Origin of the sequence: Actinomadura terrae, assembly GCF_022751215.1 — a bacterium.
Classification (GTDB): Bacteria; Actinomycetota; Actinomycetes; order Streptosporangiales; family Streptosporangiaceae; genus Spirillospora; species Spirillospora terrae.
The window spans coordinates 57672-114940 of sequence record NZ_JAICDG010000004.1; the positions used below are offsets into that span (position 1 = coordinate 57672).

Below are 57269 nucleotides of genomic sequence, written 5' to 3' on the forward strand. Positions count from 1 at the left end.
CGACGAACTCCGCTGTGGACGCGACGTGGGGCACCAGAATGACCCGCGGCGGGAAGATCCTCCAGGCCCACTACTGCGCGACGACCACGGCGTGCGGCGGCTGGGTGAACGGGGACTGGATGTCGCAGTACGGCTCGCGTGACAAGGCCAACGCGGGCTCAAGCTACTCCACCATTCTCAAGGCGTACTACACCGGGATCTCGCTGTCCTGAGACCCGCGGCTCGCCTGACGCCGGTTCCCCGCCCAGTCCCCCCGGGCGGGGAACCGGTGCTCCTTCGACGACGACCTGGAAGTTGACCGGCCTGTTCCCGGGAAAGGCCACCCTTCCCTCGGCGTCCACCAGCTTGAACCGCACGTAGCACAGGCCCGGCTTCCGCGGCGTGGTGATGTCGGCCTTGATGTCGACCTCTTTGCCCGGCTGCGTGTCACTGATCGGGACGTCGGAAATGGTCTGGCAATTGTCCGCCCGCTGCGGGAGGTCGAGGCGATGCAGGGAGTAGCCCTCCCATGGGACCGTTCCCGCGTTCTTGAGCCGCCATACCTTCGTGACCGTCTTGCCCGGCGCGACGCGTGCGCAGTCGGGCAGCGTCACGTCCGCGATGAATACCGCCGCGTCTCCTTTGCGGGTCGGCGGTGCGGGTGCCGGATTGGACACGGGCACCGGGCAGTCGACCGGGGCCGACTCGGCCTTCGACAGGCTGCCGGGCGGCTCCTTGCCCGCCTCACCCGTCCCGGAGTCGCGATGGTCGGCGACCGCGATGGCGACCATCGTGCCCAGCCCGGCGGCCGCCGCCGCGAGCACGACCACCATGGGACGTGCCAGCCGGTTTCGTCCTCGGCCTCTCGACGCTGGCGAGGCGGCCGGGATGACGCCCACGATCCCCGCTGGCGGGGACTGCGATTTCGGGACGGATGCCGCGCTCACCGTCCGGGGGCCCTGGGGGCCGAGGGTGATGGGCATCGTGGGAAGTGTCGCGATGTCCGTCGCGAGGGTCGCGTCATCGTCCAGTGGAGGGTCGTCGGGGGCATCCGGCACGGGCTCGTCCTCGGCGTTCGCGGGGGTCTCCTGAGCGTTCGCCGGGGTCACCTGGGCGCCCGACGGCGGGATCGCCTGGGCGCCCGACGGCGGGGTCGGTCTGGCGCCCGCCGACCTCACCGTGCGGTTCGCCTGCTCCCAGCGCTCGCGGTAGACGGCCGGGTCCGCACCGCACGCCTTGACGAACTCGACGGTCGTGCCCCAGCTCGGCAGCCGGTTGCCCTTCGTGGCCTCGTGCAGGGTTGTGTGCGAGATCGCCCCTGAACGTCCCGACATCTCCCGGAACGGCGGGTTGTCTACCGATTGACGCAGTTCCCGCAGGACCGCCGCGAAGTCCGCGATGGCCGTCGCCTGTGCACGCATGTCGCCCACCGGCTGAAGCTAACAGCGCGAACGGGCTTCACTCAAGATCCAATTTGTATCCGCGGGCGAAGCCGTGTCCGGATACGAGGTTGTTAGATTCAGACCATCTGAAAGCAAGATCGTCGTCACAAGTGAAGCGGTTGACATCGGCCCCGGAGACGTGCGGCCGGGCCGGGCGGCGACGCTTGCCGCCCGCGCGACTTCGCCGTTCTGACGGACGGCGGCGGCTTTGCCGGTGGTGACCGCCTTTGCAGGCAGACCAGATCTTGCGAAGTGTTCGCCGGTTCTTGATGGAGAGTTCGATTGTTCGCCTGGTTCGGAGGAACCGGGCGCAGGCCGTGGCGAGCGCCCGCGATCTGACTTCTTCGCCCCTTTGGCAGATGTTGCCGATCGGCGCCGCGAAACAGCCATTGGTTCGCGGCGGCGGACACCCCACGTTTCACGTCATTCGGGGAGCGGCTCCGTCGGCGCGGGTATCCGCGCCAGGTAGTCGGCCATCTCACGCGGCCGGGACAGCATCGCCATATGGCTGCCGGGGATCTCGTCCGGGACGATGCCGAGCCGCTCCCTCACATGGCGGCGTACGAATTCGGGGGTGAAGAAGCGGTCGTCGCGGCACAGCAGATACCGCGTCGGGACGTCCGGCCAGGCGGGCAGCGGCCACGGCTCGCGTACCGCCCGGTCCATGCTCATCCCCTCGGACTGCGCGGTGTCGTGGTCGAGCACCCGCCGGCCCAGGTCCCGCGGGACGTCGTGCAGGTAGAGCTCGTAGTCGTCGGTGATGTCGGACGCGGGCCGCCCGCTGCGTTCCCACCAGTCGTTCGGCGCCTCACCCGGAGCCGGGATCATGCCGCTGACCAGCACCAACGAGGTGGGCACCTTGATCTTCTCGCAGACGAGCGGGCCGACAAAGCCGCCCCAGGAGTGCGCCACCACCACGACCGGCCCGCGCTCGCCGACGGCCTCGACGACGGCGTCGGCGTACTCCCAGAGCCCCGCCCGCGGGTCCGACACGGGCAGGTCCACCGCGAACGTGTCGTGCCCGCGGTCGCGGAGCTCCGCTTCGACCAGGTGCCAGTCGAACGCGCTGCCACCACCGCCGTGGATGAGTACGAAAGTCGTCATGCCGATAGTGACCTGCCGCGGCACGAAACCTCATCGGTTCGCGCCGCACCGATTCTGAGGACGGTCAGTCGAACGATATCGACAGAGCGTGACGAAAGACGCCGTGGGGGTCCCAGCGGCGCTTCACCTGCTGAAGGCGCGTGTAGCCGTCGCCGTAGTAGAGCGCGTGCCACGCAGTGGCGGAAGTGTTCTGCTCGGGGTCGGCGAGATCGGTGTCCGGATAGTTGATGAACGCGCCTTGGTCGGCGGCACCGGCGGGAACGCCGCCGCCGTCGGCGTAGACGTCCCGGTAGAACTCGCGAATCCACCCGAGGTGCTTGGCGTCCTCGGACGGGTCGTCCCAGCCGACGAGGAAACCGGCCAGGAAGATCGAGTCGCGGTGCGCCATCGCGGTAGCGCCCGGTGGGACGGTGTTGACCCGGCCGCCATAGGTGTTGATGAACAGATGCCCGTAGGGGTGGTGGTAATCGGCTCGGGTCAGATGGTGATGGGCGACGGCCATCTGCTCGTCGGTGAAGCGGCGGCGCCGGAAACCGGACTTCATTTTGACGCGGTGGAAGGGGCCGGGACCGCCGCCGAACCCCTTGGTGGCGGCGAGGAGCCACGGCAGCGTGGATATCTGCTGTGCCGGTCGCGCGTCGACGCCCCGGCGGAGCGCGTTCACCAGGTCATCCAGCAGCGGTCGCGCGCCCTTGTCGGTGGCCACCTGGCCGGACAGCGTAATGGTCTCGGTCGGACGGCTGGTGAGCGTGAACCCGCCGTAGAGCGCGGCGGCGGGCGAGCCGGGGGCGGAATTGCGCTCCGTCCATTCTCCGTAGTTGCGGAGCAGCCGCACGAACGTTTCCCGGTCCAGTTCGTCCCAGGACCAGTCGAGCGAGAAGTCCAGGACGGTGGAGGGCGGCCGGGGAAGCGGTTCGGCTGGGTCGCCGCCCGCCGACCGGAACCAGTAGCGGGTGATGATTCCGAAGTTTCCGCCGCCGCCCCCGGTGTGCGCCCACCACAGATCGCGGTTCGGGTCCGACGCTTCTCGGGTGGCCACGACGCTCCTGGCCTTGCCGTCCCTTCCGACCACGACGACTTCCACCGCGTACAGGTGGTCCACGGTCAGGCCGTGCAGCCGGCACAGCGCTCCATAGCCTCCGCCGCAGACGTGGCCGCCCGCTCCCACATCCGCGCTGGTGCCGCCGGGAATGGTGACGCCCCATTCCAGGAACAGCCTTTGGTACACCTCGCCGAGCGTGGCGCCCGCCTCGACCATGAAGGCGTTGCGCCGCGGGTCGTACTGGACGTCCGTCATGGTGGACATGTCGACGAGCAGGCGGACGGCGGGATCGTCGACCAGGTTCTCGAAACAGTGGCCGCCGCTGCGCACGGCGATGCGCCGACCCGTTCGCACGGCCTCATTGACGGCCAGCACGACATCGGCCGTGGAGCCGACCACACGGATCTGGTCCGGCTCGCACTCGAATCGCCGGTTGTATCCGCGGAACACCAGTGAGCTGTAGCGGGAATCGCCGGGAACCACCGTGATCGGTGCTTGTTCTCGCGGGAGCGGCGAACCGGCGGCGGGCAGCGCCGCTCCGGCGAGCGGAAGGGACGCGGCGGTCAGGGCGGCACCGCGAAGAAGGGTTCGGCGGGAGGGTGCGTTGTCATTGGTCACCCCCTCAGGCTCGCCGCGCGGCGTGACCCGCACATCGGCCGATGTGTTCCTCCGCGGTCGGCGGAAAGCAGAATGCTTCGCCGGCTCGGCGTACAACTTTCCGCCGATGTCCGCCGGGGCGGATATCTGTCAGGAGGCGAAAGCCTGCGCTACGGCGAGGCTGTCCTCGTAGACGTGGTGGCGCGTGATCTGGCCGTTCTCGACCGTGAGGTGCAGGGCGAACCGGGCGCGGTAGGCGCGTCCGGTGGCGCGGGCCGTCTGCCGAATTTCCCCGAGCACCACCGCGTCGTCCCCGTCCACGAGAACGCGTTCCACTTGGGTGTCGGCTTCCTCGGGGACGTGATGCTCGGCGATCCCCCGGAAATGGGCGGCCGCGTCTGCGCGGCCGGTCCGGTGCCGGATCCAGGGTGTGGCGGCGCGGCCGTGTTCGTTCTCGGGCCAGTTCAACTTCCAGTCGCCCTGCTCGGCGTACATCGCCGCGATCCGTTCTGGATCGCCTTCACCGATCCGTCGCAGCAACTCCTCGACCACAGCGCGCGTGCCTGTGTCGGACATGATCGGCCTCCTTCGGGTCGGACGAGGCCAACCTTGACAGCGCCGCCCGCCCCTGGGCGATTACCTCCCACGTAATCAACGCGGCGCGTGGACACCGCTCGCGCTGATACGGACGGTGACGCTCAGACCCGTGAGCGCGCTTCCTATCTCGTCCAGGCCAGCAAGGGTGACGAGAGCGATTCCATCGTCAGTGGTTTCGCCATCGGGAAGGTTCACCCCGCGGGGTGTCGGCGAAGCGGCGCGTTCATCGGTCTTCCGGGTCTGCCGGGTCTGTCGCTTGCTGAACGAGCCGGGTGAGGCCCGTGTCGATGGCTCTGACCGCGTTCTCACTCGCGGCCCCGAGCCCGTGCCGGGCCGCGAGCCAAGACGCGTCGTTGTAGGTCAGCCACACCTTGCCGTCGGCGTCCTCCCAGGCGAGGGCCTTCACCGGAAGGTCGATTCCGGCGGTCTGCCGGTCCTGCATCAACGGCGTCCCGCCACGGGGATGGCCGAAGATGAGCAGCTGGGTCGGCCGCAGTTCGAACCCGGCGCGGACGGCGTTCTCCGCGTGATCGATCCGGGCGAAGACCAGCAGGCCGGCGTCGGCGGCCGCCGCCTGGAGGCGGTCGATCGTCTCGCCGACGGACCAACCGCTGGCGACGGTGACCATTCCTTGATCCCCCATACCGGTCCTTCCTTCGGCGGCAGCCCATTTTCGCGCACCCGCGCCTGGGGAGGACCCCACCTGCCGAAAACGTTCGCCGCGCGGCGATGAGTTCCCGGGACATGGCTGGTCTGAGGAGGTGGACCTCATCAACGGCCGAAGGGAATGCCATGAAGGGCGACGTGTGGCCGATCGTGCACGCCGAGCGCGCGGCGCTCATCGACGATCTCGCCGGTTTGACGGACGAGCAGTGGCAAAAACCCTCCCTTTGCGAAGGGTGGACGGTGCACGAGGTCGTCGCCCACCTGGTCGACACGGCGCTGACGACGCGCCTCGGCTTCGTGGCCGCGCTCGTCCGGGCGCGGTTCGATTTCGACCGGCAGAACGCGCGCGGCGTGGAGCGTGAGCTGGGTGCGACACCACAGGTGACGCTGGAGCGGTTCCGCCAGGTCGCGACGCGGACGTCGGGCCCTCCGGCGCCCCTGGACACCCGGCTCGTCGAGGAGGTCGTCCACGGGGAGGACATCCGCCGGCCGCTGGGCCTGGCCCGCGCCTACCCCCAGGACGCCGTGGTCAGGGCGCTCCGGTTGCAGGCGCGGACGTCCGCGTCGTTCGGAGGTGCCAAGGAGACGGCGGCCCACGTCCGGCTGACGGCCACGGATGCCGGGCTGTCGATCGGGGCGGGGCCGGAGGTGAGCGGCCCGGCGCTCGCGCTGCTGCTGGTCCTTTCCGGGCGGCGGACGGCGCTGGACGAGCTGGACGGCCCCGGCGTGGCGGCGCTCACGTCCACCGCTTGAACCACGTGCATGTCCAACTTCGCCACGCAAAATGGGGACATGGACGAGCTGACGCCGATACGGACGGTCTCCGACTGGTTCGGGCTGCCCCTCTCGACGCTGCACTACTGGGAACGGCGCGGGCTGCTGGAGCCGCGCCGCCGCTCCGGGCAGCGCTACTTCGACCACGAGCAGGTCTACCGGGTGGCGTTGATCAAGCTGTGGCGGGAGACCGGGCTGATGTCCATCGAGGAGATCGGCGTGCTGCTGCGCCGCGCCGAGGCCGGTCCGCGCTGGCGGGAGACCGTCCACGGCCGCATCGCCGCGCTGGAGGAGCACATCGCCCGGCTGGACGCGGCGCGCGACTACCTGCGCTACCTCCTCACCTGCCGGCACGAGGGCGCCCCGGAGGGCTGCCCGCTGTTCCGGGAGTCCGTTCCCGTGCCCTTCTGAGTAGTCAGCGGGCACGGGGCATGACCAGGGTCGCCGCGAGGGCGGCGGCGGCCACGCAACCGGCCGAAACCAGGAAGGCGACGGTGTGACCGTGGGCGAGCGCCGCCGGGGCGTCCGCGCCGCCCCGTCCGGGATGCGCGTCGGCCCAGGCCCCCGCCGCCGAGGACGAGGCCGTGCTGATCACGGCGAGCCCGATCGCCCCGCTGGTCTGCCGGACGGTGTTCAGCACGCCCGCCGCGAGCCCGTTCTGCTCCGGCGGGACGCCGCTGGTCGCCACGACCGTGATCGGGGTGAACGCGGCACCCGTCCCGAAACCGAAGACACAACCCGACACCACCACGGTCAGCGCGTACGAGCCGTCCACCCCCAGGAAGTAGGCCACCCCGGCGAACCCTGCCGCGCCGATCAGGCAGCACGCCACGACGGCGCGGCGCGGCCCGAGCAGGACCGTCAGCGGGCCCGCCGCCCGCGCGCCCGCGAACATCGCGATCCCGACCGGCAGGTAACCGAGCCCGGCCCGCAGCGGTGTCCAGCCGTGGACGTCCTGGAGGTACAGCGACAGCAGGATCGGGCTGGCGAAGAAGCCCAGTCCGTGCAGGAGCATCACCAGGTTTCCGCTGCTCACTGCCCGTGAACGGAAGATCCCCAGGGACAGCAGCGGTTCCCGGGCCCAGCGCGCTTGGTGCGCCAGGAAGATCCCCAGTAGCGCGAGACCACCGGTTAGCGCGCCCGTTACCTCAAGGCTCGTCCAGCCCGCGACGGCGGCGCGCATCACCGCGTACACCACGCCGGTCAGCCCGGCGGTGGCCAGCGCGGCGCCCACCACGTCCAGCCGGGGACGGCGGCCCGGGACGTCGCGGCGCGGCAGGCCCCGCGCGGTCCCGGCGAGGGCGAGCACCCCGAGCGGGACGACCACGAAGAACACCCATCGCCACCCCGCCCACCCGGTGAGGACGCCCCCGACCAGCGGACCGGACGCGGCGCCGACCGCGCCGACCGCGCTCCACGTGCTGAGCACCCGTGCCCGCCGTGCCGGGTCGGTGAACGTCGTGGTGAGCAGCGACAGCGTCACCGGCGCGAGCAGCGCCCCGCCGAACCCCTGGACGGCGCGCGCGGCCAGCAGTGTTACCGGTGTTACCGCGAGGCCGCCGAGCAGGCTCGCACCGGTGAACACGGACATGCCGGTGAGCAGCATCGCGCGGTGCCCGAACACGTCCGCGCACCGTCCGCCGAGCAGCAGGAACCCCGCGAAGGCGAGCGTGTAGGCGTTGACGACCCAGGGCAGCGTGGCCGTGGAGAACCCCAGCGAGCCGCGGATGCCGGGCAGCGCCACCGACACGATCGTGGCGTCGAGGATGACGACGAACGTCCCCGCGCAGGCCAGCGCCATGACCAGCCGCTCGTGCCGCCGGATGTGCTCGTCCTTGGGGGGTGTCGTGGCGCGCCGTCTTTGCGTGAGCGGCCTCATGCTGATTCCTTTGGCCGCATGTGAACGCCGCGCTCCAGCACGGGACTCGCGTACCGCGCCTCCGCCACGTCGAACAGGGCGTCGATGGCCGGACGCGTCGCGACATAGGACGCGACAAGCCCGGCGATCTGCCGCTCCCCCGCCGGGAGGTCGGCGGCGGCAAGCAGACTCCTCACCCGCACGCTCACATCGCGGTAAACAGCGGTTACATCGTTCTCGTTGGGGGTGGTCACGCGGTTACCTCCTCGGACGGTCCGGTTACCGCGGTGTCCAGCGCGGGGGTGCGGCGGTGCCAGGCGGTGTGTCGCTGGAACGCGTCGCCGGCCCGGAGGACCGCGGCCTCGTCCGAGACCGGGCCCGCGATCTGCATCGACAAGGGCAGGCCGGACGCGGTGTGCCCCATCGGCACCGCGAGCACGGGATTGGCCAGCGGGTTCCAGTACAGCGTGTGGATCTTCCCGAAGGCGCCCGCGCTGTCCTGGTGGCCCGCCTCGTCGGCCAGGGCGTCGAACGGCGGGGCCCCGATCGACGCGGTCGGGCACACGATCACGTCGACGTCCGCGAACAGCGCGTCGACGGCCCGCTGCGCCACCTGCCGGACGCGTTGCGCCTGGACGTACTCCGCGCCCGACACCAGCGCGCCCGTGGCGAGCAGCCCGCGTGCGGCCGCGGTGTAGTCGTCCCAGCGGCGGGCCAGGTCGGCGCGGTGGTAGGCCAGGCCCTCGCTGGTCGCGGTGACGAGGGTCGCGGTGACCATCTCCCGCCAGTAGGGCAGGGTGATCTCCACCGGGACGGCGCCCAGCCCGGCCAGGACGGACACGGCCTCGTCGAACGCGCCGCGCACCGCCGGGTCGCCGTCCGCCGGGAAGTGGTGCTCACGCGCGATACCGACCCGGACGCCGGTCAGGTCACCCTCGAAGCGCGGCTCGGTGAAACCGGTTACCCCGGCGATAACGCTCAGTACCGCGGAGCAGTCGCGGGCACTGCGGGCGAGAGGGCCCACGCGGTCGAGGCTGTAACCGAACGGCACGCAGCCGTCGACCGGGACGCGGCCGAAGGTCGGCATCAGCCCGGTCACCCCGCAGAAGGCGGCGGGCATGCGGATGCTACCGCCGGTGTCGCTGCCGAGCGCGGCGAGGAACATCCCCGCCACGATTCCGCTCCCGGAACCCGAGCTGGAGCCCCCGGCCCAGGACTCATGCCGCCATGGGTTGCGTGGGATGGGGAATGGTTTGTCCGGTTCCGGGAGTCCGCAACCGAACTCCATCGCGGTCGTCTTCCCGGTGAGGACGGCACCGGCCGCGCGCAACCGGGCCACGACCGGCGCGTCCCGTCCGGCGCCCCAGTCCGGGTCGAGGACGAGGCTCTGCGCGGTGGTCGGGCCGTCCGCCGCCGCGATCGTGTCCTTGACGCCGACCGGGACGCCGTGCAGCGGCCCCCGGTCGACGCCGCGCGCCAGTTCCTCGTCCGCGCGGCGGGCCGCCGCGAGCGCCTGTTCGTCGAACCGCGCCAGATACACCCCGAGCGACGCGTCGGACCGGTCCGCCGCGGCGATCGCCGCCTCGGTCAGGCCGACGCTGGTCACCGTCCCGTTACGTAGCGCGTCAGCGGCCTCGGTCAGGGTCAACGCCTCGATCACGTTCCACCTCCGTAACGCCGCCCCTGCTGGGCGGCGGGCAGAACGCAACCTTCGTAACTCAACCCGGGTTGAGTGCAACCACGTGTGAGTGACGTCTCCCCGAGACGGAACAGCCCCGGGGCGTCCGGCGTGGACGCCCCGGGGCCGTAACCGGAAGGTGTTAGCGCAGGCCGTAGGCGCGGGTCACGGTCTGCTGGACCGCGTTCCCGGAGCCGTCGGCGGCCTTGAACCGCAGGGCCACATAACCGTTGTTGCTGGCGGGGTGGGCGATCGCGGCCGTCCAGCGGTCGGTGCCGGACGGGGTCAGCGGCGCGCTGGTCCAGGTCGCGCCGTCGTTGAAGGAGACCTCAAGCGACGACGAGGTGACGGCGGTTCCGCCCTCGGGCCGCTCGACCGTGATGTTCAGCGGGAACGTGGTGCCGGACGGCGCGCGCCCGTTGGCGTCGAAAGCACCCGTGATGCGTGGCTGGAGCAGACCGCGCTGGTGCTCGAACGGGTCCCCGGGCTTTTCGGTGGACGGGAAACTCCAGCTCGTCTTGATGCCCGTGGCGTATTTCGACCAGGGGACCTGGCGTGTCACGGACATGTCGAGCCGGTATTGCGCGGTGTCGGCGGGCACCGTCCAGTCTCCGGCGAGGGGGTTGGTGCTCTCGCCGACCTTCTGCCCGTTGCGGTAGAGGGTGAGCGTGCCGGTGGTGCCCTGGGAATTGTTGCCCGCGGAGTTCTCGTAGCCGAGCTGCCCGGTGTCGGCCAGCATCGGACGGGCGAGGAGCTGCCCCTGGCCGTGCCCGACCTTCATCGTCGGCCCGAAGGCGGCCTTGTTCCACGCCGCGGAATAGGTGGCCCCGGCGGTGTAGGAGCGCAGCCCGGTCTGCTGCTCCACCACCTGGACGCTGTTCAACTGGTAGAAGTACAGGCCCCTCCAGTTCATGCCGTTCGCGGTGTAGTAGACGCGCTGGGTACTGGGCGCGTTGGCGAGATGCAGGAGCCCGGGCGCCGCGCCGATGCCGTTGAAGTCGGCGTAGTCGACGTGCGGCCCGGCGCTGGCGGACGGCACTCCCTGGGTGCCGTAGGTGGTGTTCACCAAGGCGAGGCTTTCCGGCGTCGCGGTGAAGGTCAGCGCGGACGGAATATGTCCGGACGTCGGGAACGCGAGATTGTAGACGCGCGGGGACGGCTGGGTCGTCAGCGGTTCCGACTGGCTTTCCGCATAAAGGAAATGGTACGGACGGGATGTGCTCGCCGATGGCCACGCGCGCAGGCTGAGCCCCGGCCTGCCGCTGATGATCGTGACGAGTTCCTGGCCCGCGATCGTCTGGACGAGCTGGGCGTGGCTGACGACGAGCGAGGCGGTCGCGGACGGGCTGACCGCCTTGATCTCCGACGCCGTCCGCGCGTCCAGCGTGAGGTCGACGTCACCGTGCACCTGGAGCGTGGGGTCGCCGTACAGGGCGAGGTCGGTGGGCGCGTCGCGGGCCCCGGTGAGCACGATTACGGTCAGGCTGTAATCGCCGTCCGGGACACTCGCGGTGAGCGTGTCACCGGCCTCGACCAGCGGGTACTCCGCGCCGGTCGCCGGATCGATGATGGTGGCGAGCGGCGCGACGGGCATTCCGTCGATGTTGATGCCGCGCAGGGTGACCGTGTGGTCGGCGGCCGTGGACCGCGCCTTGGCTTTGATCTTGCTGTGGCCGAGGGTGAACAGGGGCCCTGCGGAGCCGGGGAGCGGCGGCCGGGCGGCCGCGCCGGGCGCCGCCTGGTCGGCCGTGGTCTTCGGGGACGCCGTCGCCGTCTGCGGGACGACGAGCAGCGCCGCGAGCGCGGCCCCGATGGTCAGGGTAGTTCTCCAACGCCTCACCTGGTTTCCCTTCTGTGCGCTGACAGGAGGTCGAGGAGTGGGCGCAGAACCGGACGGAGTGATCCTGCGAGAGGATCGCACCTGCGGGAAGTTCCGTCCCTTTCTTACATGATCATCCTAACCTCGATCACGGGGATTTTGTCCCGCGCCAAACGCGATAGTGACCGTTGAGGCTTATGAATCCGGTGGGACGAAAGTGGCCAGAGAGGCGCGGAAGACCGCCGGGAATCGGAGGTCGCAGTAGGAGGTAATCCGGCGGGCGGCGGCACGATCACGCGCGGACGCGGCGTCATCACCCAGAGCCGCGCGGATACCGGCGCGGTGCTGGTAGAACAGCGCGTTACGCCAGCCCAGCCGCGTCGCCCGCCGTTCGAATTGGAGGGCTTGGCGGTCACGGCCGTTGAGGTGCAGCGCCCACGCGAGGGCGTCCGCGACGGTCACTCCCCGGCTGCGGGACCATTCGGCCCGTGCGTGCTGAAGCGCGCCCGCCGCGTCGCCGGAGTCGGCGGCGTCCAGGTCGTTCACGACTCCGTTGGCGGCGAGAGACCGCCATTCCGCGCGCAGCAGTTCGTCCTGGCGGGCGGCCTCCCGCCTATGCCCGGCGGCTCTCAGCACCTCTATGTACTCGATGAAGTTGCGTGGACGCGGGGCGCGGTCCACGATGGCGCGGTAGCCGTCGGCCGCCGATTGCAGGTCGCCGCGCAATGCGTGCACCTTGGCCCTTCCATGCCGAGCGGGCAGGAACGCGGGATCGGTGGCGAGCGCGGCCAGGTAATGCCGGTCGGCCGCGTCCAGGTCACCGGACTGGAGGGCGAGTGCGGCGCCGGCGGCCTTATAGGCGCCGAGGTGGGTGTAGGCGTCGGCGAGCACAGCTTGCACGTCAGCGCCGATGCGCGTGCCGCGCTCACCCCAGCTAACGGCGTCGGCGTATTCGTGCCGGGCGTTGGCCAGCGACGCCATCGCGGCCATCGCCGAAGCGTTGCCGGTGCCGTTGAGGCTCAGCGACCGGGGGAGGGCCTCCTCGGCCTTCGGATAGAAGGCGGGATCGACGGTGACCCCGGCCCGCGCGATGTAGGCGGCGCCCAGGGCCGCCCACGTCCGGTAATCGCGCGGGGAACAGCGCAGGCTGTTCTGATACCGGACGATAGCGCCGGACGGCACCGCGAAATGGCGTCTTTCAGGCGCGGACCGATAGTGCAGCACATCGGCGCCGGCCGCCACAGCGACGGACAATGCCGTGGCCGCCGCCAGGCGCAGCGCATAGCGATCGGTCAGCACGGCCGCTCTCCGTCTCAGGGGACGCGAGGCGAAAGGCCCCGGTTTGATCGTCCACCACCGAATACTTCCGCTATCGGCGCATGGCAGACGTCGAACACCGCTACACGGAAACCGTCGTCCATTATTCGATGCCGCCGCCCAGCGGCCCGGAACGAACACCGTCTTTTGGCGAACAAGTTACCGCCCAATGGTCTTGGCGGCGGCCCGGGGCGCGATTTCGCGGCCGCCTGATAGACGGCGCGAGAGGCGGGGCATGATTGGACCCATGGGCACCTGGTTCACGCGGGAGATCGTCGACAGCGGACGGCTGCGGCTCTTCGTCTTCCTGGTGGCCTTCATCGCGGCGTTCCTTTTCATCCGGTTCAGCGTGCGGATGATCCGGCGCGGGGCCCGGTGGTGGCCGGGCAACGTCACGCCGGGCGGCCACCACGTCCACCATGTGATCTTCGGGCTGGTGTTCATGTGCGTGGGCGGCATCAGCGGCCTGCTGGTCGCCGACGGCACCTCCGCGCTGGCCGGGGTGCTGGCGGGCGTCTTCGGCGTCGGAACGGCCCTGGTCCTGGACGAGTTCGCGCTCGTCCTCCACCTCGACGACGTCTACTGGAGCGATGAGGGGCGGCTGTCGGTGCAGGTCGTCTTCATCGCCATCGCCCTGTGCGGGCTGGCGCTGCTCGGGCTGCGCCCGCTCGGCATCGGGGACGAGGAGGGCACCGTGTGGGCGATCACCCTGACCCTGCTGTTCAACCTGCTGGTGACGCTGGTCGCGCTCGTCAAGGGCAAGGTGTGGACGGGCCTGATCGGGCTGTTCATCGGCATCGTGGCCATTGTCGGCGCGATCCGGCTGGCCCGCCCGAACTCACCCTGGGCGCGGCGGCGCTACGGCGACCGGAAACTGGCCCGCGCCGCCGCCCGGGACAGGCGGCTGCGCGGTCCCTTCCAGCGACTCGGCACCCGCCTCTCCGACCTCATCGCCGGTAGCCCCAATTCCTGAATGCCCGGGCGGCTACTCGTCCACCAATGCGTGAAGGTGCATGTCGTGCCAACCGTCCTCGTGCAGGACGGCGCTGCGCACCGTTCCTTCAAGTGTGTAGCCGCTTTTGGCCGCCACCTGACACGAGGGCATGTTCTCCACCGAGTGATAAAGCTCGATGCGGTGCAGCCCGGCGACACCGATGGACCATTTGGACAGCGCGCGCAGCGCGACAGGCGCAATGCCCTGCCCCCGGGCCATCGGCCGCACCCAGTAGGCGCATTCCGCGACGCCTTCCTTGAGGTCGATCGTCCGCAGACCGGCATGCCCGAGGATCTCCTCGCCCCGCGCGACCGCCCAACCGGCGGTCGTCTCGGTCTTCCAGCCGTCCGCCAAGGCGGTGATCATCTCCTCCGCCTCCTCGATCGACTCGACGCTGCGCACGCCCCACCGGCGGATCAACGGGTCCTGCCGGGCCGCGAGCAGGACGGACGCGTCCCGGTGCGTCCATGGGCGCAGCACCAGACCGCGGCCCGCGTCGATGACGGGCTGGGCGTACGCGGCGAGGGTTCCGGGGGCGACGACCGGTGGAACGAGGTTCGGCATACCGCCATTCAACCCCACCGGCACGCGTCGTGGACGCCCCATCCGAATGGGCCGCCGAGTGGCCACAACCGCCGCCCCGCAAGGGTTAAGCGGGACCGGAGGGTTCCTTGAAGCAGCCCTCATGCCCGGCGCCCACCGCGCTTGAGAGAATGGAGGGACCCGTTAAAGGAGACGTTATGCACGACCTGACCATCACCATCGGCGGAGACCTGCCCGTGCGCAGGCTCGGTTACGGCGCCATGCAGCTCGCCGGACCTGGCATCTGGGCTCCGCCCGCCGACCGGCCCGGCGCCATCGCCGTGCTGCGACGCGCCGTGGAACTCGGCGTCACGTTCATCGACACCGCCGACTCCTACGCGCTCGGGGCGAACGAGGAACTGCTCGCCGAGGCCCTTCACCCCTACCCCGAGAACCTGGTCATCGCGACGAAGGCGGGGCAGAGCCGGCCCAGCGCGTCCGAATGGGTTCCGCTCGGACGCCCCGAGTACCTGCGCCAGCAGGCCGAACTGAGCCTGCGGCGGCTGCGCGTCGAACGCATCGACCTTTACCAGCTGCACCGCATCGACCCGAAGGTCCCGGCCGCCGACCAGTTCGGCACGCTCAAGGCCCTTCAGGACGAGGGCAAGGTGCGCCACGTCGGCCTTTCCGAGGTCTCCGTGGCGGAAATCGAGGCGGCCCGCGAGGTGGTCGACATCGTCAGCGTGCAGAACCTCTACAACCTGGAAAGCCGCGGCCACGAGGACGTCCTCGACTATTGCGAACGCGAGGGCATCGCGTTCATCCCGTGGATTCCCATCGCCTCCGGGAAGCTGACCCGGCCCGGCGGGCCCGTCACCAAAATCGCGGAGGAAACGGGCGCCACGGCCGCTCAGGTCTCCATCGCCTGGCTGCTCCAGCGTTCCCCGGCGATGCTGCCGATTCCGGGAACGTCGTCCCTAGCGCACCTGGAGGAGAACCTCGCCGCGGCCGACCTGGAACTGTCCGACGAGCAGTTTCAGTTCCTCTCGAAAATCGCCGCGCCGTAACCAGCGGCACCGGACGCGGCAGCACCATGATCAGCCGCGGCGGCCAGTTCCTCGACCATCGCGCCGATGGCCGGCCGCCGCGCCACGTCCCGCCGCCACACCGCGTACACATGCCGGCTCAGCACCGGCCGCACCGCGGCGACGGTGACGCCCGGCGGCAGTTCGTCCCGGCCGAGCCGTGGGAGGACGCACACCCCGAGCCCCGCCGCCACCAGCGCCAGCTGAGTCGGGTGCTCGGCGGCCGTGTGCACCACCCGCGGCTCGGCGAACGTCTGGAGCAGCCAGCCGTGGCAGACGGCGCCGACGGGCCAGGTGATCCATTCCTCGCCCGCCAGTTCCTCCACCCCGAGAACGGCGCGTCCCGCGAGTCGATGCGACTCCGGTAGAGCGACATCGACGACATCGTCCAGGAGCGGCGCCTTCATTAATCCGGCGGGCAGTTCGAGCGGTGCGTTGAACCAGTCCTGAACGATCGCCACATCCAGTTCCCCGCGTGCGACGCGCACGCTCGCCGCGTCGGGCTCCAGTTCCGAGACCTCCACCGCGAGTTCCGGATACCGCTCCCGCATCGCCCCGAGCGCCACCGGCAGCAATCCCCGCACGGCGGTCGAGAAGCCTGCCACGGAAAGCCGTCCGGCGACCGCGCCGCGATGACCGTCCAATGTCGCCTCGGCCTCGTCGACCAGCGAGAGTATCCGGTCGCCGTAGGCGACGAGCACCATGGCCGCGCCGGTCAGCCGCACCCCGCGCCCGGCCCGCTCCACCATCGCCTGACCGGTCTCCCGCTCCAGCTTCGCGATCCGCTGGGAAACCGCCGACGCCGTAATATGCAACGCCTCCGCCGCACGGGCCAACGTTCCATGCTCACGCACCGCGCACAACGCCTGAAGCAACAAGAAGTCGAACACCAAACCCCCTCATTCAAACCCTAGCGACAATGCGACCTGGTAATGTGACTGTTGGTGCTCGATCCTGTGCGGACGGTGTCCTTTCGCCGTTCACCGAGGCCGAACGCCGCCACACCCTGAGGGCCACTCCCCCGACCAAAGGGCAGGTAATACACGTGCCAGAATCCGTGGAAAGCGTGCTGCCGGACACCGAGGCCTCATGGCTCGGACGCCTCGTCACCCTGTTCACTCCGGTGTTCGCCGTCGCAGCCGGCTGGTTCGCCGCGCTGATCGCCAAGATCGTTCCAGGCGCGCACCTGGACGAGACACAACTCACGAGCTTCATGATCGCCGCCATGACGGCGGCGCTCGGTGCCGCCTGGAAATGGCTTCAGGGCTGGCAGCAGCACGAACGCCTCGTGGCCGAGGGCAAGGCGACCCCGGTGAAAAGTGCCCGCTCCAAAAAGCGCCATTGAACCCGTCCCGAGCGGCACCGTCCCATCCGTAGTAGGGCGCTTGAGCTGCGACCTATTCGCTGCGGTTCCGTACGCTCACCCGGCGTCATGGAGGCACGTCGGAAAAGCGCGTCCAAGCGGCCCGGAGTTCGGCCGCGATCAGTGAATTCCCGCGTTTCCTGGCGTTCACCTGAGGGACGCTTTGGGTTGGTAGCCATGGCGCGTGAACAGTGGATTGGTTTGGGTGGTCGCGCTGTCGTGCCTGGGCCTTACCGGATGTGCCGCGGCCACGGCGTCGGTGTCCAGCAAGGACACGATCGTCGTCGGCGTCAAGGACGACCAGCCGGGGCTCGGGCTCAAGGAAGGCGGCACCTACCACGGGTTCGAGGTGGATGTCGGAACCTACATCGCCAAGCACATGGGCGCGAAGCAGGTCACCTTTCGGACGGTCCGATCGGACAATCGGGAAAAGCTGCTGAACGCGCACACCGTCGACCTGGTGCTGGCCTCATACTCGATTACTCCGGACCGTGCGAAACTCGTCACATTCGGTGGCCCCTACTATGTCGCCCACCAGGACATCATGCTCCGGCGAGCCGAGACCGGCGTCCGGGGAGTGCGCGACCTGGGCGGACGGCGCATGTGCCAGGCGAGCGGCTCGGTCTCCACTGAACGGGTCGTGATCGGGCTGGGGATCCGCCCGAGGCTCGTTCGCGGGTCGTCCTACAGCGACTGCGTCAGGATGCTGCTCGGCGGCACGGTCGACGTCGTCTCGACCGGCGACCTCGTCCTGGCCGGGTTCGCGGCCCGCTACCGCGACCGCGTGAAGATCATCAACGCGCCCTTCACGGACGAGCGGTACGGCGTCGGGCTGCGCAGCGGCGACATCGATGGGTGCGAAGGCGTCAACCGGGCCCTCACCACCATGTACCAGGACGGAACGGCCGCGCGGCTCCTGAGCAAGTGGTTCGGCGCGTCCGACCTCAAGATGACGACCTCCGTCCCCGAGTTCGAGGGCTGCACGTAGCCGTCGCGCCGCGAGCATGGAGGCGCCGCGCCGGGAGCATGCGGACGCCACGTCGGGAGCACGCAGACGCCGCGCCGGGAGCACGTAGACGCCACGTCGGGAGCGTGCAGGCGCGTGGCGGGAGCACATAGACGCCGCGCCGGGAGCACGTTGGTGCCGCGCCGAGGGGAATGTAACCCTCACGCCGGGAGGGCATGGAGGCGTCGCGGCGTGAAATGTCGGGGGCGGTCGCTAGCGTGGAGTGATGCACGAGGAGCGGGTTGTCTGGAAGGAGCTGCGGACGGCGGGGTTCCTGCACGCGGTGCGGGAGGCGCACCGCGAGGCCACGCTGGCGGTCTTCGGCGGGCTGAGCCGCGCCGCCGGATTCAAGGAGCGCTCGTTCGGGGTCGGGGCGTTCGACGTGCTGGAGTCGCAGATCGACCGGGTCTTCGAGGGCGACGAGCGGGTCGTCCGGGACGACCTGAACGGGTCGCCCGGCTGGCGGTACGGCCCGTACCGGGTGCTGACGAAACGGCACGAGTTCGGCGCGGTGGGGGCGGTCCGGTGGGATCGCGACAGCCCGACCAAGCAGGCCGTGGCGCGGCAGGGCTACGCGGAGGATCCGCAGCTCGCGCTCGACCTCGGGATCGTCCACGACACGCCCGGGGTCCTGACGCTGGTGCTGGCCCACAGCGCCAGCGAGGAACCGCTGGAGATGGAGCTCTACCTGGGTCGGCCCAGGTGGAACGCCGATGGGGGGACGGCCTGGCACTGGGTTCGGGAGCTGAGTGACGAGGCGCTGGGACGTGATCCACGTCGTAAGCTCGTCGAGCGGACGTTGCCGCTGTGGAGCGATGCGGCCGATGTGCCCATGCGGCTCCGAGAAGAGACGAGCACTGAAACGGCCTAGTGGACGATGATCGGATGGCCCGGCGGGCCGCCGGGCCGCCGTTCGACTGTGAGCGGCTGACGCTGGCCCGGCGGCTGAGGGGGCTGCGCAAGAACCAGCTCGCGCAGCGCGTCGGCACCACGCCGAAGGCGATCGGGCAGTACGAGGCGGGCGTCCACCGCCCCCCGGACGTGACGCTCGCGCGGCTGGCGATCGCGCTCGGCGTCCCGGTCGAGTTCTTCCGAGCGGGCCGGAGCCCCGTCTCGATGGACGGCGCGCACTTCCGCTCGCTGCGATCGACGTCGCAGATCGAGCGTGACCAGGCGCTCGCCTACGGCCGCATCGCGACCGACGTCGTCGCCGCGCTAGAGGACGCCGTCGACTTCCCGGCCGTCGACCTGCCCGAGTACTCCGTCGCGCCGGACGAGATCGCCGGGAGCGGCCCGGTGGAGGCGGCGAAGGTCACCAGGAAGGCGCTCCTCGGCGACCCGGGCCCGGTCGCGCACGTGGTGCGGCTGCTGGAGGCGCACGGGGTGATCGTGCTCGTCCTGCCGGCCGCGGCGGAGCGGGTGGACGCGTTCAGCGTCGGGATCCACCCCCGTCCGATGGTGTTCTTCAACCCGGCGAAAGGGGACTACTGGCGCAACCGCTTCGACGGTGCGCACGAGCTCGGGCACCTGGTGATGCACGCCGACGCCGAACCCGGCGAACGGATCGTCGAAGACCAGGCGAACCGTTTCGCCGCAGAATTTTTGATGCCCGAAGAAGGAATCTCCGAAGAATTGCCGGGAACCGCCGACTGGGACCGTCTTGCCGAGTTGAAACGGATATGGGGCGTCAGTATGGCCGCGCTCCTTTACCGCGCCCGCACGCTCGGGATCATGAAAGAGAACGCGTACCGGAACGCGATGAGCACGATGAGCACACGCGGATGGCGGCGCCAGGAACCGGGCGGAGTCCGGGCGCTGGAACGGCCCACGATGCTGACCAGGGCGGTCGAACTGGTAGGCGCGGCGGGCACCGACCGTGACCGGCTGGCCGAATCCGCCCGGGTCACCCGCGCCGATCTGGACCTTCTCGTTCCGCCGCGCTAGAACGCCATTTTGGAGCGGTCCTGAAGAGGGAAATGAGTTACATATCTCTGTCCGGTGGTTGCCTGCGCGGCGACCATTGACTGTGAGAAGCTCCCAGGGTTGTCAGGAACGAGACCTGGAGATCTTGTGCTGGACAATCGGCAGGCCGCGCCGACCGCGATGCGCATGCAGATCGGCGCGCGGCTGCGGCGCCTGCGGGAGGAGAAGGGCATCGGACGCGCCCAGGCCGGCGCGGCGATCCGCGGCTCGGCGTCCAAGATGAGCAGGCTGGAACTCGGCCGGCACGCCTTCAAGCCGCGCGACGTCCACGACCTGCTCGACCTCTACGGCGTGCACGACGCGGGCGAGCGCGAGGGCCTGCTCGACCTCGTCCGGCAGGCGCGGCAGCCCGGCTGGTGGCAGAGCTTCGGCGACGTGGTCCCCAACTGGTTCGAGCAGTACCTCGGGCTGGAGCAGTCCGCGTCCGCCATCCACTGCTACGAGGTGCAGTACGTCCCCGGCCTGCTCCAGACGCCCGAGTACGCGCGAGCCGTCATCGGTCTGGAGCACCAGGACGACGTCGACCGGCGCCTCTCCGTCCGCATGACCAGGCAGCAGATCCTCCGCTCCCCCACCCGTCCCGCGCAGCTGTGGGCGATCATCGACGAGGCGGCCCTGCGCCGCCCGATCGGCGGCCCCGCGACGATGCGCGGCCAGATCGAACACCTCATCGCGGTCTCGGAGGGCATGCCCAACGTGACCGTGCGCATCCTCCCGTTCGCGGCAGGCGGCCACGTCGCCCTCGGCGGCCCCATCACCGTCGTCCGCTTCGCCGACCACGACCTGAACGACGTGGTCTACCTCGAACAACTCACCGGAGCGCGCTACCCCGAAGGCCAGGAGGCCGCCCGCTACCAGGACATCATGGGCCTGGTAGCCTCCCGCGCCTGCCACCCCGCCCGCACCTCCGCCTTCCTAAAAGACCTCCTGTCCTACTAGCCCCGCGCCCCGCCCACTCACCTGCCGCCTCGCGGCCCGCGACCGCGCCTTCGCCAGACACGACACCGCGTCACGATCAACCCAACGACCATCGCCCCACCGCCCAGCCACAGGCCCGCGCGAGAGCCAAGACCCCCAACGCAACGCGCCCCAGCGGTTCACCTACACGCCCGCAGGTAACTGGGATCGCCGTGTAACAACCCAGCCGCACAGTCACACCCCGCGAGAGCCAAGGCCACCACACAACGCACCCCAGCGGGACACCCCCGCCCCCACGTGGGTCCACAACGCGCCCTTGTGATCAACTACGCGCCCGCCTGATAGCGAGGGCGGTATGCAACTCACTCCGCCAGCCAGTTACACACCCCAGAGGGCGAAGGCTACGGCGCAACGCCCCCGAAGCGTTCAGGCACACCTCGGGCGTGCTGGCAGGGGTCGCTGTGGAACACCACTAGCCAGGCGGCCACACACGGCGCGGAGGCTAAGGTCACCGCGCAACGCGTCCAAGGCGTTCAGCCACCGTCCGCGTGATGACAGGGGTCGCCGTGTGGCACACCAAGCCAGGCGGCCACACACCGCGCGGAAGCTAAGGCCACCGCGCAACGCGTCCAAGGCGTTCAGCCACCGTCCGCGTGATGACAGGGGTCGCCGTGTGGCACACCAAGCCAGGCGGCCACGCACGCGCGGGGAGGCTGAGGCCGCCGTGAATGCGCCAAGGCGTTCAGCTACGCATCGCGCGGTGGCTAGCCGTCGCGCGATGCGCCCTAGGCGACGTGGCTCTACTCCGAACGAAGGCGGAGGCGGGGAAGGAGAGGTGATCGCTGCCTACCGCGTTCGGGTGTCGTGGTGCCGATCGCACGTGGGGGCTAGGCGGTCTGGGCGGGTTTGCTGATGAGGCCGATGAGATGCCCCTCGGGGTCGCTGAACTTGCCCATGGTCAGCCCGCCCATCACCTCGTCCGGCCCCTGGAGCCGGGTTCCGCCCAGGCGCTCGGCCTGCACCAGCGCGGTCTCGACGTCGTCCACCTCGACGAAGATGGTGACGTGGCCCTGGTAGCCCTCGTCGCGGGTCGGTCCACGCCAGCTGGACGATGGGGTCTGCGGCACCTCGAACACGGCGCCGCCGATGCCCACACCCTCGGCGCTGAGGTTCTCCTCGCGGGACACCAGTCCGTATCGAGCTGGGTTGTTCGCATTGATCAGCCAGCCGAACATCTCGGAGTAGAACTTCTGGAGCGCCTCGCCGTCCCTGCCCTCGACCTCGAAGTGGACAACAGCGTTTCCCACAGAAACCTCCCGTAGCCGCCGGCGCGCCCGGGCGCGCGCCGCTTCCAGACATAGACCTCCCGGCTCCCCCAAACTCATCGCCGCCGCGGTGAGATCGCCGCTCCAACTCGTCCGGCTGTGGTCCCTCGTACGGCGGAGGCTCGCGACACGCGGCGGTTCCAGGCTCGCCGCACGAGTTCAACGTCCGGGGGCTGCGCCACCGTGCTCGTGGTCGTCGGAGACCTGCCGTTCAACATGCTGATCACTGCGTCCGGCGCGCGGCGGCCGGGGATGTGCGTTGCTCCTCCTTTCGCACGATCATCGTCGGGGGCACGGGTAGACGGCAGGGCGCGACGACAGGTAGGCCGGACGTGCTGCCCGTGCTTCCGCACAAGGACCCGTGCACGGACCGCGTGCTGGTTAGGCGGCAGCCCGGAGCCGGCAAGAGACCGTCGCCGTCCCGTGCACGGAAGCGTGCTGATCATGCAGCAACCCAACACGGGCAAGAGACCGCAGCTGACCCGCACGCCGGGCAGGCCAGCCGCCACCGCGCGACTTCGGGTGGGGGCGCCGACAGCCGTCCTGGACGGCGCTAAGCACGGCGAACCCGTCGACGAGCGCGCGAGCTCAACCGGACGGCGCTGCTGCGCATGCCCCTCGACACGCCGACGCGACAGATCGTCCCGAACGGGATCACCTACCCCGCCCCTCCGGGCACAATACGGCCTCGGTGGCGCGCCAGGCCGCGCGACGGTGCGCGGAGCAGACGTACTGCCCCCCGCGTCCGCACATGGCCCCCGCGCAGAATGCGCGTTGGTCATGCGGCAGCCCGGAACCGGCAAGAGACCGCCACCAACCCGTGCACGGGACGCGTGCTGGTCATGCGGCGGGTCGACACGGGGAAGAGACCGCTGCCGACCCGCACGCCGAGCAGGCCCGCCGCCAGCGCGCGACTTTGGGCGGTGGGCTTCCGCTACCGAGTCACCCGCCTCCAGCGTGGCAGACCGAGTGGGCAGGAGGGCGAAGTCTTGTGGCTCTTCGACTGCCGATCGTTGGCGGGCTGCTCGGAGTTCATTCTGTGCGTGCTGGTGATGATCGGCTGCTGGTGCGTCGTCCGGTTCTGGGGTGGCGGTCGCGGTGTCGATGTGCTGTCAGCACGAGCGGGATCAGGAGGAATGCGCCTGCGGCCGTCACCATCGCTCCTCCGGTCAGCGCGACCAGCCCCGGGACGGCGGGTTGCGCGATTCCCCAGGACGATCCGTGGAAGGCGAACCATCGCGGCCGGTCGGCCTCCGGGGCCACCTCGGCGATCAGGGCGGGCCATCGTCCCTGTAGGACACTGTCGACCGCCGCCCATGCCAGGTAGCCCGCGACCAGGAGCGCGACGGACTGTCCAAGGGCCATCACGACCGCTAGGGCCCCGAGCGCGACCGTCCCGAGGGTTAGGACGTGTTCGTGCCCTAGGCCGCGCAGGGTGCGGCGGCCCAGGCGGCCGGTCAATGGTGCTACCAGGGCGGCGCCCGTCAGGGTCAGGCCGGGCAGCCATGCTGGAGCCCCGCGCTGGAGCAGGACGTACGGCACGAACAGCAGCACGGCGAGAGAGCCGCATGCGAACGCCGTTCCCGCTGCCGTCAATCGCACCAGCTCACCCGGCGGCCGCCATCCTTTGGAGCGGCGTCGTCTGCGGAAATGAAGCCGTGCGGGCAGCGGTTCGGGGTTGACCTGCTCCGCGTCGCGTGCCTTCGGTCTCGGAGGCGGCGAGTTGGGGTATGCGTGTCAGAGGGGCTTGGGAGGTGGACCTTTGCTGTCCTCTTGGCGGCGCTTGGCTCGGAGGGCTCCGAGGCGTGGGACGGGACTTCCTGTCGTTCCTGCTCGGCGGGCTCGTCTCGGCTAGTTGGAGCTCCGCGCTGGTGTGCGCTTGCGGGGCGCGCGGCACGGGACTGGGCGGAGGGATCACGCCCCTTGGGGTCGGACTCCGGCTGGCTTGAGGGCTTCGAGCCGAGGTTGGGAAACGCGGCCTCCGAGTCGGGAGGTTCGCGGACGGGGGCCTTGAGGCGGAGGGCTCGACGGTAAGGGGATCGGGAATTCGGGTGTCGGGGGGCGTAGAGGTTGTCGTTGGCGGGGCGACGGCGTCGGGGGTGAGGAGGGTTAGGGCCACGCATGCGGCTACCAGGCAGGTCAGGGCATCTGTCGCTATGAGCCATCGGGGGCCGAGTGGCAGGAGGATCGCCGCTAGCAGGCCGCCGACGGCGCCGGACGCGACCAGCGACGTCCCGAGTAATCCGTAGACATCGGCCTGGGTGCCCTCCGCGCCGGGACGGGTGGTCAGGCGGGCCAGCGATTCCTGGGTGGCGGGTTCGTAGATTTCGAAGGCCAGCCCGACGAGCGCGACGGCGGCCAGCAGCGTCCACCCGGGGCCGTGCGCTCCGGCCAGCAGCGACATGGTGGCGCCGGTCGCCGTCAGGCCCAGGACGATCACCGTGCGGGGCGGTAAGTGATCGAGGAGCAAGCCGCCGAGCCAGCGTGAGACGAGCGCCGCGACGCCGAAGACGCCGAGTGCCCAGGGCGCCAGGTCATGGCCTGCGAGGACGGCGAGGAACGGCAGGACGTACGCGCCGAGCTGGTTGAGCACGCGCACGCCCACCAGCGCCCTGACATCTCTCCGCAGTTCTTCGATCACACTGCGAGAGTACGAGCCGCCTCTGACATTTCAGTACCGTCTCGTCCATGCCTCCGACGACGAAGACGTCTCGTCCCAAAGAACCCGCCCGCCCCAGGCTTCCGGCCGCGCTCGCGCCCGCCGGGTCCGAGCACGATCTGGTGGACGACGAGGTTCTGCGCGAGCTGCGGTTCGGCCCTCAGGACCTGTCCGGACGCGACGCGCAGGACGTCGAGATCGAGCGCTGCGTGTTCGACGGGACGCGCCTGCCCGCGACCGTCCTGGAGCGGGCGACGGTCAGCGACTCCGTGTTCGACCGCTGTGACCTGGCGAATCTGGGGCTCACCAACGCCCGGGTGTTCAACGCGACTGTCACCGGGTCGCGGATGACCGGGGCCGCGCTGACCGACTGCGCGTTCCAGGACGTGGTGTACGAGGGGTGCCGCGCCGACCTCGCCGGGTTCCGGTTCAGCACGCTCAAGCGGGTCGTGTTCCGCGACTGCAACCTGGAGGGCGCGACGTTCCAGAACGCGGACCTGCGCGGCGTCCGGTTCGAGGGATGCCGGCTCGGCGGCGCGCAGTTCAGCGGCGCGACGATGGCGGGCGCGCGGTTCTCCGGGTGCGATCTGCGCGGGGTGGCCGGGGTGCAGAGCATGCGCGGCGTGACCGTGTCCGCGGTGGACGCGCCGGGGTTGCTCGCCAGCTTCGCGGCGGAGCTCGACATCACGATCGAGGACGCCTGATCGAACACCTGTTTGACTCGCCGGATAGATTGGGGGCATGACAGGCGCTTTTCAGGGCTCGCTGCTGGACGACACGGACGAGACAGGGCCGCGTCCGCTCGCCTCCGCACGCCGGACGCGGCTGGCCCATGGCGCCTGGATCGACGTCCTGCCCGGCTGGATTCCGGGGGCCGACGCGCTTTTCGAGCGGCTCCTCACGTCCGTCCCGTGGCGGGCGGAGAGCCGTCGCATGTACGAGAGGGTCGTGGACGTCCCCCGCCTGCTGGCCTTCTACAGGGAGGGCGACACGCTGCCCGACCCCGTCCTGGACGAGGCGAAGGCGGCCCTCGACGAGCACTACGCGCCGGAGCTGGGCGAGCCGTTCAGCACAGCCGGGCTCTGCCTGTACCGCGACGGCCGCGACAGCGTCGCCTGGCACGGCGACACGCTCGGACGCGGCGCGACGCAGGACACGATGATCGCGATCCTGTCCGTCGGGACGCCGCGTCCGCTGCTCCTGCGCCCGCGTGGCGGAGGGGCGACCATCCGCCACGAGCTGGGGCACGGCGACCTCATTGTGATGGGCGGGAGCTGCCAGCGGACCTGGGAACACGCGATTCCGAAGTCGACCCGCGCGGTCGGCCCGCGGATCAGCATTCAGGACCGCCCGCACAACGTCCGCTGAGCGGCCATCCCGTCCGGGACGCTTCCGGCTTGTCTTCGCCCCGGGAGCCGTCCGGCGGGCCCTGCCCCCGAGCCGTCCGGCAGGCCCTGTCCCCGAGCCGTCCGGCAGGCCCTGTCCCCGAGCGGTCCGGCAGGCCCTGCCCCCGGAGCCGTCCGGCCCTCCTCGGCCGGGAGCCGTTCAGCGCCTGCCCGATGCCTCCTGCTCGCACGGCCCTGCCCGAACAGCTCCCGTCCGAATAGCCCCCTCCGACCAGGCCCCTGCCTGAACGGCCGCCGCCCGAGCAGCTCCCGCCCGAACGGCCGCCGTCCGAGTGGCCCCGGACGTGCCTGTCAGTGGTGCTCGCCGTTGCCGTTGTGCATCTTGGGCAACTGCTGCGGGTCGTATCCGTGGAACGGACGGTCGAAGACCCAGTTGTAGATCATCTCCCGGCAGATCTCGGGCTGGTAGGCGGGCGCCGCGTGGCCGGCGTCCGGCAGGCTGACCTGCATCAGGTTCCGGTGCCTGCGGACGAACCCCTTCGGATTGCCCTGGGCCAGCGTCCAGATCAACCGGGGCGCCTCGCGCCAGCGCTCGTCCTCGCCCTTGTCCCATTTCGGGATCTCGTCCAGAAACTCCTCGGTTGCCAGGTACCCGCAGGCCGTGTCGAAGTTTCCGGTGTAGAGCAGAGTCTCGTATCCCTTGCCGATGAGCTCAACGTACTTGTCCGAGCAGTCGGCCATGATGTCCTCGACAAGGTGCTCCGCGACCGGGCCTTCGTTGTCGGCGTTCTTCCATTTCACTTCTGCCGGGACGTGCAGTGCCCCCTTCACGGCCTCGGTGTTGAGGTAGGCGCGCAAGGGTCCCATGGGAATGCCTTCCCAGCTTCGCACGTCGTAGAGGTCGAAGTTGCCGCCGAGCCGCATGGTGGTCAGCACCAACTCGTCGCAAAGACGGTTGGCCTCCTTCATCTCTCCGTTCCCGAGGGCATCCAGGATGTGCTGGTAGTCCTGGTACAGGCCCTCCCTCTGGTCGAGGCCGATGAAGCCGGTCGTGTACACGTAGTCGATCATGACCCGGAGCGACAGCTCGGGTTTGATCCAGCCGTTGCCGATGGCGATGCCCTTGAGGTCGATGCGACGGCCTGCGTTCTGCTCGTTCTTCTCGTCGATCTTCGATGCGATGTGCGGCACGTACTTTCCGCCGTAGCTCTGGCCGGCGATGTAGAGCGGGCACTGGGCATACGCCTCGTGCTCGTCGAAGAACCTCTGGAGGCCCTCCCAGAACATCTCGCTCAGGGCCTCCTCGTCCTTGACGTACTCGCCGGCGTCGGAGTAGCTGTAACCCGTGCCGATGGGCTGGTCCCAGAAGACGACGTGCGCCTGCTGGTTCCAGCTTCTGGGGGTCACCGAAATGGTGCCCGCGGCGTTGTCGGCGATGGTGAACGGTCCGTTCTCCAGGAACAGCCCGAGCAGCGAGGACGCGCCGGGCCCGCCGTTGAGCCAGATCAGCAGTGGCGTCTCGCGGATCAGGTCCATCTGGTCGGAGGTCTTGACGTTGGGGTTGCACGTCTGGCTCTCGAAGAACCAGTAGAACAGGTGGTTCTCCGCCTCGGGGTTCTCGACGCTCGGGATATCGACGTGTCCCGCGTAGGAGCGGGTCCTCTTGACGCTCTTGGTGTAGAGGTCGATCCCGAGGGTGTTGGGGATGTTGGCCGGGATCGACTTGACGATGTTCAAGCTCATGACTTCCCCCGTTAGGTGGCCTGAGGTTGATCAGAGGGCCAGGAACCCGCGCCGCCGCCCCTGCGACTGCCAGGGGTTGGCGAACAGGCCCTCGGCGCGCTCCGGCCGCTCCATGAGCCCGATCCGCTGCCCTTGGAGCAGCTGCAATGCGGGGAACCGGTTCTTCTCGAACAGCAGGATATTCAGCGATCCGCCGTACTGGAAGTTCCCGATCTTCTGCCCCTTGGCAACCGGGACCGGTGGCTTCTGGCTGCTCGGAATGCCTCTGAATTCTTCCAGGCACTGCACCGACGCGATCGAGTTGAGCCCGACGGGAACCGCCCCTACGTAGCCCGAGCTGAATGATTCCGGCTTTGCCGGGTCATCGACGTAGGTGGTCTCGATGATGTAGTAGCCACGGCGAAATTCGGCGAACGCCTGGTAGTCGTAACCATATCCGACGTTGCCCTTGTTCAGCAGTTGGGGGAGATTTCGGAATCCGTAGTACACGCCTCCGATGTCGTCGTGGGACTCCACGACCAGGCCGGGGACGGGGGTGTGGTACCAGTGGTACATATCGGGCATCAGGATGCAGGAGACCGCGGTGCCGCCGACGAATTTGTCTGCATACTTCGAGTTGTTCAGCAGTTGGCGGATGTTCATGGTCACGGTTTTGACCGGGATCGGCGTATCGACGGTCAGATCGTCGACGATCATGTTGATGACGCAGTCCGCCGGCGCGACCACGACGCCGGCGTCATCCGCGGCGGCGATCGGGCGTTTGCTCTGGTCGACGAGCCTCCGGACGAAGAATTGGTTGAAGTTGGTGAACCCGCCCGGCGGGACGTAGAAGTCGTCCATCTTGCTGCCCAACTGGGCGATCCACTTGTCCGCGAGATCCTTCGACGCCGGCGCGTCCATCTGGTCGCCCTGGAGGTCGGTGAAGTCCTCGGTCATCTCAAGCCCGGGCCCGGAGGTGAGGAAGACCATGCCGTAGTCGTTCTCGTAGTTGATCCAACTGAACCGCTGGATGTAGTTCAGCCCGCTGTAGACGTCCGGCTGCCACGCGTACCACTCGTCGAAGAAATTGAGGAGCTTCTCGAAACTGGCATTCTTCCAGTCGTACCAGACTTCCGGCTTCGTTTCCGGAGGCGGCGGCACTATATGGGACATCGCCGCATGGAACATGGTCTTGAAACCTCGGTGATCGGTTTCGTACCACCACCGGAGCTTGTCTTTGAATTCTTCGAGGGTCCTCGAACGAGCGCTGGTCTCGGTCAGCATTCCGCTGCCTCCTCCTCTTGTCCTGTCGGCTGATTCGGTTGCGTACGGGGTGCTGGGCGCCCCGGGGGCCGCCCGAGCCTCCTCGGCTACCGCCCGCTCGCGTCGGCGAATGCGCAGCTCACCCGCCAAGTCCCCGCGAACCACTACAAGTAACCCCATGACTCATCAAAGCCGTATTTAGGAGATACCTAGCATCTAGCCAGATACCAGGTCATTAGCCATCAAAGACCCGGCCAATCAGCTTTGGTCTCCCTGCCGAAGACCTCGGGTCCCGCCGATTCCTGGCGCACCAGGCTGAATCGGGAAACGCGACTCAAGCGTCCGAGGGCGAGGCGGCCCCGCCCGCTGCGGGTCCGGTGTCCATCAGGGCGACCATGCCGTCGGCGAAGCGGCCCGTCAGGCGGGCCAGTTCGGCGCGGTCACGGTCGCTCCATCCGGTGAAGACCTCGTCCAGGACGCGGCGCCGCCCACGGTTGATCGCCTCGACCACCCCGCGCCCCTCGGCGGTCAGCGACGCCGTCTTGACCCGGCGGTCATGCGGGTCGGGCGCGCGGGCGACCAGCCCCAACTGCTCCAGCCGGGCGAGCGAACGGCTCGCCTTGGGATGGTTGTGCTCGGCGAGTTCGGCCAGTTCCAGGACGCCGATCGGCCCGCGCAGGTCGAGGTGGATCAGATAGCGGCACAGTTCGGGGTCGAGCGTGACCCCGGCGCGGTCGAGGATCAGGTCGACGAAGCGGGAGCGCGAGACGCGGCCCAGGATGCTGAGCCAGACCTCGTAGTAGTCGTCGTCCGCCATCCCGTTCATTATGCACGGACCTCGTGCTAGCATATCCGTTCATAATGAACGGATTTGAGCCGGATCAGAGCGGGCGGCACGTCCACGCAGCCGTCCTGCACGCGACAGGCGAACCCCCGCGCTACGGCCCGTTCCCCGCACCTGTGGCCGGGGACGGAGAGGCGGTCGTGACCGTGACGGCGGCGGCGCTGAAGCCGTCCGACCGCGCGATGGCCGGCGGCGTCCACTACGCCCCCACCGAGTTTCCGCACGTCGCCGGGCTGGACGGGGTCGGACGCCTCGACGACGGCACCCGCGTGGCGTTCCTCATCCCGCGACCGCCCTACGGCGGGATGGCCGAGCGGACATTGGTCCGCCGCGACATGTGGCTTCCCGTCCCGGACGGTGTGGACGACGTGACCGCCGCCGCGCTCCTCAACCCCGGGATGGCGGCCTGGAAGACGATCGTCGCGGAGGGCGAGGCCGCCGCCGGGCAGACCGTCCTGGTGCTCGGCGCGACCGGCGCGTCCGGACGCATCGCCGCCCACCTCGCGGTACGCCGCGACGCGCGGGTCGTCGTCGCCGGACGTGACCGGCGCGTCCTCGACCACCTCGTGACGCAAGGCGTCGCCGCGGCGATCCCGCTCGACCGCCCGCACGACGAACTGGCCGACGCGCTCGCCGCCGAGGGCCCCTACGACCTGGTCGCCGACTACCTGTGGGGCGCGCCGGCGGAGGCCGCGTTCGCCGCGCTGGCCCGCCCGGCACCGCGGCGCGAGGCGCCGATCCGCTACATCCTGGTCGGAATGGCGGCCGGTGCGGAGGCGTCGCTGCCCGCGATGACGATGCGCAAGGCGCCCGTCCAGCTGGTCGGCAGCGGCACCACGGGACGCGCGGCCCTCACCCAGGCCGCAGACGCCTACGCCGATATCCTCCACCAGGCGGCAAACGGCGAGATCAGTCTCGACATCGCAACCGTCCCGCTCAGCGAAGTCGGCGAGGCGTGGACGCGCAAGAGCGACCGCCGCGTCGTCCTCGTTCCCTGACCCCTGCCCCCCGATGGCTCCGGAAGGCTCTTGAAGGCCTCTGGGAGTCCTCTGACCACCCGGAAGGCCACCGCAGGGCCGCCCGGAAGGTGGTAAAGCCTCGCCGAGGGCCGGAGGGCGGTGGCACGATATCGGTGGTCCCCGCCCGCGGCCGAGGAGGTTCGTTTGCTGCGCCTGGTCGTCTCACAGACCTCCCCCAGGGCGTACCGGACGGTGCTGGACGCGCTCCAGGCCCCGCTGCCGCCCTACAGCCCGCCCGGGCGGCACATCGTGATCGAGCCCGGGCAGTACCCGGCGACGGGTTTCCGCAGTTCGGGGGACTTCGTGCTGACGGCCGCCGGAGGTCCGGGGTCGGTCACGCTCGACGGTGCGACCGACGCGACGATCGAGGTCACCGGGAACGTGACACTCCAGGGGCTGATCGTCCGGAATTGGAGCGATGACGGCAACGCGCTGGACGTCGCGAAGGGCAGCGTCCTCGCCGAGCAGTGCCAGTTCGTGAGCCGTGCCGGAACGGTCGCGGTGAGCGTGTGGAACGGCGGGCGGCTGGCGCTGCGCGGCTGCCGGGTGCAGGACGGCGCGGTCGTGTACTCGGGGTCGTCCGGGATCATCGAGTCCACCGACCTCGCGGGGACGCAGAGCAACGCGCTGGCGATCCGCAAGGGCAGTGCGGTGACGGTGCGGGGCTGCCGCATCGAGGGCGCGTCCGACAGCGGGATCTGGGTGACCGAGGGGTCCAAGCCGCTGATCGAGCGGTGCACGATCTCGGGCCCGGGGTCGGCGGCGGTGCTGGTGGACGACCACGCGGACGCGGCGATCCGCAACTCGGCGTTCCACAGCAGCGGGACGTGCTCGCTGGTCGTCCGGGACAAGGGCAACGCGCTCGCGGAGGACTGCCTGATCACGGACGCGGCGATGGAGGCGGTGTGGGTGACCGCCGGGGGCACGCTGACCGCGCGGCGGCTGCGGTTGCAGACACCGCGCCGGACGGGCGTGGTCGTCGAGGAGGGCACCGGGTACTTCGAGGACTGCGAGATCCTCGGCGCGGGCAAGCACGGCGTGTTCGTCGGCGAGCGGGGGCACGGCACGTTCGTCCGGGGGCGGGTGGCGGACGCGGCGGAGATCGGCGTCGCGTCGGTGGAGGGCGGCAGTGGGACCTACACCGGCGTGACCGTGACCGGCAGCGGGGACATCGGCGCGAACGCCGACCCGGGCTGCGAGATGACGCTGCGGGACTGCGCGATCGTCGACAACCCCGGGACGGGCCTGGTCATGGCGAAGACGGCGCGCGTCCACATGTCGGGGGTGACGAGCGAGCGGAACGGCGGGGAGGACATCCTCGACTTCGAGCCGGAGGTCGTCACCGCGAAGGTGGTGGAGACGGCGCTGGGCGCGGCGGCGGAGGCGGACGCGCGGGCGGGCGGCGCCGGACCGCCGCGGGACGCGGTGCCGGCCGAGCAGGCGTCCGCCGACGAACTGCTCGCCGAACTGGACGCGATGATCGGCCTCGCCGGGGTGAAACGGGAGATCCGGAAGCTCACCAACCTCCAGAAGGTCGCCGAGCAGCGGCGGCTCGCGGGCCTGCCGCCGGGCCCGACGATCGGGCGGCACATGGTGTTCGCGGGGCCGCCGGGCACGGGCAAGACGACGGTCGCGCGCCTGTACGGCCGGATCCTCGCGGCGCTCGGCGTGGTCGAGAAGGGCCAGGTCGTCGAGGTCAGCCGGGGCGATCTGGTGTCGGAGAACGTCGGCGGGACGGCGCTGAAGACGACCGAGGCGTTCGAGCGTGCGATGGGCGGCGTCCTTTTCGTGGACGAGGCGTACGCGCTCGCCCGCGAGACCACCGGCACCGACTTCGGCCAGGAGGCCATCGACACCCTCGTCAAGCTCATGGAGGACCACCGCGACGAGGTCGTGGTGATCGCGGCCGGGTACTCGGCGGAGATGCGCGAGTTCCTGAGCGCGAACCCGGGTCTGAGGTCGCGCATATCCCGGACGGTCGAGTTCGAGAACTACGCCCCTGCCGAGCTGGTCAAGATCGTCGAGCTCCAGGCGGGCAAGGACGGATTCCGGCTCTCCGAGGACGCGCGGGCCGCCGTCCTCGACCATTTCACCGCGGTCAAGCGGGACGCGAGCTTCGGCAACGGGCGCGCGGCCCGCAGGGTGTTCGAGGCGGCGGTCGAGCGGCAGGCGCAGCGGCTCGCCGAGCTGACCGAGCTGCCGTCCGGCGCGGAGCTGAGCCTGCTGCTCGCCGAGGACCTCGACGTCGAGACGGGCCTGGCGGCGCGGTTCGGCGAGGCGCGGGACGCGGGACAGGTCCGCGACGTCCTGGCGAAACTGACCGGGATGACGGGCCTCGCGGGGGTCAAGCGGGAGATCGGCGACCTGCTCGACCTGCTCGCCTCGGCGCGGCGCCGCCGCGAGGCCGGGCTGGAGGCCGAACCGTTCACCGGACACCTGATCTTCGCGGGCCCGCCCGGCACGGGCAAGACGACCGTCGCGCGCCTGTACGGCGAACTGCTGGCGGCGCTCGGCGTCCTCGCGCAGGGCCAGGTGGTCGAGACGGCCCGCGTCGACCTGGTCGGCCAGTACGTCGGGCACACCGCGAAGCGGACGGCGGACGTCTTCGAGCGGGCCCGCGGCGGGGTCCTGTTCATCGACGAGGCGTACACGCTGGCGCGCGCCACCGGCGGGACGGGCGCCGACTTCGGCCAGGAGGCCATCGACACCCTCGTCAAGCTGATGGAGGACCACCGCGACGAGGTGATCGTCGTCGCGGCGGGCTACACGGCCGAGATGGAGGGCTTCCTGGCGGCGAACCCGGGCCTCGCGTCCCGGTTCGCGCGCACGCTCACGTTCGAGCCCTACGACGTGGACGGCCTCGTGTCGATCTTCGTGGGCAAGGCGGAGGCCGCGGACTACCTCGTCCCGGACGGGACGCGCGCGGCCCTCACCGGCCACCTCGCGGCCGAGCGCGACCGGTTCCGCGAGGGCAACGGCCGCGAGGTCGACAAGCTGTTCCGGGCGGCGGTCACCGCGCACGCCCGCCGCACCGAGCAACTGGCGAACGACGGCGAGGAGCTGACCAAGGCGCAACTGGCGACCCTGCTCCCCGCCGACATCACCGCCGGTTAGACCGCCGGGCAGGTGGTGCCCTGGGCGGGCCGTTGGCCCGTGATCAGGTACTGGTCGATCTTGTCCTGCATGCAGGGGCCGCGGTTGTAGGAGCCGTGTCCTGAGCCCTCGTAGGTGAGGAGCGTGCCCGCCTTGCCCAGCTGGCGGGCGACGCTTCGCGCCCAGGAGTAGGGCGTGGCGGGGTCGTGCACGGCGTTCGTCAGCAGGATCGGCGCGCTTCCCTTGACGCGCAGCCGGTGCTGCGGGTTGTTGACGGGGCCCGGCCAGCCGAGGCAGGCGGAGACGGCCATGACGGGACGCGCCTGGTTCATGTCCGGAGCGATCTTCTCCGTGCCTCGAATGATCTTTGCGTACTCGCCGTAGCCGCGCACCGGCAGGCTCCAGTCGGAGCAGAACTGGGCGGTGAACGGGTCGGTGCCGGTCGGCTGGGGCTCCGCTCGCCGGGTCGTTCTGGACGCGCCGGGCGATGCGTTCGGCGTCGCGTCCAGCGCGGCGAGCTTGGACGCGAGTTCCGCCCAGTCGGGGCCGTAGAACGCCTTGTAAGCGACCACGACCAGCGCGAACTCCGGGAGCGCGGACCCGGGGCTCTGCGGGTCGGGAAGCGTGCCGCGCGCCGCCCGCTCTCGCAGGCCACGCCAGACGGCGCGGACGTCCCTGCCGTGCAGCGCGCAGTCCGTCGTCCTGTCGCACCAGCGGACGTCCCTGCCGTGCAGCGCGCAGTCCGTCGTCCTGTCGCACCAGGCGACGAACTGGTCGAAGGAGTCCTGCGCCGCCGCCATCTCGGAGTTCAGGAACCGCCGGGTGTCGCGCAGGCTGTGGTCGTCGACGCTCTCCAGGACCATCGTCCGGAACCGCTTCGGGAACGTCTCCGCATACATCTCCCCCAGCAGCGTCCCGTACGAGCTGCCGTGGAAGTTCAGTTGTGCCTCGCCGAGCGCGGCGCGTATGGCGTCCACGTCCCGGACGGTGCTGAGCGTATCGGCGTGGTCGTAAAGGGAGCCCGTGCGCATGCGGCAGTCCTCGCGCAGGCGCTTGTTGTATGCGAGCGTCGCGTCGAACTCCTTCTGGCTCTTGATGACCGGGGACGGACGCGCCGCCAGCAGATCCGCCGAACACGTCACGGGATGGCTGCCGCCGATGCCGCGCGGGTCGAAGCTGACGATGTCGAAGCGGTTCTGGAGCCGCTCGCTGAACCGGTCGATGCCGCCCTTGAGTTTCGTGACGCGCTGGACGCCCGAGTCACCGGGCCCGCCGGGGCCGAACACGAGCGTGCCGACGCGGGCGTCCGGGTCCTTGGCCTTGCGGCGCGCGATCGCGAGTCCGAAGGACGGGCCGTCCGGCCGCGCCCAGTCGACCGGCAGCCGCAACGTCGCGCACTCGGCCTTGCCGTCGTCGCCGCATTTCGTCCACGCGATGGTCCGCGGCGGCGCCGCCTGCGCCGCCCGCGCCGGTTGCGAGATCACCGGGACGGCCGCCGCGACGAGCGCCAACCCCGCCGCCATCATCACCGCACGCTGCATATATGTAGCCCCTCCTTGGCGCGGCCGGTGCCGCTTGGAAGATCAAGTTAGGGCGGCGGCACGGGCTTCGTAAGGGCGGCCAGGGAAGGACCAGGGTCAGCTCAGGGTGACCTCAGGGTCAGGTGCGCGGCAGCGCGCGGCGTAGGAGTTGCGCGAGGTGGAGCGCCTCGCGTCCGGTGCCCTGGGCGACCTGCGTCCGGCAGGAGAAGCCGTCCGCGAGGATCAGCTCACCGTCGGCGGCGCGCACCTTCGGGTACAGCTCGCGCTCGGCGCAGCTCTGCGAGACGTCCCAGTGGCCGGGCTCGAAGCCGAAGTTCCCGGCGAGGCCGCAGCAGCCGGAGCCGATGACGTCGGTGTCCACGCCGAGCCGCCGCAGGACGGCGAGGTCCGGCGCGTAGGAGCCCTTCGCCTCCTGGTGGCAGTGGACCTGCGCGATCGCGCGGGCGTCCAGCGTCCCGAACGGCCAGTCGCCCTCATGCCTCGCGACGAGCTCGGCGAGCGTGACCGTGGCGTCCGCGAGGCGACGCGCGCGCGGGTCGTCCGGGAACAGCTCGGGTGCCTCGTTGCGCAACATCACCGTGCAGGACGGCTCCAGCCCGACGACCGGGAGCCCGGCGTCGAGCGCGGGCGCCAGCACGTCCAGCGAATGCCGCAGGACGCGCTTGGCCACCCCGAGCTGCCCGGTGGAATGCCAGGTCAGACCGCAGCAGACGCGCCCCGGCGGGATCAGCACCCGGTACCCGAGCGCCTCCAGCACCTCGACGGCGTCCCGTCCGGCCTCGGGCGCGTGATAGTCGGTGAACGTGTCGGGCCACAACACGACGGTCGGCCCGCCCGCGGCACGCGCCCGCCCACGCTCGCGGAACCAGTCGCGCAGCGTCCGCTCCGCGAACCGGATCATCTGGCGGCGCGGCTCGACGCCCGCCGCCCGCTTGACCACCCGGGCGATGCGCCCCCGCGACAGCGCGGCGTTGACCAGCCGCGACGTCCCCGGGACGGCGGTGACGGCGCGCGACCACAGCGGCAGCCAGCCCATCGAGTAGTGCGCCATCGGACGGCGCCGCCGCGCGTAGTACCGATGCAGAAATTCGGCCTTGTAGGTCGCCATGTCGACGTTCACCGGGCATTCGCTCGCGCACGCCTTGCACGACAGGCACAGATCCAGCGCGTCGTGCGCCTCACGCGAGCGCCATCCGTCCGGCAGCGACTCGCCGCGCAGCATCTCCGCGAGGACGCGCGCGCGGCCCCGCGTGGAGTGCACCTCGTCGCGGGTCGCCCTGAACGACGGGCACATCGTCCCGGTGTCGAGGTTGCGGCAGGCCCCGACGCCCACGCAGCGGTGGACGGCGGCGGCGAACGAGCCGTTGTCGCGGGTCAGCGCGTGGACGGGCGTGACCTTCAGCGTGTCGCGGCCGGGGCCGGGACGCAACGCGGCGTCCAGCGGGGCCGGGTCGACGATCACGCCCGGGTTGAGGCGGCGGCCCGGGTCGAACACCGCCTTGAACGCGGCGAACGCGTCCAGCAGGCCGGGCGAGTACATCGCGGACAGCAGCTCCGAGCGAGCGCGGCCGACGCCGTGCTCCCCCGCCACCGACCCGCTGTGCGCCACGACCAGGCGCGTCGCCTCCTCGACGAACGCGCGGTAACCGGCGACGCCGCGCGGGTCCTCCAGGTCGAAGTCGACGCGCAGGTGCAGGCACCCCTCGCCGAAATGCCCGTACGGGACGCCGCGCAGCCCGTGCGCGCGCATCAGTTCGTAGAGTTCGCGCAGGTAGCCGGCGAGCCGCTCGGACGGGACGGCGGAGTCCTCCCAGCCGGGCCACGCCTCGCCGCCGTCCGGGAGCCGCGTCACGATCCCCGACCCGGCCTCGCGGATCCACCACAGCGCCCGCATCCGCGCCGGGTCGCCGACCACGACCGACGTCGTCCCCGGCACCCGCTCCTGCACGGCCTCGGCGAGCGCGTGCGCCGCGTCCTGCGCCGCACCGATCGTGTCCCCGCCGACCTCGCAGTACAGCCAGCCGCCGCCGGGCGGGAGGTCGGAGCCCGCGTCGGCGCGTCCGGGCTGGTCACGCAGCGCGGTCAGCAGGTCGGCGGCCATCCCCTCAACGGTCAGCGCCCCCGACCGCGCGACGAACGGCGCCACCTCGGCGGCCACGAAGACGTCCTCGAAACCCAGCACGGCCAGCGCCCGCGCCTTCGGCACCGGGACGAGCCGGACCGTCGCCTCCGTGACGATCCCGCACGTCCCCTCCGCGCCGACCAGGGCCTTCGCGACGTCGAACCCATTCTCGGGCAGCAGATGATGCAGGCCGTAACCGGCGACCTGGCGGCTGAACCTGCCGAGCTCGGTCCGGATCGCGCCGAGGTGCGCGTCGCGGAGCCGCCGCAGCTCGGCGTCGATCGCCGCGTCCCCGGACGTGCCGCGCTCGGCCGTGACCTCGCGCCCGCCGGGCAGCAGCACCCGCAGCGCCTCCACGTTCCCGGAGGTGATCCCCCAGGCCACGCTGTGCGACCCGCACGCGTTGTTGCCGATCATCCCGCCGAGCGTGCACCTCGAGTGGCTGGACGGATCGGGCCCGAACGTGAGCCCGTACCTCGCGGCCTCGGCGCGCAGGTCGTCCAGCACCACCCCGGGCTCGACGACGGCCGTCCGCGCCTCCGGATCGAGCGACAGCACGCGCCGCAGGTGCCGCGAGGTGTCGACGACGATGCCGGTACCGACGGAGTTCCCCGCGATCGACGTCCCGCCGCCGCGCATGGTCAGGGGAAGGCCCTCGTCCTCGGCCAGCTCCAGGACCCGGGCCAGCTCGGCGGACGTGCGCGGTTCGGCGACCGCGAGCGGGACGCACCGGTAGATCGAAGCGTCCGACGAATAGGCGGTCCGGACGGTCAACCCGGTGCGGAAGACCCCGGGAAGCGCGGCCTCCAGCCGCCGAGCGAGTTCGGGCACACCCCCAGGTTAGGACCGCCCGGAAGAACCCCCCACCCGACACCCGTCCCAGCAGGAAGCGGAATGCGAAGCACGCGCACCGGGGCGAGCAGCGGTCGAGCGTGGTTTCCGAGGGCCATGTGGCGGGGGTGCGGGGCACCGTACCGGGGCGGGCGGTGCGCGCCTTCCGCGCGGGACGGTGCCTGGCAACAATCACCCGGAAATGCTTCACTTCATTGTGGCGCCCGACAATTTCCGAGAAAAGTGGGGGTTTTGAGTCCCGTGACTCAGCGGCCGTCCAACTCTCCGCTCCGGATGACGCGCACCAGCGCGCGCCACTGCGTGGAATTGAGCGAGAGCTGACCCGCCGCGTGGTCGTGGGAGTCGCGGACCAGCACCGAGGGCCCGGCCGCCGCGACTTCGACGCAATCTGAACCCTCGGCGCTCGCACTGGCCTTGCGCCAGTTCAGCGCCCTCCCCTGATCCGGCCGATACACCATCCAGCAACCCTCCATCCATTGCCGGCGGGTGCCGTCTCGCCACCGATCGGGCAAGAACACCCGCCCGACGCGAGCCAAGCAGGGCACAACAAACCACGACCTTGTGGAAAATTTCCCGATCACGAGTGTAAACGGTTCCAGTTATTCCGCCTACACGGGAACACAAGATCACTCTGTGTGCTATGAAGGCCACTCGCCTTGGGGGTCGCCGGTGCGGCCGTCACCTCCGATCGGTTGGGGAGCCGGGCGGGGCGGTCAGGTGGTCGGTCAGTCCATCAGCTCCTCGGCCGCCTGCCGGATCATGGCGATCGACTTCTCCGGGGTGAGCGCCTCGTCCAGCAGGGTCTCGAAGTTGTCGCGGTACTCGGCGATCCGGGTGTCCTCGCCGGTGACCATCACGCTCGCGCCGGCCCGGCCCTCCAGGTAGAGGACGTCGTTGAGCCCGCCGTCGAACTCCAGGATCGAGAACGGCCCGAAGACGCCGAGGTGCGCGCCCGCGCTGAAGGGGATGACGCGGACGGTCAGCAGCTCGTCGGACTCGGCGGAGTCGGCGATGTGGCGGAGCTGGTTGGGCATGATCGCGGGATCGACCTTGATGCCGACGTGGCGGCGGATCACGGTCTCGTCGATGACGTAGTTCTGGCGGGGCGGGTCCTCGCGCTTGGCCAGCTCGCGCTGGCGCTGCATGCGCAGCTTCACGCCGAACGCCTGCTGCTGCGGGGACACGACGCCGGTGTAAAGGACCTGGGCGTACTCCTCCGTCTGGAGGAGGCCGGGGACGAGCGTCCCGTGGAAGTGCCGGATGTAGGACGCGCCGGCGGTGTACCCGACGTAGGTCAGGAAGCTGTCGTCGAACTCGCCCCGGTAGGCGTTCCACCACGCGGGCTCGCGCGCGCCGCGCGCCCACGACTGGAGCCGCTCCTGGCGGCTCTCCGACACGACCTCGTACACCGTGAGCAGTGCCTGGAGATCGGTGCGCGTGATCGTGTTCTTCCCGCCCTCGACCCTGATGAGCTTCGACGGGGACCATTCGAGGCGGCTCGCGACCTGCTCCTGTGTCATCCCCTTCTCTTTTCGAAGGCGCACGAGCTCGGTGCGCAGCAGTGCGCTCTGGACGATGGGCCCCTGGTCAGTGGTCATCTGTATCGCTCACCCTGTGTAGTCGTCGCCAGCAGCCCGTCTGCCAGGTGGCAGTCGGCGACCCGGCGGCGTACATGACGCCACTCCGTCATGTCTCTCCCATCGGGGGTCGCGATCTGCCGGCTCCGATCCCCACATCCGCGCGGAAATCTAGCATCCGGAGCTGGCGGCGTGCTGCATGTCGGCTGAGTATGTTGTAGCGTGCTTGGTAGCAGATTAGCAGGCTTCAAGTTGCGATAGGACGTCCAGCTAGCGAGAAGCCTAAGAATCTGGGAACGGAGGGTGAGGGGAAGGCGTCGGCCCGGGTCGCCGCGGGAACCTCGCCCGGACGGGAACCGCTCAGGAGGACAGCCTGATACGACACATTCGGTCGGTGCCGACATACCGGCCAGATGCCGCAAACAGAACAGAGCCGCTCTCACTTCTCGCCGATCACCGGTTGCGAGCCATGAGGATCGACGAAAAGTGCGAGCGACTCCTGGAGACCGCGAGGCACGCCGCGCCGGGCCCTTACGACATCCTGCAAAGACGCAGAGACACCGGGGCTGACCTGGCAAAACATTCCCTGCGGACTCACCCAGTCTAACCGCGATCACGCGGCATGGGCTATAGGTGACCGCGACTGTGTCGGCGAAGCGACCGCGTCCCGGGACCACCCCGCGGCCCGCGCACTGCGCCACCAGACGCAAATCGAGACATGGGGTTCTCGAACATGATGTCAAGAAAGCAAGATCATTCCCCGACTCCTGACGTCCGCCCCACATCCCGGACGAACCGTCCGCGCGCAGCACAGACGAACCGTCCGCCGGCTCCAGAAGCGAACCGGCCCCCAACTTCAGACACGAAACGTACGCAAGCCTCAGACGCGAACCGGCAACAAAGCGCAGACACGAACCGTCCGCACATCCGCCGGAGGACCCGTCCGGAACCGCTCCGGACGCGCCGTCCGGAGCCTTCCCGGCCAGGTCGTCCGGGCGTTCCCGAGGGGGTGCGGTGATGGTCGACCGCGAGCACCGGCACGACCCCGACCAGATCGTCCCCACCGCGTTCGGGGTGTCCGGCGACCACACCCAGCCCCCGACCCCGTCCCACCATCCGGCGCCCGAAGGCGGCGTCCCCCCGGACCACGAGGCCACCGAGGCGGCGGGCGACCACGGCTCCGGGCAGGGCCCCGTACAGGGACCCGTGCAGGCCTCCGTGCGGGCTTCCCGGCAGCGCCACGCGCCGTCCGCCCAGCCGGCCGAACTGGCCGGTTCCGGCAACGCCGGGCGCATCCGGGGCTTCTGGCGGGCCCTCAACTCAGCGGAGCGGGACGCGCTGCTGCTGTCCGCGCACGAGGTCGACTTCCCGGTCGGCGGAGTCCTCTGGCACGAGGGCGACATCGCCGATCATGTCCTGGTGATCCTGTCCGGCCTGGTCAGGGTCTGCGTCGAGCGGGACGGCGGCGAGCGGATCATCGCGTTCCGCGGCGTGGGGGACATCGTCGGGGAGCGCGCCGCGCTGCTGCTGCGGCTCCGCTCGGCCAGCGTCGTGGCGATGGACGACGTCCGGGCCCTGCGCATGAGCACGCAGGAGTTCGCCGCCTACCTGACCGACCATCCGCGCGTCCTCGCCGTCCTGGAGCAGGAGATGTACAAGCGGATGACCGAGCGGGCGAGCCCCGAGGAGCACCCCTCACCGTACGGCTATATGCCGCCTGGTGAGACGGCCACGCACACATCACCGTACGGAACGGCCACGCATCCCTCACTGTACGGCCCGGCCGCATGGCCCGGCCGGAACCCGCACGGCCCGTCCCGCGCGCTGTGGGGGGTTCCTTCGCAGCAGTACGCGAGCGAGGTACCGGCCCCCGAGCATCCCCTCGCGGCCCACCCGCCGATCGCGTGCCCCTACGCGTGGCACCTGCACGCGGGCCTCAACCGCTACGCGGGCATCCCGCCCTACCAGCCCGGAGAGAACGGCCATGCGATGAATCCACACGTCCCCGAAGGACACGGCCCGATGGCCCTCACGCGGCGTGCCGGTACCGCGCCCCGCCGCGGATCGGCTCCGCTGCCGTCGCCGCCCTGGGCGGGCCAGAACTGCACCATCGTCTTCACCGACATCGCGGGCTTCAGCGACGTCGTCCACCGCGACGACCCGGCCCGCCTGGAGATGCGCGGCTGGATGTATGAGTTCCTCCAGCAGGCGTTCGAGGAGTCGCACGTCCCCTGGGACATCTGCCACCGCGAGGACCGGGGCGACGGCGCGCTGATCATCGTCCCTCCCGAGACCCCGACCACCACCGTCATCGACCCCATGATCGCCCGGCTCGCCGAGCTGCTGCGCGGCCACAACCGCCGCTCCAGCAGGGCGGTCCGGATGCAGCTGCGGCTCGCGCTCAACGTCGGGCCCGTCGTGCCGGACGAGCAGGGCGTCTCCGGCTGGTCCCTCATCCAGACGGCCCGGCTGCTGGACGCCCAGATCCTCAAGGACCGGCTCGACGAGAGCGGCGCCGACCTCGGCTTCATCGCCTCGTCGTTCGTGTACGAATCCGTCATCGCCCACCATCGGAACATGAACGCCGCCGAATACGAATTCATCCGCTGCCGTGTGAAGCAGACGGACGTCCAAGGCTGGATGCACCTGCTGGGCGCCCCCGTCCAGCCCGCGCACTGACCCCACAAAACGAGGCCCGCTCCCCGCACGGGCCCCCAGTGCGGCCCCCGCCCGCACTGGCCCCCCGCCACCGCGGGGGTTTTCTGTTTCAGGTGCCACCTCCGCCCTCAGGGCCACCCTCGCCTTCAGGAACCGTGCTCGCCTTCAGGGGCCGTTCCCGGTCTCCCCGGCCGTCCCCGTTGCGACAGGCCGTCCTCGCCCTCGGGGCCCGTCCTCGCCTTCAGGGCCCGTCCTTTCAGAGGCCGTTCTCGGTCTGGTGGCGCGGGCCGGGGCCGAGCGGAATCCGCATGACGAACCGGGCGCCGCGCGCGCTGTCCTCGATCGTGAGGTCGCCTCCGTGCGACCTGGCGATCTCGTGCGCGATCGGGAGGCCGAGCCCGGTGCCGTTCGCGTCCTTGGCCTTGCCGTCCCGCAGCCGCGCGAACCGCTGGAACACGATCTCCCGGTCCGCCGGGGCGATGCCGGCGCCGTCGTCGAGCACCTCCAGCACCGCGACGCCGTCCTCGCGGCGGACGCTGATGTCCACCCGCTCCTCGGCGTGCCGCTCGGCGTTGTCGAGCAGGTTCGTCAGCAGCCGGACGAGCCGCAACCGGTCTCCGTTGACGGTCACGCCGTCCTGGAGGTGCGTCACGACGCGCTTGTTCCGCTCCGTCCTGGCCAGCTCGATCGTGACGAGTGCGCCGAGGTCGACCGGCTCGGCCTCGGCCCATTTGCCCGCGTCCAGGCGCGCCAGCTCCAGCAGGTCGGTCACGATCGCCTGGAGCCGGTCGAGGCTTTGCAGGACGGACCGCCCGGTGCGCGGCCAGTCCACCTCGTCCGGGTACATGAGCGCCTCCTCCAGCTGCGCCCGCGCGGCGGTGATGGGGCTGCGCAGGTCATGGGACGCGTCGGAGGTGAAACTGCGCTGGCGCTCCAGCGCCGCGTCCAGCCGGTCGAGGGTCGCGTTCGCCGCCTCGGCCAGCAGCCTGACCTCGTCCCGGTTCTCCGGCACGGGGACGCGGTGCCCCGACCGGCGCGCCGTGATCTCGGTCAGCTCGGCGCGGATCGCGTCCACCGGGGCGAGGGCGTGGTCCACGGTCCGCCACGCCCACAGGCCCGCGAGCAGCGTCCCGAGGAGCGACACGCTGATCAGGAACGTGCACAGGCTCGCGCTCACGAACCAGGGGACGCGGTCGGCGGCGGCGTAGACCGTCCAGTCGCCGCCCGGCTCGTACACGCGGACCGCCACGACCGACATGCAGCCGTGCAGGCCGGCGGGCGGGCACATCACCTTGGAGGTGTAGACGCTGCGCACCTCCGGGACGATGGCGGCGATCGGCGGCCGGTTCAGCGCCTCGGGCGTGGCCGCGACCACGGTCCGCCGCTCGTCCAGCACCTGGAGGACGAGGTGGCGCCGGGCGCTCAGCTCCGCCGGGACGCGCCCGCTCCGGATCTGGTAGGCGAGCCGCAGCGCGGCCGTGGTGGCCTGCTCGCGCCGGTGGTCGGCGACGTGCCCGCGCACGCCCACGACGATCGCCACGGCCAGGAGGGCACAGATGACGGCGGCGACCGCCCCGGCAATGACGGTCATCCGCACCCGTATGGACCATGTGCGACGTCCGTGCACCCGACCTCCCGCAGGTGAGGTAATCACCCGCGAGACCGGAAACAGTCCTGAGAACGGGACGCTCCCGCCCAAGAGAGGTCAAAGAAATGGTTCACCCGGTGGCGGAACGGCCGCCGCGTCCTGTGAGAGAAGCCGACCAGGGCGCACTTCCGAAACCACCACCCGAGTGTGGCCATCAGAAGCAGGGGAAATACGTTATCCCGCTGTTAGCATCGCTGGTTATGGAGCTGCGCCAGCTTGAGTACTTCGTGGCGGTGACGGAGGAGGCCAGCTTCACCAAGGCCGCGGCCCGCCTGCACGTCGCCCAGCCGGGCGTCAGCGCGCAGATCCGGCAGCTCGAACGCGAGCTCGGCCAGCCCCTGCTGGACCGGTCCGGACGGACCGTCCGGCTGACCGAGGTGGGCGCCGCCGTCCTGCCCTACGCGCGCGCCGCCCTCGCTGCGGTCGAGGGCGCGCGGCTGTCGGTGGACGAGCTGACCGGGCTGCTGCGCGGGCACGTCACGATCGGCACGATCGACTGGATCAGGTCGCTGAAGCTGCCCGCGATGCTGGCCGACTTCCACCGCGACCACCCGAACGTGGAGATCACCGTCACGCAGGAGGACTCCGCCACCCTCACCGAGGGCCTGCGCACCGGACGGGTCGACCTCGCGTTCATCAGCCTCGCGTCCGAGCCGCCCGAGGGCCTACGGACGCGGGTCGTCATCGAACAGGAGGTCTACGCGGCGGTCGCGCCGGGCCACGAGCTGGCGGGACGCACGACGATCACGCTGCGGGCGCTCGCCGGGCACGACCTCGTCAGCCTGCCGAAGGGGACCGGGCTGCGCGCCGTCCTGGACGAGGCGTGCGCGGAGGCGGGGGTGCGTCCGCGCGTCGCGTTCGAGGCCGCGGAGCCGCCCGTCCTGGCGCAGCTCGCCGCGCACGGCCTGGGCGTGGCGATCCTGCCGGAGGCCGCCGCCCACGCGTACGCGGACGAGCTGCGGCTGATGCCGATCGTCCGTCCCCGGCTGAGCGGACGCATCGCGCTCGCCTGGCGGGCCGAGGGTCCCCGCAGCCCCGCGGCCCGCGCGCTCATCGAGCGTGCCCGTGCCCTCCTCCCAGCCTGACGGGCATCGAAGTGTCACGTTCCAGCCATATCGGCTCGGACATATTGGCCCGCCAGAACCACCGGCGACACGCCATCCGAAACACCCGGCGGCGCGTCCGGCGGCGGGCGGCGCGTCGGGCACGTCGTCCGACACATCCCCTCGGCCCCCGCAACGCGGGGAGGGATCAGGCGACCCCGGCGTTGCGGCCCCGCAGCACGCCGTAGAGGACGTCCGGCTTGTTGGTGATGATGCCGTCGACACCGGCATCGGCGGCCGTGCGCATGCGGGCGGGGTCGTCGACCGTCCACGTCTGTACGCGCATGTGAGCCGCGTGCACCTGCTTCACATAGGACGCGGAAAGGTCCTTGTACGTCGGGTTGATCTGGTCGGCGTACTTCGCCAGCTGCGGCAGCTCCTCGGCCTCGGGGGTGCCGAGCAGCGCGGTCGGCACCGCGGGCAGCTTCGAGTGGAAGCGCTTCACCGACTCCCAGTCGAACGACTGGACCGTCAGCCTGCGCTGGCTCGCGTCGGGACGCAGCCAGGACGGGTAGCGCCTCAGCTCGGTGGCGATCCGGCCCTCGATGCCGGGATAGTTCGCCGGGTTCTTGATCTCCAGCAGCAGGCCGAGCCCGCGGCCGTTCATCGTCTTCAGGACCTCGCCGAGCGTCGGGACGCGCTCGCCCTTGTACTTGGCGGCGAACCACGACCCGGCGTCCAGCTTCTTGATCTGGGCGAGCGTGAACGAGGAGACCTTCGTCCCCCGGCCGGGGTAGACGCTCTCCACGTCGGTCGTGCGGGCGAGGGTGCCGTCGTGGATGACGACGAGCTTGTGGTCCTTGGTCTCCTGGACGTCGAGCTCGAACACGTCCGCGTGCTTGGCCTTGGCCAGGCGGAACGCGGCGATCGTGTTCTCCGGCGCGTAGGCGGACCCGCCGCGGTGCGCGACGTTGGCGATCTTCGCACCGGCGCGCGTCTTCGCCGCTGGGACGGCGGTTCCGGCCGCCGGGGCGACGGCTCCGGCACCTGGAGAACCGGGGAGCAGGGAGAGGGCGGGGGGCGGATCCGCTGTCGCGGCGTCCGTCACGGATCCGGTGATCGTCGTCGTGGTCGCGACCGCAACGAGCGCGAGACCGTACCGTCGGAACATCTTCACCTCTCGAAGGACTGGGCGATGTCACCCCCACGGTTGATCCGCTTGATGACACGGGAGTGACGAAGCGGTAGCAGGCCATGTACGAGCAGTGACAATACGTATCCGGGACGGTGCGGCGCACGAGAAACATGGAATGTTCCTAAAAGTTGCCGCTATTCGCTTTCTTCCGATTTGTCGGACTCAATCGAAACCGGCGCGCCCGACCTGCGAGCCTCGCCCGATCCGCGAGCCTCGCCCGGCTCAAGCGCGGCCGGGAGCTCCTGACGGGCGAGCCGCGCCGCCCGCGCGAGGATGTGCGTCCCGACCAGCAGCCTGCGGCTCCGGCGCAGCCCCGGCGGACGCGGAAAGCGGATGCGGCGGGCCCACGGCGCCCCGTCCCGCGCCGGCCGGTCCGGCTTCGGCAGCGGCACCGGGACCGCGGCCGGACGCGGCGCCACCAGCCGCGTCGGACGCCTCCTCCCCCGCAGCGTCACCGACTTGCCGAGCGCCCACTCGTCCGCCTCGCCGGCGTCGGCGAGGTCCAGCATCGGCGCCGCGGCGAGCACCCGTCCTGGCGTCACCTTCGCCAGGTCGCTCAGCCGCGCCGCCTCGTTCACCGGATCGCCGATCACCGTGTACTCGAAGCGCTGCTCGGCGCCGATGTATCCGGCGACGACGGGACCGGCCGAGACGCCGATCCCCGCGTCCAGCGTCGGGACGGCCTCGCGCAGGCGCAGCGCCAGCTCCCGGGCGGCGCCGAGCGCGGCCCCCGCCGGGTCCGGCAGCTCGGCGGGCGCGCCGAAGATCGCGAGCGCCGCGTCCCCCTCGAACTTGTTGATCCATCCGCCGTGCCGCGCGACCACGGCCACCACCACGCCGAAGAACCGGTTGAGCAGGCCGACCACCTCGTCCGGGCTGCGCGTCTCGGCCAGCCGCGTGGACCCGGTCAGGTCGACGAACAGCACCGCCACCTCGCGCGTCTCGCCGCCGAGCCGGACGTCACGCTCCAGCGCCAGCCCGGCGACCTCCTCGCCGACATGCCGCTCGAACAGGTCCCGCAGCCGCTCGTGATCGCGGAGCCCGGCCACCATGTGGTTGAACCCCGCCTGCAACTGCCCGACCTCGCTCGCGTCGTACACCGACACCTCGGCCCCGAGATCGCCGCGTTCGACCTGCGCCATGCCGAGCCGCACCGACTTGATCGGATCGGCGATCGCCCGTGTCGCCATATAGGTGACATAGACGCCGACGATCAGCGCGGCGCCGCCCAGCCCCAGGATCGTGATCGCCAGCTGGGTCGCGCCGATGTCGGGCGCCGCGAGCGCGGCGACCGCCACGCAGATCAGCCCGAACACCGGAATCGCGGTGCCGAGCGCCCACGCCAGCATCACCCGCGTGGTCACCCCCGGCAGCCGGAACCGCCGGGGCGGCTCCCCCGCGAGCACCAGCGCCGCCGCGGGCCGCAGCAGCCGCTCCGAAAGCAGATACATGATCGTGCACGTGGTCGCGGCGCCGAGCAGGCACGTCAGCCCCGTCTTCACCGCGAGCCGTCCGGTGAACAGCACGAGGTCGAGGACGGCCCACCCAATTGCCCCGAGCACCCACAAACCGCCCATGAGCATCGTCAACCGGAGCGGTCCAAGCAGAACCGCGCGTCCCTGCCGTCGGTCCGGGATTCCCCCGTCCCGCGCCAGCCGGACGACCGGACGCCACAACCGCAGCCCGGCCGCCAGCGCCACCGGCACCGCGAACGCCGGATAGCCGAAGAACGCGGCGGCGTTCACCAGGTGCACATGGTTCCGGTCCTTCAGCGGCGGATCCGGGACCACGAACGTCGCGAACAACAGCACCACCAGCGCGCCGACCATGTTCGCCACCCCGACGACGATCAGCAGGACCCAGCGGACGCGGACCTCCAACATGGTGCGCGGCACGACGGGCAGGCGGTTCACAGGGCGCCTCCGGGGGTCAAGGCCCCATCATCGCACCCGGAAGCGGGGTCGGGACGGCTACTCAGGCGTCCCGACCCCACCCGTTCACGCGGTTGTGCTCTCCTCCGCCAGCGGGACGCCCACCTCCGCGGTCTGCGACGTCCGCCGGACGATCGGCCAGCCCACCACGACGAGCGCGAGCCATCCCGCCATCACGTACAACGCGATCCTGGTGTCGGCCTCCCACGCGATCGTCACCGTGACGAACACGAAGAACGCGAGGACCATCCAGTTCGTGTACGGCGCCCACGGCATCCGGTACGACACCTTGGGCAGCGCGCCCGCCGCCACCTTCCGCCGGTAGGCCATGTGCGCGACCAGGATGACCGTCCACACCAGAATGGCCCCGCCGGTCGACACCGACGTGATGTACTCGAACGCCTTCTCCGGCACCACCGCGTTGATGACGACGCCGATGCCCATGACGAGCGTCGAGATCACCAGCGTCAGCACCGGCACACCGCGCCCGTTCAGGGCCGCCACCGCCTTCGGACCGTCCCCGTTCACGCCGGCCGTCCGCAGCATCCGCGACGTCGAGTACAACCCGCCCGCGTTACACGACGACAGCGCCGCGGTGAGGACCACGAAGTTGACGATGTCCCCGCCGCCCGGAATGCCGATCTTGTCGAACGCCAGCACGAACGGGCTCGCGCCGCCCTTGAACTCCGTCCACGGCACCACCGCGAGGATCACCAGCAGCGACCCGAGGTAGAACAGCGCGAACCGCAGCGGCAGCGCGTTGATCGCCCGCGGGATGTTCTTCTCCGGGTCCTTCGCCTCGCTCGCCGTCACACCCACCAGCTCGACACCGAGGTAGGCGAACATCACCATCTGCAACGTCATCACCATCGGACTGACGCCCTCGGGGAAGAACCCGCCATGCGACCACAGGTTCTGGACCTCGGCCGTGTCGCCCGCGTCGCTGAACCCGAAGGCCAGCACCCCGATACCCACCAGGATCATCATCACGATCGCGGCGACCTTGATCATCGCGAACCAGAACTCCAGCTCGCCGAACAGCTTGACCGAGATCAGGTTGACCACGAACAACACGATGAGCGCCACCAGCGCCGTCTGCCACTGCTCGACGCCCGGCCACCACTTCTGGATGTAGGTCCCGGCCGCGGTCAGCTCCGCCATGCCGGTCGTGACCCAGATGATCCAGTACGTCCACGTCGTGGCGTACCCCCAGAAGGGCCCGAGGAACTCCCGCGCGTACCCCGCGAAACCCCCTTCCACCCGCCGGTAGCTGAGCAGCTCACCGAGCGCCCGCATCACGAAGAACAACATCAGCCCGGCGACCGCGTAGGTAAGGATCAGGCTGGGCCCCGCCTTGGCGATGTTCTCCCCGGCCCCGAGGAACAACCCGGTACCGATCGTCCCGCCGATCGCCAGCATCTGGATCTGGCGCGTCCCAAGCCCTCGTTGATAGTCCTCTGCCTGGTCCGGGAGCTTTTCGACCATGCACTCGGCCTCTCTCGCACGTCTACTCTGACCCGGGTCAGAGTAGGAACTCCGCCCACAAAAGCGAAACACCCACCACCCCGGGCACGAAACCCGCCCTCGATCGGTACCGCCCCGGTATCGCCCCGTTACCCTCCGTCCCACCGGCCAACCGCAATCGAGTTGGCGCCGCACTCGGCCATCGCGTATGCTCTCGGACGTCGCCAAGCGCCGGTCACCCGGGCCGCGACACCCCTCCCGAGCAAGCCAGGCTCGGATCAGCAAGGTCCTGTGGAGCAGTTAGGAGTGCTCGCCACCCTGTCAAGGTGGAGGCCGCGGGTTCAAATCCCGTCAGGACCGCGCAGGCGCCCCGCGCGCCCTGGGCAGGTAGCTCAGTCGGTACGAGCGTCCGCCTGAAAAGCGGAAGGTCGGCGGTTCGACCCCGCCCCTGCCCACCTGGTCCTCTGACCAGCGGAAACACCGATAACGGATTGATCACCGCCGGTGTACACCGCTCGAACAGAGGAAAACTTTCTCCCGATGGGTACCGCCCGCACGCGGCGACCGAAGGACCTGCGAGTAAGCCCCTTCCAACCCGCGATCAACTCCTTCACCCTCCACCTCAACGCCGAGGGCAAATCTCCCAAAACGGTCCGAACCTACGCCGAAGCCGCACAATGGTTCGCCGCCGAACACCTCCGCCGCACCACCGACCACTCCGACTGGGACGAGGTCACCGCCGATGATGTCCGCGCCTGGACGGTCCGGCTGCTGACCACCTACTCCGACAGCTACGCCAACAACCAGTACCGGGTCTTGCAGCAGTTCTTCAAATGGTGGTCCACCGACGAAGAACTCCCCAACCCGATGGCCAAGCTCCACCCGCCAGCTGTCGGCGAGAAGGTCGTCCCCGTTTTCAACGATCAGGAACTCGCCAAACTTCTCAAGCACTGCGAAGGGAAGACGTTCACGCAGCGTCGTGACTACGCCATCCTGGCGTTGTTCAAGGAGACCGGACTGCGGCGTTCGAGCATGGACACGGCGACCAGGAACACTTCCGCCGGGGTTCCGGCGGTGATCCAGCCCCACACCGACGGGTCGGCTTGCGCCAGGGTGGCGGCCAGGGAGAGCAAGATGCCGCCGACCAGGACCAGCGTTGGCCACGACACCGCCCCGGTGTCCCGCCTGGTGCGCTTGTCGCGTTGACGTTTTCCGGCGGCCATGACACAGGGCAGGTCGATGCACACGGCGATGGCCCAGGCCATCCAGCCGCGTTGGCCGTGGTCGGTGGCGGTGTCGCGGATGTGAGTGAACGACCCCGCCGCCCTGATCCCCGCCAACACCACCATGCCGGGGGACTGTTCTGCCGACCTCGATCAGTTGTCCTTGGTTCACTGCGGCGGCCTCATCTTCCCTGGTCGGCCCCCCTTCCGCCCCTTCTCCGTCCGTCCCAGCCACGTGTGCGGGAACGATCCTTTGATCGCCCGGCTGCTCAAGGGAAGGGAACGAGACCGCACAGGGAGTGCGGTTTCGGCCTGGGGCGTGGTGGGGCACCGCCTCGGAGCCCGGCAGAACCGGCACGCGTGGGGCTGGGGACGGGCGCGACTAGGGCTGGGTGCCCCGGTCGGCGAACAGGGCGATGAGGGCTTCGACGTCGTGGTCGGCCTCGGTCGGGTAGCGGAAGGGGCGGTGGGCGTTGATGGTGTAGGTGTTGCGGCGCCCGACGCGGGTGCGGGTGAGGTAGTCCGCCTCCTCCAGGTCGTTGATGATCAGCTGTGCCGCGCGTTCGGTGATCCCGATCCCCTGGGCCACCTCCCGGACCCGCAGGTCGGGATCACGGGCGATCTGGATCAGCACGCGCGCGTGGTTGGTCAGGAACGTCCAGGGCTTGGCGTCCGGTCGGCTCTGCGTCCTGTCCATCCGCTCACTCCTCCTGCACGCACCCGCCCTCCGCCACCGGGAGGCGACACAGCGTGCTTCCCGGCAGGTGTGGAGGCTGTTCACCCAAGATTCTATGAGAAAAATTTGACGAATAGTATTTCATGTAACACTCTTGGGGTGTCCGACTCGTCCACCACCTCATCGCCGCTGGGAGGGTGTTCCATGCTGGTGCGACCAACCGAACCGCCGCTGGAGGCGACCTCCAGCCCGCCGCCCGCGGACGCCCCTTCGACGGCTCCCCGGCCCAAGGCGCTGGGGATCCAGACCGGCCACCACGGCCGCTACACGCTGCTGACGATGTCGGGCCGCCTGACCGCCGACACGGTGGTGACCGCCGAGGCCCAGATCCTCACCACGATCGTCCTCGGCCCCGCGCCGCTGCACCTGGCGCTGGACCTGTCCCGGCTCGATGTGGTCGACCTGCACGGCGCGCACCTGCTGACCAAGACCCACTTCGCCGTCCGCGCCGCCCGCGGCACCCTGCACCTGATCGCCCCCGCCCATGCCCCCGCCCGCGGCGCGCTGAGCCGGTACCTGCTGCCCCATGTGGTCCAGCACCGCCAGGACCTCGCTTCCCTGGCCCCTACCGGCCCCTCGGACCCCCGCTCGCCGTCGCCGCTGGAGGCGCTAGCGGGAGCGGATCGCTAGCGGCGCGCCAGCACGTCCCGCGTCCCGGGACCGGCCAGGCCCCTCAGCGTCCTGGTTCCCGGCCTTCTCGGGGACGTCGCCGCGCTCGTCCCGGAGCTCGTGCCGCGATGTGCGGCGGTGCCTCGGTCACCACAACCTGTGTACACGCCAACGGGCGGCGACCAGCGGGCCGACGCGTGTGCGCACACGCGTCCGCGTGGATCGTGATGCCGCACGCCCGTGTGCGCACACGCACCTGTTCCCTGAGACACCAGGCGGTCCAGGTCCTCCTGCTGATGCTCCGGTCGCTAACGCCAAGGGAGCGAAAAGGGCATAGGCAACCTGGTAACAAGGCCTGGATCCGTGACGTCGGTGATGGACCTGAGAACCAGGACGAGGCGGCCGGGACTACAGGACGCCACCGAGGAGCCCGCCCCCGACGCCTTGGGCGGCGGCGCCCACGGCACCTCCTCCCGGACCGGGCTTTGCCTCGGGGGTGGCGGCAGCGGCGTGGGCCGGACCGGTGAGGGCGGTCAGGGCCAGCACGGCAGCCGTGGCGGCGGTCGAGACGGTGGTCAGCGGACGGATAGCGTACATGAGCAACTCCGATCACAATTTACGTTCAGTCAGTTACTCTCTGCCTGGCGGTCGTAGGTCCACCTGGCCGCAGGGGATCGGTGCATCCGTCGCTAGGCCGGGGCTTGGAGGACGAGCTGGCGGAACGCGGCGGTGCGGGTCTGGGCGACCGGGAGGTCCAGGGCGCGAAGCTCATGAGTGCCCGTTCCTACTCTGGTGATCTTCGGTGGCCCTGACGGTTCTGTGTTGGCCTCCAGTCGCTCGGCCTGGTCGACGGGCCGGACCGTGCGGGTGGCCGCTGGTCGGCGGCGGCCGCCGAGTCGATCCGCGAGCGGCTCGGCGAGCTGGGGCTTGAGCGACAACACTCGGTCAGTGGCGTCAGGGAGCGGGCGGGGCCGGAGTTGCCGCCGTCCACCCGCGGCGATGCGGGTGGGCTCGTCAGCGACTGCGGGTGTCGGCGGCCTGGCCGACGCGGGCGGATCCGGCGCGTCCATGCCGAGAGGGGTGCGGCACGTGAAACGCGCCGAGGACCTCACCTGAAATGATCTATCGCTTGCCGGACACCTTCCTTGGCGCGGGCCGTCGGGCCCGCGCCAAGGAAGGAGTTTCATGCCGAAAAGGATCATGCTGAGCGTGGCCGCCCTTGTGGCCGCGTCGGCTGTCGTTCCCGCGCCCGCGTCGGCGGCCGCACCGGACCCGTACCGGCGGGAGGGGCTGCGCGGGTCGCAGTTGCGCGGGCCGGTCGTTCGCGGGACGCCGCCGGTGGTCAAACCCGGGCGCAAGATGGCGGGTCCGCGGGCGGGCGGGGGCGGGGTGCGTGTCACGGTCGACGTGCTGGACCGCAACGGCGCCAAGCCGCCTACGCAGAACGCCGGATACGTCGCGTTCTCTCCGCTGACCGGCGGCGAGGGTTTCTACGCCGATCTGGCCGACGGGCACGCCGAAGGGACGCTGCCCGCCGGTGACTACGCCGTCTGGACCTATGTCACCACCCCGGAGAACACCACTCAGACCACGGCGGTGGTCTACCGCGCCAACCAGCGTATCGGCGATGACACCGCGATCACCCTGGACGCTCGGGAGACGCGTCCGCTGCGGGTGGCGGTCGCCGGGCGGCCCGGCGCACGCGTCCTGGACGGTCAGGCGGGTCTGTCCCGCCGGGTCGGTGGCAAGGAGATCGGCTTGGGCGGCCTGCCGATGAAGGACGGCTACGTGAGCCCGGTGCCGGCGGGTATGGACGTCCGAGTGCTCGCCGAGGGCCTTCTCACCGAGAACGGTGCGGAGTTCGGGAGCCCTTACCAGTACAACCTGGCCTGGAGGCAGAAGATCGCGCCCGGGCCGGTCACCCTCTCGGCGCGGGACGAGGACCTGGCCGTCGTCCGAACTGCCCACCAAAGCGAGGGACCGCCCGCCTGTGCCGGCGGCCATTCGGGCGTCAAGTGGCCCGGCGCGGGTGGCGGGACGTCCTTCTTCTCCGGCCTGGGCCCCGCGCCCGCCGTCCGCACCGAGTACTACACGACCGGATACACCTGGGACAGCACCACGATGCTGACACCGTCGTCGTGCACGTTCGGCTTCGACGATACCGAGATCTGGACCCGGGACCGGCGCTTCGACAAGCCGGGCCCTGTCCCCGACACCTGGCCCGCCGCACCGATCGGACCGCGCGGCGCGCTCATCCTGTGGGGTGGGCATGAGGGCGGCGAGCCCGGCGTCATCATCTACGGCCACTCGACCGCCACCGCCACATCGGGAATCGCACCGTTCCCCGGCACTACGGGAACCACGGTGCTGCGCGACTCCCACGGCAAGGTCGTGTACACCTCCGACCAGCCCGGTGTGGCCCGGGGGTGGAAGGCGCCCCCACCAGGTGACTACACGCTCACGGTGGACGAGCAGCGCGCCGCGCCCTTCACCCGGCTGGCGACCCGCCAGCACAACGTGTGGAAGGTGCACGTCACCGACACCGAGAGGATCGACCTTCCCACCATCACCACCGCGACCCCGCTCGACGGCGACTCTGCGGCCCCGGCCGGCGAACAGCAACGGCTCACCCTCACCGTCGAAGGCGCACCGAAAGCCACCTCCCCGGCGCTACGCGCATCCTTCGACGACGGCGCCACCTGGCAGGCCGTGAAGGTTGCCCGCGAGGAGGGTAAATGGGTCGCGACGCTGACCAATCCCGCCAATGGCTTTGTCTCCCTGCGCACCACGGCCGCCGGTGTCGACCAGACCGTGATCCGCGCCTACGCCATCCGCTGACCCCAAACACGAAAACCCATCGGCCGCGCACGACGATGTCGATGACGAGCCCACCCGCATCGCCGCGGTGGATGGCGGCAACTCCGGTCCCGCCCGCTCCCTAACGCCACTGGCCGAATCGATCACTGCTTGAGGTGCCACACCGCCTCCGTCTGTATGGTCGGTGGATCTTGCTGGTTCGGCGGAGGCGGTGGTCGTGATGTTGGGCTTTGGACGCAAGCGAGGGCTGGAATGGGCCGCCGGCGAGTTGGGCGCCCAGGTGGGAGAGAGGGGCACCCGGCCCCCGTTCGGAACGCTCACCGGGCCCTACACCGGGGCGATCGAGACGCCCGCCGAGTGGTTCGCGGTGACCCACCGGGGCTGCCAGGTCCTCGCCTTCAGTTGCGAGCAGAAGCCGGGCCCGTTCTCCTCCAAGGGCTGGAACTGCCTGGTGCAGGTGCGCACCCCGTGGGTGCCCGAGACCCGGGTACTCCCCTACACCCAGCAGGTCCAGCAGATCTACGAGCAGCTCATCCGGCCGGACATGCCGACCTTCGTCCCCGCCCACGCGCCCAACATCATGGTCTACTCGGCCGACCCCCAGCAGGCCAAGGCCCTCCTCACCGCGCAGTTCCTCCAGGCGATCGACCACGACCGCCGGCCGCGACCGAAAATCATCCCGCCGATCTCCTTCAACGAGGGCGTCCTCAACCACCAGTCGCGCGGCCGCCTCGACCCCCACAAGGCGCTCGACATCGCCGACGGGCTCATCGACCTCCTCCGGCTCATCCCGGCCACGGCTTGGCCGGGCGACCCGCAGACCTGGCCCCCCGGCCCCTGGCTGCCCAGCTGACACCCGCTGTTCGGGAAGACTTGAGCCGATACCTCCAACGGCTGGTCGGCCGCGGCGGCGATCTACGACCGGCCCCGCCACATTGTGGAGGCCGCCGACCCGGTGGGACGCGCACGCGCACGAGGGCTCAGGCCCGCCTCGGGCCCGGCCGCCCGCCGACCCCAGCCTCTCCGGGCGGCTCGTCCCCGACCGTCCCGGAGACGTCGCCGGCGCTCCCTCACGGCCGTCGCGCTCCAGGGTTTTCGACTCTTCGACTCGCCTACGCGCGCGTACGCGCGTCTTAGGGCGTCGCGAAAATCCCGGGCGGGCTCGCGGCGGCACCCTAGCCGGGCTCAACCCCGGGGGCCCTCCCACCCCTTGTGCGGACGCTCGCCGTCCCTCTGCCGAGGCCCCCGGACACGTCCGGCTGAAGCGAGAGCCGCGCGCCACTGGTAAGGAGAGACGCGGGCGTCCTCCGATCCGCGCGTCCTGCCCGGCGGGACGTGGGCGAGCGCGTGTGGTCGCAGGTGATCTTAGGCCGGCGTCACGTTCTTGGTCGCGGGAAGCGGCAGCGGGCAGGGCGGATCGAGTACGTGAACGCGACCAGGTGCCGGCGCAGCTGGTGGAGCCGGCGGTGGATGGCTCCCACGTCCGAGCCCAATTCAACAGTTGCACGCCGTTGACGAGGATGGCCAGAACCGAGCTGCCGGCGGGGTCGAGGTGTGTCGGGGCTGCGGGGGACTACCGTCGCCGGGGTGACGGTTGAGGATGCGCGCTACCTCTGGCACGAGGCGGCCGCGGTGCCAGCCGGGTTGCGAGCCACTCAGGTGTACGGCTACCTGCTCTGTCCAATGACGGCGCGGGTGCTCGTGCAAGACGACGATGGGGCGTTCAACCTGCCGGGCGGAACTCCGGAGGAGGAGGACGACGGCTCACCGATGAATTTGCGGGAGTCCACGATCCGGTTGGAGTAGGCGGTTCTTGATCACGCACAGGTGGAGCTTGC

At 70.3% G+C, this 57269-nt stretch carries 50 protein-coding genes, 2 tRNA genes and 2 pseudogenes (2 of these 54 cut by a window edge); 22 read left to right on the forward strand and 32 right to left on the reverse strand.

Features of this window, described 5'->3' with window-relative positions; translation table 11 throughout:
• Nucleotides 1-212, forward strand: the final stretch of a protein-coding gene (locus tag K2F47_RS24935; RefSeq protein ID WP_242907633.1) for a peptidase inhibitor family I36 protein. It extends 721 nt beyond the left edge of the window; only the last 212 of its 933 coding nucleotides appear in the window; the start codon falls outside the window, past its left edge; the stop codon is at nt 210-212.
• Here the strand turns inward: K2F47_RS24935 and K2F47_RS24940 are convergent.
• The 5 genes from K2F47_RS24940 to K2F47_RS24960 form a co-directional block, all read right to left on the reverse strand.
• On the reverse strand, nt 159-1400 hold the full coding sequence (locus K2F47_RS24940; RefSeq protein ID WP_242908771.1) for an NBR1-Ig-like domain-containing protein: 1242 nt from the start codon (nt 1398-1400) through the stop codon (nt 159-161). The two genes, K2F47_RS24935 and K2F47_RS24940, sit on opposite strands and share 54 nt — an antisense overlap.
• A 444-nt stretch (nt 1401-1844) precedes the next feature.
• Nucleotides 1845-2525, reverse strand: a complete 681-nt coding sequence (locus tag K2F47_RS24945) for an alpha/beta fold hydrolase (protein WP_242907635.1) — start codon at nt 2523-2525, stop codon at nt 1845-1847.
• Nucleotides 2526-2589: 64 nt separating this feature from the next.
• Complete coding sequence (locus tag K2F47_RS24950) at nt 2590-4185, reverse strand: FAD-binding oxidoreductase (RefSeq protein WP_242907637.1); 1596 nt, start codon at nt 4183-4185, stop codon at nt 2590-2592.
• Nucleotides 4186-4314: 129 nt separating this feature from the next.
• Nucleotides 4315-4740, reverse strand: a complete 426-nt coding sequence (locus K2F47_RS24955; RefSeq protein WP_242907639.1) for a nuclear transport factor 2 family protein — start codon at nt 4738-4740, stop codon at nt 4315-4317.
• Nucleotides 4741-4984: 244 nt separating this feature from the next.
• The gene (locus K2F47_RS24960; RefSeq protein WP_242907641.1) at nt 4985-5404 is read right to left on the reverse strand and encodes a DUF302 domain-containing protein; all 420 of its coding nucleotides are present in this window, start codon (nt 5402-5404) and stop codon (nt 4985-4987) included.
• Nucleotides 5405-5553: 149 nt separating this feature from the next.
• On the opposite strand from K2F47_RS24960, the gene K2F47_RS24965 reads away from it, so the two are divergent.
• Together K2F47_RS24965 and K2F47_RS24970 are read left to right on the forward strand one after the other, a co-directional pair.
• On the forward strand, nt 5554-6180 hold the full coding sequence (locus tag K2F47_RS24965; protein ID WP_242907643.1) for a maleylpyruvate isomerase family mycothiol-dependent enzyme: 627 nt from the start codon (nt 5554-5556) through the stop codon (nt 6178-6180).
• A gap of 39 nt (nt 6181-6219) precedes the next feature.
• Nucleotides 6220-6612 (forward strand): helix-turn-helix domain-containing protein, encoded by a 393-nt coding sequence (locus K2F47_RS24970; protein WP_242907645.1) that lies wholly within the window; start codon nt 6220-6222, stop codon nt 6610-6612.
• 4 nt (nt 6613-6616) lie between these two features.
• Here the strand turns inward: K2F47_RS24970 and K2F47_RS24975 are convergent, their stop codons facing one another.
• The 5 genes from K2F47_RS24975 to K2F47_RS24995 form a co-directional block, all read right to left on the reverse strand.
• Nucleotides 6617-8080, reverse strand: a complete 1464-nt coding sequence (locus K2F47_RS24975; protein ID WP_242907647.1) for a DHA2 family efflux MFS transporter permease subunit — start codon at nt 8078-8080, stop codon at nt 6617-6619.
• The gene (locus tag K2F47_RS24980; protein WP_242907648.1) at nt 8077-8313 is read right to left on the reverse strand and encodes a hypothetical protein; all 237 of its coding nucleotides are present in this window, start codon (nt 8311-8313) and stop codon (nt 8077-8079) included. Before K2F47_RS24980 ends, K2F47_RS24975 begins: the two co-directional genes overlap by 4 nt.
• Nucleotides 8310-9719, reverse strand: coding sequence for an amidase (locus tag K2F47_RS24985; protein WP_242907650.1), 1410 nt, complete (start codon nt 9717-9719; stop codon nt 8310-8312). The genes K2F47_RS24980 and K2F47_RS24985 overlap by 4 nt, the downstream gene beginning before the upstream one ends.
• 160 nt (nt 9720-9879) lie before the next feature.
• The gene (locus tag K2F47_RS24990; RefSeq protein WP_242907652.1) at nt 9880-11577 is read right to left on the reverse strand and encodes a hypothetical protein; all 1698 of its coding nucleotides are present in this window, start codon (nt 11575-11577) and stop codon (nt 9880-9882) included.
• A gap of 174 nt (nt 11578-11751) precedes the next feature.
• Nucleotides 11752-12855, reverse strand: a complete 1104-nt coding sequence (locus K2F47_RS24995; RefSeq protein ID WP_242907654.1) for a tetratricopeptide repeat protein — start codon at nt 12853-12855, stop codon at nt 11752-11754.
• A gap of 265 nt (nt 12856-13120) precedes the next feature.
• Between K2F47_RS24995 and K2F47_RS25000 the strand changes: the two genes are divergently transcribed.
• The gene (locus tag K2F47_RS25000; RefSeq protein WP_242907656.1) at nt 13121-13846 is read left to right on the forward strand and encodes a hypothetical protein; all 726 of its coding nucleotides are present in this window, start codon (nt 13121-13123) and stop codon (nt 13844-13846) included.
• A 12-nt stretch (nt 13847-13858) separates the two neighbouring features.
• Here the strand turns inward: K2F47_RS25000 and K2F47_RS25005 are convergent, their stop codons facing one another.
• On the reverse strand, nt 13859-14431 hold the full coding sequence (locus tag K2F47_RS25005) for a GNAT family N-acetyltransferase (protein WP_242907658.1): 573 nt from the start codon (nt 14429-14431) through the stop codon (nt 13859-13861).
• A gap of 176 nt (nt 14432-14607) precedes the next feature.
• On the opposite strand from K2F47_RS25005, the gene K2F47_RS25010 reads away from it, so the two are divergent.
• Complete coding sequence (locus tag K2F47_RS25010; protein WP_242907660.1) at nt 14608-15456, forward strand: aldo/keto reductase; 849 nt, start codon at nt 14608-14610, stop codon at nt 15454-15456.
• On the opposite strand, the gene K2F47_RS25015 is transcribed toward K2F47_RS25010, so the two are convergent.
• Nucleotides 15426-16364 (reverse strand): LysR family transcriptional regulator, encoded by a 939-nt coding sequence (locus K2F47_RS25015; RefSeq protein WP_308198452.1) that lies wholly within the window; start codon nt 16362-16364, stop codon nt 15426-15428. The two genes, K2F47_RS25010 and K2F47_RS25015, sit on opposite strands and share 31 nt — an antisense overlap.
• Nucleotides 16365-16519: 155 nt before the next feature.
• Between K2F47_RS25015 and K2F47_RS25020 the strand changes: the two genes are divergently transcribed.
• The 5 genes from K2F47_RS25020 to K2F47_RS25040 all read left to right on the forward strand — a co-directional run bounded on the left by K2F47_RS25020 (nt 16520) and on the right by K2F47_RS25040 (nt 20765).
• The gene (locus K2F47_RS25020) at nt 16520-16819 is read left to right on the forward strand and encodes a hypothetical protein (protein ID WP_242907664.1); all 300 of its coding nucleotides are present in this window, start codon (nt 16520-16522) and stop codon (nt 16817-16819) included.
• Nucleotides 16820-17021: 202 nt separating this feature from the next.
• Nucleotides 17022-17825 carry a glutamate ABC transporter substrate-binding protein gene (locus tag K2F47_RS25025; protein WP_242907666.1) on the forward strand — a complete coding sequence of 268 codons (804 nt, stop codon included), beginning with the start codon at nt 17022-17024 and terminating at the stop codon, nt 17823-17825.
• Between the two features lie 244 nt (nt 17826-18069).
• Complete coding sequence (locus K2F47_RS25030) at nt 18070-18714, forward strand: hypothetical protein (protein WP_242907668.1); 645 nt, start codon at nt 18070-18072, stop codon at nt 18712-18714.
• A 14-nt stretch (nt 18715-18728) separates the two neighbouring features.
• The gene (locus K2F47_RS25035) at nt 18729-19787 is read left to right on the forward strand and encodes an ImmA/IrrE family metallo-endopeptidase (protein WP_242907670.1); all 1059 of its coding nucleotides are present in this window, start codon (nt 18729-18731) and stop codon (nt 19785-19787) included.
• A 126-nt stretch (nt 19788-19913) separates the two neighbouring features.
• A complete protein-coding gene (locus K2F47_RS25040) occupies nt 19914-20765 on the forward strand; it encodes a helix-turn-helix domain-containing protein (RefSeq protein WP_242907672.1) in 852 nt (283 codons plus the stop codon).
• A gap of 866 nt (nt 20766-21631) precedes the next feature.
• Here K2F47_RS25040 and K2F47_RS25045 read toward each other — a convergent pair.
• The 3 genes from K2F47_RS25045 to K2F47_RS41785 form a co-directional block, all read right to left on the reverse strand.
• On the reverse strand, nt 21632-22051 hold the full coding sequence (locus tag K2F47_RS25045; RefSeq protein WP_242907674.1) for a VOC family protein: 420 nt from the start codon (nt 22049-22051) through the stop codon (nt 21632-21634).
• A 1050-nt stretch (nt 22052-23101) separates the two neighbouring features.
• Nucleotides 23102-23671 carry an MFS transporter gene (locus K2F47_RS25050; RefSeq protein ID WP_242907675.1) on the reverse strand — a complete coding sequence of 190 codons (570 nt, stop codon included), beginning with the start codon at nt 23669-23671 and terminating at the stop codon, nt 23102-23104.
• A 4-nt stretch (nt 23672-23675) separates the two neighbouring features.
• Nucleotides 23676-24710: an MFS transporter gene (locus tag K2F47_RS41785; protein WP_372490908.1), complete on the reverse strand. Its 1035-nt coding sequence runs from the start codon at nt 24708-24710 to the stop codon at nt 23676-23678.
• Nucleotides 24711-24757: 47 nt separating this feature from the next.
• On the opposite strand from K2F47_RS41785, the gene K2F47_RS25055 reads away from it, so the two are divergent.
• Entirely contained in the window at nt 24758-25432 is a 675-nt protein-coding gene (locus K2F47_RS25055; protein WP_242907677.1) for a pentapeptide repeat-containing protein, read from the forward strand.
• A 37-nt stretch (nt 25433-25469) separates the two neighbouring features.
• Complete coding sequence (locus K2F47_RS25060) at nt 25470-26096, forward strand: alpha-ketoglutarate-dependent dioxygenase AlkB (RefSeq protein WP_242907679.1); 627 nt, start codon at nt 25470-25472, stop codon at nt 26094-26096.
• A gap of 329 nt (nt 26097-26425) precedes the next feature.
• Here K2F47_RS25060 and K2F47_RS25065 read toward each other — a convergent pair whose 3' ends face one another.
• From K2F47_RS25065 to K2F47_RS25075, 3 genes are all read right to left on the reverse strand, one after another.
• Entirely contained in the window at nt 26426-27817 is a 1392-nt protein-coding gene (locus tag K2F47_RS25065) for a S10 family serine carboxypeptidase-like protein (protein ID WP_242907681.1), read from the reverse strand.
• Nucleotides 27818-27847: 30 nt separating this feature from the next.
• On the reverse strand, nt 27848-29080 hold the full coding sequence (locus K2F47_RS25070) for a phosphatidylserine decarboxylase (RefSeq protein WP_242907683.1): 1233 nt from the start codon (nt 29078-29080) through the stop codon (nt 27848-27850).
• A 313-nt stretch (nt 29081-29393) separates the two neighbouring features.
• A complete protein-coding gene (locus K2F47_RS25075) occupies nt 29394-29876 on the reverse strand; it encodes a MarR family winged helix-turn-helix transcriptional regulator (RefSeq protein WP_242907685.1) in 483 nt (160 codons plus the stop codon).
• Between the two features lie 44 nt (nt 29877-29920).
• On the opposite strand from K2F47_RS25075, the gene K2F47_RS25080 reads away from it, so the two are divergent.
• A complete protein-coding gene (locus tag K2F47_RS25080) occupies nt 29921-30901 on the forward strand; it encodes an MDR/zinc-dependent alcohol dehydrogenase-like family protein (RefSeq protein ID WP_242907687.1) in 981 nt (326 codons plus the stop codon).
• Between the two features lie 165 nt (nt 30902-31066).
• The gene (locus K2F47_RS25085) at nt 31067-34036 is read left to right on the forward strand and encodes an AAA family ATPase (RefSeq protein WP_242907689.1); all 2970 of its coding nucleotides are present in this window, start codon (nt 31067-31069) and stop codon (nt 34034-34036) included.
• Here the strand turns inward: K2F47_RS25085 and K2F47_RS25090 are convergent.
• The 4 genes from K2F47_RS25090 to K2F47_RS25105 form a co-directional block, all read right to left on the reverse strand.
• Nucleotides 34033-35556: an alpha/beta hydrolase gene (locus K2F47_RS25090; RefSeq protein WP_242907690.1), complete on the reverse strand. Its 1524-nt coding sequence runs from the start codon at nt 35554-35556 to the stop codon at nt 34033-34035. The two genes, K2F47_RS25085 and K2F47_RS25090, sit on opposite strands and share 4 nt — an antisense overlap.
• A gap of 118 nt (nt 35557-35674) precedes the next feature.
• Nucleotides 35675-38509: an FAD-binding and (Fe-S)-binding domain-containing protein gene (locus K2F47_RS25095; RefSeq protein ID WP_242907691.1), complete on the reverse strand. Its 2835-nt coding sequence runs from the start codon at nt 38507-38509 to the stop codon at nt 35675-35677.
• A gap of 266 nt (nt 38510-38775) precedes the next feature.
• Nucleotides 38776-38988, reverse strand: a complete 213-nt coding sequence (locus K2F47_RS25100; protein WP_242907692.1) for a DUF397 domain-containing protein — start codon at nt 38986-38988, stop codon at nt 38776-38778.
• Nucleotides 38989-39255: 267 nt separating this feature from the next.
• The gene (locus K2F47_RS25105) at nt 39256-40128 is read right to left on the reverse strand and encodes a helix-turn-helix domain-containing protein (RefSeq protein ID WP_242907693.1); all 873 of its coding nucleotides are present in this window, start codon (nt 40126-40128) and stop codon (nt 39256-39258) included.
• Between the two features lie 996 nt (nt 40129-41124).
• Here K2F47_RS25105 and K2F47_RS25110 point away from each other — a divergent pair.
• On the forward strand, nt 41125-42786 hold the full coding sequence (locus K2F47_RS25110; RefSeq protein WP_242908772.1) for a cyclic nucleotide-binding domain-containing protein: 1662 nt from the start codon (nt 41125-41127) through the stop codon (nt 42784-42786).
• Between the two features lie 235 nt (nt 42787-43021).
• Here K2F47_RS25110 and K2F47_RS25115 read toward each other — a convergent pair whose 3' ends face one another.
• Nucleotides 43022-44356, reverse strand: a complete 1335-nt coding sequence (locus K2F47_RS25115) for a sensor histidine kinase (RefSeq protein WP_242907694.1) — start codon at nt 44354-44356, stop codon at nt 43022-43024.
• Nucleotides 44357-44613: 257 nt separating this feature from the next.
• On the opposite strand from K2F47_RS25115, the gene K2F47_RS25120 reads away from it, so the two are divergent.
• Nucleotides 44614-45498: a LysR family transcriptional regulator gene (locus K2F47_RS25120; RefSeq protein ID WP_242907695.1), complete on the forward strand. Its 885-nt coding sequence runs from the start codon at nt 44614-44616 to the stop codon at nt 45496-45498.
• 166 nt (nt 45499-45664) lie between these two features.
• Here K2F47_RS25120 and K2F47_RS25125 read toward each other — a convergent pair whose 3' ends face one another.
• The 3 genes from K2F47_RS25125 to K2F47_RS25135 all read right to left on the reverse strand — a co-directional run bounded on the left by K2F47_RS25125 (nt 45665) and on the right by K2F47_RS25135 (nt 50067).
• Nucleotides 45665-46627 (reverse strand): glycerophosphodiester phosphodiesterase, encoded by a 963-nt coding sequence (locus K2F47_RS25125; protein WP_242907696.1) that lies wholly within the window; start codon nt 46625-46627, stop codon nt 45665-45667.
• A gap of 158 nt (nt 46628-46785) precedes the next feature.
• A complete protein-coding gene (locus tag K2F47_RS25130) occupies nt 46786-48564 on the reverse strand; it encodes an adenylate/guanylate cyclase domain-containing protein (protein ID WP_242907697.1) in 1779 nt (592 codons plus the stop codon).
• 84 nt (nt 48565-48648) lie between these two features.
• Nucleotides 48649-50067, reverse strand: coding sequence for an amino acid permease (locus K2F47_RS25135; RefSeq protein ID WP_242907698.1), 1419 nt, complete (start codon nt 50065-50067; stop codon nt 48649-48651).
• A gap of 264 nt (nt 50068-50331) precedes the next feature.
• Between K2F47_RS25135 and K2F47_RS25140 the strand changes: the two genes are divergently transcribed.
• Nucleotides 50332-50406: transfer RNA gene (locus tag K2F47_RS25140), tRNA-Asp, on the forward strand.
• Nucleotides 50407-50427: 21 nt separating this feature from the next.
• Nucleotides 50428-50501: transfer RNA gene (locus K2F47_RS25145), tRNA-Phe, on the forward strand.
• A gap of 40 nt (nt 50502-50541) precedes the next feature.
• Here the strand turns inward: K2F47_RS25145 and K2F47_RS41935 are convergent.
• From K2F47_RS41935 to K2F47_RS25160, 3 genes and pseudogenes are all read right to left on the reverse strand, one after another.
• A complete protein-coding gene (locus K2F47_RS41935) occupies nt 50542-50997 on the reverse strand; it encodes a hypothetical protein (RefSeq protein ID WP_504913387.1) in 456 nt (151 codons plus the stop codon).
• Nucleotides 50998-51062: 65 nt separating this feature from the next.
• Nucleotides 51063-51395 (reverse strand): annotated as a pseudogene (locus K2F47_RS25155) (DUF2637 domain-containing protein); the annotation flags it as partial.
• 256 nt (nt 51396-51651) lie between these two features.
• Nucleotides 51652-51966 (reverse strand): helix-turn-helix transcriptional regulator, encoded by a 315-nt coding sequence (locus K2F47_RS25160; protein ID WP_242907699.1) that lies wholly within the window; start codon nt 51964-51966, stop codon nt 51652-51654.
• A 183-nt stretch (nt 51967-52149) separates the two neighbouring features.
• Here K2F47_RS25160 and K2F47_RS25165 point away from each other — a divergent pair, with 183 nt between their 5' ends.
• Entirely contained in the window at nt 52150-52635 is a 486-nt protein-coding gene (locus K2F47_RS25165) for an STAS domain-containing protein (protein WP_242908830.1), read from the forward strand.
• Between the two features lie 387 nt (nt 52636-53022).
• On the opposite strand, the gene K2F47_RS25170 is transcribed toward K2F47_RS25165, so the two are convergent.
• Nucleotides 53023-53211, reverse strand: coding sequence for a hypothetical protein (locus K2F47_RS25170; RefSeq protein WP_242907700.1), 189 nt, complete (start codon nt 53209-53211; stop codon nt 53023-53025).
• Between the two features lie 92 nt (nt 53212-53303).
• On the reverse strand, nt 53304-53555 hold the full coding sequence (locus K2F47_RS25175) for a hypothetical protein (protein ID WP_242907701.1): 252 nt from the start codon (nt 53553-53555) through the stop codon (nt 53304-53306).
• A 244-nt stretch (nt 53556-53799) separates the two neighbouring features.
• Here K2F47_RS25175 and K2F47_RS25180 point away from each other — a divergent pair, with 244 nt between their 5' ends.
• The 3 genes from K2F47_RS25180 (at nt 53800) to K2F47_RS25190 (ending at nt 57237) form a co-directional block, all read left to right on the forward strand.
• Nucleotides 53800-55452 carry a hypothetical protein gene (locus K2F47_RS25180; RefSeq protein ID WP_242907702.1) on the forward strand — a complete coding sequence of 551 codons (1653 nt, stop codon included), beginning with the start codon at nt 53800-53802 and terminating at the stop codon, nt 55450-55452.
• A gap of 196 nt (nt 55453-55648) precedes the next feature.
• Nucleotides 55649-56284, forward strand: a complete 636-nt coding sequence (locus K2F47_RS25185) for a hypothetical protein (protein WP_242907703.1) — start codon at nt 55649-55651, stop codon at nt 56282-56284.
• A 734-nt stretch (nt 56285-57018) separates the two neighbouring features.
• On the forward strand, nt 57019-57237 hold the full coding sequence (locus K2F47_RS25190; RefSeq protein ID WP_242908832.1) for a hypothetical protein: 219 nt from the start codon (nt 57019-57021) through the stop codon (nt 57235-57237).
• On the opposite strand, the pseudogene K2F47_RS41790 reads toward K2F47_RS25190, so the two are convergent.
• A pseudogene (locus tag K2F47_RS41790) lies at nt 57219-57269 on the reverse strand (IS3 family transposase); its annotated part runs 67 nt beyond the window's last position; the annotation flags it as partial. The gene K2F47_RS25190 and the pseudogene K2F47_RS41790 sit on opposite strands and share 19 nt — an antisense overlap.

Coding starts and splice junctions, on each gene's coding strand:
- K2F47_RS24960 (WP_242907641.1), bottom strand. CDS start 5,404: ATGGGGGATCAAGGAATGGTCACCGTCGCCAGCGGTTGGTCCGTCGGC.
- K2F47_RS25075 (WP_242907685.1), bottom strand. CDS start 29,876: ATGGCGGACGACGACTACTACGAGGTCTGGCTCAGCATCCTGGGCCGC.
- K2F47_RS25060 (WP_242907679.1), top strand. CDS start 25,470: ATGACAGGCGCTTTTCAGGGCTCGCTGCTGGACGACACGGACGAGACA.
- K2F47_RS25160 (WP_242907699.1), bottom strand. CDS start 51,966: ATGGACAGGACGCAGAGCCGACCGGACGCCAAGCCCTGGACGTTCCTG.
- K2F47_RS25135 (WP_242907698.1), bottom strand. CDS start 50,067: ATGGTCGAAAAGCTCCCGGACCAGGCAGAGGACTATCAACGAGGGCTT.
- K2F47_RS25065 (WP_242907681.1), bottom strand. CDS start 27,817: ATGAGCTTGAACATCGTCAAGTCGATCCCGGCCAACATCCCCAACACC.
- K2F47_RS25125 (WP_242907696.1), bottom strand. CDS start 46,627: ATGTTCCGACGGTACGGTCTCGCGCTCGTTGCGGTCGCGACCACGACG.
- K2F47_RS25010 (WP_242907660.1), top strand. CDS start 14,608: ATGCACGACCTGACCATCACCATCGGCGGAGACCTGCCCGTGCGCAGG.
- K2F47_RS25180 (WP_242907702.1), top strand. CDS start 53,800: ATGCCGAAAAGGATCATGCTGAGCGTGGCCGCCCTTGTGGCCGCGTCG.
- K2F47_RS24975 (WP_242907647.1), bottom strand. CDS start 8,080: ATGAGGCCGCTCACGCAAAGACGGCGCGCCACGACACCCCCCAAGGAC.
- K2F47_RS25165 (WP_242908830.1), top strand. CDS start 52,150: ATGCTGGTGCGACCAACCGAACCGCCGCTGGAGGCGACCTCCAGCCCG.
- K2F47_RS24955 (WP_242907639.1), bottom strand. CDS start 4,740: ATGTCCGACACAGGCACGCGCGCTGTGGTCGAGGAGTTGCTGCGACGG.
- K2F47_RS24965 (WP_242907643.1), top strand. CDS start 5,554: ATGAAGGGCGACGTGTGGCCGATCGTGCACGCCGAGCGCGCGGCGCTC.
- K2F47_RS25035 (WP_242907670.1), top strand. CDS start 18,729: ATGGCCCGGCGGGCCGCCGGGCCGCCGTTCGACTGTGAGCGGCTGACG.
- K2F47_RS25090 (WP_242907690.1), bottom strand. CDS start 35,556: ATGCAGCGTGCGGTGATGATGGCGGCGGGGTTGGCGCTCGTCGCGGCG.
- K2F47_RS25055 (WP_242907677.1), top strand. CDS start 24,758: ATGCCTCCGACGACGAAGACGTCTCGTCCCAAAGAACCCGCCCGCCCC.
- K2F47_RS25110 (WP_242908772.1), top strand. CDS start 41,125: ATGGTCGACCGCGAGCACCGGCACGACCCCGACCAGATCGTCCCCACC.
- K2F47_RS25120 (WP_242907695.1), top strand. CDS start 44,614: ATGGAGCTGCGCCAGCTTGAGTACTTCGTGGCGGTGACGGAGGAGGCC.
- K2F47_RS25030 (WP_242907668.1), top strand. CDS start 18,070: ATGCACGAGGAGCGGGTTGTCTGGAAGGAGCTGCGGACGGCGGGGTTC.
- K2F47_RS24970 (WP_242907645.1), top strand. CDS start 6,220: ATGGACGAGCTGACGCCGATACGGACGGTCTCCGACTGGTTCGGGCTG.
- K2F47_RS24945 (WP_242907635.1), bottom strand. CDS start 2,525: ATGACGACTTTCGTACTCATCCACGGCGGTGGTGGCAGCGCGTTCGAC.
- K2F47_RS25170 (WP_242907700.1), bottom strand. CDS start 53,211: ATGTACGCTATCCGTCCGCTGACCACCGTCTCGACCGCCGCCACGGCT.
- K2F47_RS25070 (WP_242907683.1), bottom strand. CDS start 29,080: ATGCTGACCGAGACCAGCGCTCGTTCGAGGACCCTCGAAGAATTCAAA.
- K2F47_RS25000 (WP_242907656.1), top strand. CDS start 13,121: ATGGGCACCTGGTTCACGCGGGAGATCGTCGACAGCGGACGGCTGCGG.
- K2F47_RS25005 (WP_242907658.1), bottom strand. CDS start 14,431: ATGCCGAACCTCGTTCCACCGGTCGTCGCCCCCGGAACCCTCGCCGCG.
- K2F47_RS25115 (WP_242907694.1), bottom strand. CDS start 44,356: ATGACCGTCATTGCCGGGGCGGTCGCCGCCGTCATCTGTGCCCTCCTG.
- K2F47_RS24940 (WP_242908771.1), bottom strand. CDS start 1,400: ATGCGTGCACAGGCGACGGCCATCGCGGACTTCGCGGCGGTCCTGCGG.
- K2F47_RS25080 (WP_242907687.1), top strand. CDS start 29,921: ATGAACGGATTTGAGCCGGATCAGAGCGGGCGGCACGTCCACGCAGCC.
- K2F47_RS25105 (WP_242907693.1), bottom strand. CDS start 40,128: ATGACCACTGACCAGGGGCCCATCGTCCAGAGCGCACTGCTGCGCACC.
- K2F47_RS25100 (WP_242907692.1), bottom strand. CDS start 38,988: ATGGTGTATCGGCCGGATCAGGGGAGGGCGCTGAACTGGCGCAAGGCC.